Genomic DNA, 57,671 nt, shown 5'->3' with positions numbered 1-57,671 from the left:
TCCATCTTGCTCATGACGCGCGCACGGTGAATTTTGATGGTTTTTTCTGCAATTCCCATATTGTCCGCGATCTGTTTATTGAGTTTGCCGTCGGTGATGTGTAGCAAAACCTCGTGTTCGCGTGGCGTCAGTTCAGCCAGGTGTGCAGTAATTTTGTCGCGCTCCGCGCGTATTTGCCGCGCTGTCTGGTTGCGGGCAAGGGCGCTTTGTATGGCGGCCAGCAGTTTTTCGGCATCCACCGGTTTGGTCAGAAAATCATGCGCGCCCTTTTTCATGGCTTGCACGCTGCTGTCTATACTACCGTTTCCAGTCAGGAAGATGATGGGTATGTCACTTGCCATACCACCAAGGCGCTCTTGCAACATCATGCCGCCCATCCCTGGCATGCTCAGATCCAGTACCAGGCAGCCTGGGGTGGTGGCATTGCCGCTTTCCAGAAAATCTTGCGCTGAATTATATGTCTCGACTTCGAAACCCATAGACACGATCAGTCGCGACAATGCCTTCAAAATGCTTTCCTGGTCATCAACCAGGAAGACACGAAATTTTAATATCATGTTTTGTTCTTGCATTTGCTTGATTGGCTGAGGCTGAAATGGAAGCTGGCACCGCTGGTGTTACCGCTAATGTCATCACTTGTAGCATTGTTTTCACACCAGAGACTACCTCCATGTGCTTCGATAATATTTTTACAAATTGACAGGCCCAAGCCCATTCCTTTTTCTTTCGTAGTATAAAACGCGTCAAATAACTTACTCTTGTTTTCTTCCGGGATGCCTTTCCCATTATCAATGACGCTGACACGGACCCGGTCTGATTCGACCTGATCTGTTTTTATGGTAACTGTTCTCTCGCCAATTTCAAGATGAGAAACGGCATCACAGGCATTCATGATTAAATTGATGATGACCTGTTGTAATTGCACCGCGTCCGCAATAAGCCTGGGGTTGGCCGGACATAGTTCTGTCGACACATTGATGCCACGGTTAAGCATATCATTTCGTAATATATGCATAACCTCCATGATGAGGGCATTGATGTCTATGTTTTGTTCAAGCTTGTCATTTTTATTGAAAAGGCGGCGCAAGCGCTGGATGATTTCACCGGCGCGCTTGTCTTCATCAACGATATCTTGCAAGATATCCCGCACTTCATTCAAATCGGCATTCTCACGCATGAGAAAGCGTTGCGCTGCCTGGGCATTACTGAGTATGGCTGTCAGCGGCTGATTCAGTTCATGCGCCAATGCACCGGATAATTCTCCCAGCGTCACTACGCGTGACAGATGGGTAACTTCAGCACGTTTTTGTTCCAGTTCAAGTTCGGATTGTTTGCGTGCAGTGATATCCAGCAATACACCCCGTGTAAATTTCGGTTTTTGTTCGGCATCAAATTCAACTTGCGACACGGCAGCAATCCAGCGAATTTTTGCATTCTCTACGACGATGCGAAATTCAGCCTGATACCGGGGTTTTTCATCGATGCTGAAATTGCTTGTCAGTTTTTCCATCGAACTCCGGTCAGCCGGATGGATGCGTTGTAATACATCGTTGATGCCCAAACGCTGGTCCGGAGAAACGCCGAAGATGGATCGCCATTGAGGTGAAGCCCAAATTTCATCACGCTCCAGGTCGCGCACCCAGACTCCCAAATTGGCAGCATCACTGGCCAGGGTGAGACTTTGACGTACGTCGTGCAAATCGTTTTCCGTTACCTGCAAACGCGCGTTTAGTTGCTGCTCACGTTGCTGGCGCCCGCGCTCTACGTCAGTGACATCCCTGACAATAGCGATGACGGAGTCAGCATTATTGGGCGCAATCCTGGCTTCAAAAATCATTTCCTTTCCATTGATGACATCGGTAGAGAATTGAATTTCCTGCACATGCTGGTTGTGGTGGGCGGTTTTTACAGCGTGCATTAAATGGCTTGCTATTTCTGACGGCAATGTATCAGCAAGCTTTGTATTGATCAGTTTTGTTGGGTCGGTGAAAATGAACCCGGATTTAGGCGCATGGACATCCAGAAATCTCCCATCGTGGCCGATAGTAAAAATGAGATCGGGTATGGCTTGTATTAATGCCCGGTTTTTGGATACGCTTTCATGCAATTGTTTTTCAGCCCTTTTGTAGGCGCTGATATCTTCACCAACCGCCTGAAAAGAGACGAGTTTATTCTGTGCGTTGAAAAATGCCTGATTGGTCCATCGGTGATAAATCAATTCACCATTCGGCATGGGGTAACATTGTTCATGAATTTCAAACGCATGCTCTGGCGTCAGCGAGCCAAGTTTTACTTTCACCATTTTTTGATCGGCAGCGGGCAGGAGATCAAAGAAATTCCTGTCAAGCAAATCGGATTTTGTTGACGACACTGCGCTTGCAAACAGTTTATTGACGTAGGTCAGCTTACCATCGGGTAAAAATGTGATGACAAACAAGGGCATGTCTTCTGCCAGCGTGCGGTAATGTCTTTCACTCTCCAGCAAGGCCGTTTGCGTGCGCTTAAGCACAGTCACATCAGTAACCAGCGCAAAAAAACCGAGTACGACACCATCCATTTTATGCACAATATATTGTGCCCAGGTATGCCCGGTTTCACCGTTGGCCTTAATTAATGAACGTTCGAATTGCTGGTCCATTCCTTTTAACGCGCCATTGATATAGGCAATATTTTTTTGAAATAAATCCGGACCCATCAAGTCTCGCATATGCATGTTGTGCATTTGGTCGATACTGCGCCCAAACCAGGTCAGGTATTGCTTATTGGCAAAAGTGCAGCGCAAGTCGGCGGTCCAGTATGCCAGCATGCCGGGAATATTGTCGGCAATCAGGCGGTTGAATTGTTCACTGGCCGGCAATCCCATCCCGCTATGTTGTCGTTGGCTAATATCTGATAAATAAATGCTGACCCACGGTGCATGCGTGCTGCTATCCAGTCTCTGGAAGCTGAATTGCACCAATATCAGGTTGTGGTCCGCCCGCATGACACGTAAATCATGCTGCGGTGCCATACCGGTTGCTATTACTTGTCGATAAGCCTCATTGAAGAGGCTGGCGTCCGTGTCAAATAAATAGCGACTGAGGTCTGTATGCAACAATGCGGGAAGAGATGTTCCTAACAGCGTTGCCGAGGCCAGATTGGCCTGCCTGATGACACCGTCTACAGAGATGCCCAGGTGTGCTTGTGGTGAGTGCAGATAAAAATCCTGATGCAGGTCTGCCCTGGCAGGCAGATCAGTCTTGTTGGCTGAAAAGCTGGCATCCTGGCTATCTGCCAGATTGAGCATATCGTCGGCAGTGGTATTGGTATTGGCCTGATCAGTCATTGACCTTGTCCCTTATACGTATTACAGGTATTTTTACTGCGCCGATCATTGCACCGATCACTGTAGCGATTTTTACCTGTTTATCATAGCGCACTACCAGGGCAAATAGGGTTTGCGAAAAACCACTATGGTCACATTGTCGTTCCCGCTTTTTTGTAAAAACCTAAACTGGCTTTAAAAGCTTGTGTTATCTAAAAAAATGGCTTCATTCAGCAAGAGATGTTGAATGAAGCCATTTGTGCAAAGCGCCGGGTGTGGGGTGTTGCTACTCTTTCGCCACTATTCTTTGCAAGCCGCTGGCCTTGATTCTGGCTTCCAGCGCCTTACCCTTGCGTGCACGGGCACCTATGTGGATGCCAAGACCGTTGGCGCTGAGGCTGACTTCCTGCGGTTTGCCGCCACGGCCCAGGCCGATGACGCGCACGCCGCGCTGGCTGATGGCCTGGGCGGCCAGGAGATTTTCCTTGTCTTCCAGTTGCATCAGGATGACGCCACGGCCACCGCTGGACAGTTGCTTGATTTCTGTCAGGCCAAATACCAGCAGGCGGCCTTTTTCTGACAGGCAGGCAATCGCGCTGGCATCACCGGCGACAATGGCTGGCGGCAACGGCAGGTCGCCTTCTTCCAGTGTCATGAAGGCCTTGCCAGCTTTCATGCGGCCCACCATGTCGCCCAGCTTGGCCGTAAAACCATAGCCGGCGCTGGAGGACAGCAACAGGCTGATGTCGGCACTGCCGGCAAAGTAATGCAGGATCTTGGTGCCGGGTGCCAGGTCGATCAGGGTAGTGACCGGGACGCCATCGCCACGGGCACCGGGCAGGGCGGCGACAGGGACGGAATACACACGACCGTTTGAACCAAACACCAGCATCTGGTCTACCGTGCGGCATTCAAACGTGCCATACAGGCTGTCACCAGCCTTGAAGGTGAATTGGGCATTGTCATGGCCATGACCGGTACGGGCGCGTACCCAGCCTTTTTCAGAGATGACGACAGTCACCGGTTCATCGATCACTTTTTGCTCTACCGACGCCTTGGCAGCTTCTTCGATGATGGTGCGACGGGCATCGCCATATTGCTTGGCATCGGTTTCGATTTCCTTGATGATCATGCGCTTCATCGAGGATGGGTTGTCCAGCAGGTCGTGCAGGCCGGCTTTTTCTTTGCGCAATTCATCCAGTTGCTGCTGGATCTTGATGGATTCCAGTCTGGCCAATTGGCGCAGGCGTATCTCAAGAATATCTTCAGCCTGTATATCCGATAGCTTGAAGGCTGAAATCAGTGCAGGTTTAGGGTCGTCAGACTCACGGATGATGCGTATGACTTCATCAATATTCAACAGCACCGCTTCACGGCCTTCCAGAATATGGATGCGGTCATCCACCTTCTTCAGGCGGAACTGGGTACGACGTGTGACGGTCGTAAAGCGGAAAGATACCCATTCACTGAGGATGTCCAGCAAACCTTTTTGACGCGGGCGGCCATCGCCACCTATCATCACCAGGTTGATAGAGGCCGAGGTTTCCAGCGAGGTATGCGCCAGCAACATCTGCATGAACTCGGTCTGGTCCTGATTCTTGGATTTTGGCTCCAGCACCAGGCGTACTGGTGCATCCTTGCCGGATTCATCGCGTACCGTATCCAGCACCGACAGGATGACCTGCTTCAACGCAACCTGTTCTGGCGACAGGGCTTTCTTGCCCAGCTTGATTTTTGGATTGGTCAGTTCTTCGATTTCTTCCAGGACCTTTTGTGAAGACGTGCCTGGCGGCAATTCTGTCACCACGGCCTGCCATTGACCACGCGCCATTTCTTCTATCTTCCAGCGCGCCCGGACCTTCATGCTGCCACGGCCGGTGGCATACATATCATTGATTGTAGACTGGGGCGTGATGATTTGTCCGCCACCCGGGAAATCCGGGCCGGGGATATGTTCCATCAGCTCGGCATGTTTCATGGCCGGGTTGCGTATCAGGGCCACGGCAGCCTTGGCTACTTCAGTCAGGTTATGTGAAGGAATTTCTGTCGCCAGACCAACTGCAATACCGGATGCACCGTTCAGCAGGACAAAGGGCAGGCGGCCGGGCAGCAGTTTGGGTTCTTCCGTGGTGCCTTCATAATTGGGCTGGAAATCGACCGTACCTTCATTGATTTCGTCGAGTAATAGTTTGGAGATTGAAGTCAGACGCGCTTCAGTGTAACGCTGTGCCGCAGCATTATCACCGTCGCGTGATCCAAAATTTCCCTGGCCATCTACCAGTGGATAGCGTAAGGAAAATTCTTGTGCCATGCGCACCATGGCATCATAGATGGATTGATCGCCATGTGGATGCAGCTTACCCATTACCTCACCAACCACGGCGGCTGATTTTCGTGGCTTGACACCGGCGTTCAAGCCCATCTCATTGAGGGTGTACAAAATACGGCGTTGCACCGGTTTCTGACCGTCGCAAACATCCGGTAAAGCGCGGCCTTTGACAACGGATATGGCATAGTCGAGATAGGCACGCTCGGCAAAGGTGGTCAGGGTTAATGCTTCACCATCACCTGGAGGCGGTGGTGTTTGATCAAATAAATTCGCTTGTTCGCTCATAATTCTTTTTCGTATTTTTGATACTTTGTTCGTGTTTGGCCCAGGTCAGCGCATGGTCAGCGCCTGGTCAAATATCGGCTTCCACTGCATTGCCATGCTCTTCTATCCAGGCGCGGCGGGCAGCGGCTTCGCCTTTTCCCATCAGCATATTGATGCGGCTCTCAGAGAAAGCCTGGTCAAATTCACCCAGGGTAATAGGTAGCAGGCGGCGGGTGTCCGGATTCATGGTGGTTTCCCATAATTGAACTGCATTCATTTCACCAAGACCCTTGAAACGGGAGATGCTCCAGCCACCATCTTTAACGCCATCCTTGCGCAATTTGTCTTCAATCGCAGTCAACTCGCCAGTGTCGAGCGCATAAATCTTTTGCGCCAGTTTTTTGCCACGCGCAGGTGCATCGACACGGAACAACGGTGGACGTGCCACACAGATATGGCCACGCGCAATCAGTTGCGGGAAATGTTTGAAGAACAGGGTCAGTAACAAGACCTGAATGTGCGAGCCATCAACGTCCGCATCAGAGAGTATGCAGATCTTGCCGTAGCGCAGATTGCTCATGTCAGCAATTTCATTGAGACCATGCGGATCAACGCCGATGGCAACAGCGATGTCATGAATTTCATTATTCGCAAACAGGCGGTCGCGTTCAGATTCCCATGAATTCAAGACCTTGCCGCGCAGTGGCAGGATGGCCTGGAATTCTTTATCGCGGCCCATCTTGGCAGAACCACCGGCAGAATCGCCCTCGACCAGGAACAGTTCATTACGGGCCAGGTCGCTGGATTCACAATCCGTCAGCTTGCCTGGCAAGACTGCCACGCCTGAGGATTTTTTCTTTTCAACTTTTTGCGCTGAGCGCAGGCGTGACTGGGCTTGCTTGATGACCAGTTCAGCCAGTTTCTTGCCGTATTCAACGTGGGAATTCAGCCACAGTTCCAGCGGTGGTTTGGTAAATGACGATACCAGACGCACGGCATCGCGTGAATTCAGCCTCTCCTTGATCTGGCCCTGGAACTGCGGGTCCAGCACCTTGGCGGACAGGACGAAAGATACGCGGGCAAACACGTCTTCCGGCAACAGCTTCACGCCTTTCGGTAGCAGCGAATGCATTTCAGCAAAGCTCTTGACTGCGCCAAACAGCCCTTCGCGCAAGCCGGATTCATGGGTGCCGCCAGCCGGGGTAGGGATGAGGTTGACATAGGATTCACGCACAACATTGCCTTCTTCCGTCCAGGCCACCACCCAGGATGCGCCTTCGCCTTCGGCAAAGCCGTCGCTTTCAGAGGTGGCGAACTGTTCACCTTCAAACAGCGGGATCAATGGGTCACCATGCGAAGACTGGGCCAAAGCTTCCGTCAGGTAGCCACGCAGGCCCTGGTCATATTGCCAGGTCTGGCTTTCACCGGTTTTGGCATGCGTCAGTGTCACCTTGACGCCAGGCAACAAAACAGCCTTGGAACGCAGCAGACGCTGTAATTCACTCTGCGGAATATTGGCGCTGTCAAAATACTTGCCGTCTGGCCAGATGGTGACGCGGGTACCGCTCTTTTTATCACCACGTGCCAGCGGCTGGCTGCGCAGCGGTTCTATCACATCGCCATTGGCAAACGTCATCTGATGCAGGCTGGCCTCACGCCAGACCGTGATTTCCAGACGTTTCGACAGCGCATTGGTGACCGACACACCGACGCCATGCAAGCCGCCAGAGAAGGCGTAGGCTCCACCAGAACCTTTATCGAACTTGCCGCCGGCATGCAGGCGGGTAAAGACGATTTCTACCGTCGGCACACCTTCTTCAGGGTGCAGGCCCACCGGGATGCCGCGGCCATCATCTTCTACACTGATACTGCTGTCAGCATTGATGGTGACGATAATGTGTTGACAGTGTCCGCCCAATGCCTCGTCTGAAGCATTGTCGATCACCTCTTGAATGATATGCAGCGGGTTTTCGGTGCGGGTATACATCCCCGGTCTTTGTTTGACCGGTTCCAGACCTTTGAGTACTCGGATGGATGATTCGCTATAGTCGGACGGAGAAGTATTTTTTTTAGTGGCCATGCGAATGAAAATCTGTTGTTTTGGTTAATCTTGTGATGATATTTTGCAATTTTTTTCTCAGGCTGGCAGAATAAAGCGGTATTCTGGCAACGTTTTTGCAGCTATTGTAGCTGCAATGATTGTAGCCGCAATAAGTAGGTGAAAAAACGATGTCAACAAAAACTCCAACGATCGCGATCCGACTGCTTGGATTTTCCCCAAAAGAGGAAGAAACCTTTTCAACTGTTCTTGCGGTTCTTCGCGAGAAGGGCTACCGCTATCTGGTATTAAAGACCGGTAGTCTACAAGATCCTGACCTCCATATTGTCAATGCTGAGGATATTAAAGCATTGGCGACCTTGTCGGACTTAAATCTGGGCGATGCGCAGCCAGTGTTGCTTATTGGCAAAACCACCATCAGTTTGCCATATCCCTTCATGCCGCGCCCGATACGCTGGCGCAAATTGTTTGATGTGCTGGATGAGCTGATCGACCGTCGCCAGTTGCTGCTGACCACCCTGAGTGCCTACAGCGCCGTCGCCGTGCCCGAACGCCGCCGCCGTGAACGCCTGGACCTGGACCTGAGCGACCCTGTCGATTACCAAAAAATGCGCCGTCCCACCGTTACCCGGGGCGGCATCATGATCGTCGACAAAGACATGCGTTTCCGCGAATATGTGGCCATGATCATGGATAGATACAATATTTCCGTAACCCTGGCCTGTGACGAACGTAGCGCCCTGATGCTGGACAAGAACAACCGGCATGCCATGACCATGATCAACACTTCTACCCCTGGTCTGGACCCATATCGTCTATGTAGCGAGCTGAAAAAACAAAACACTGACCGCAGGACGACGGTGATTTTACTGGTCGATAAGGTATTTGTTTATAAAGTTGCCAATGCGCAACAGGCGGGGTGTGAGGGGTTTTTGACCAAGCCTTTGTCGCGTAAGCAGGTGTTGTCGACGATACAGAAGTTTTTGGAGTTGAGGTAGGTTTGGTCAGTTACTGGCAATCATAATCTGGTCGCTTCAGTGAAGACTCACTGCTGTCCGGAATAATGTGCTTGACAAAAAATGACCGGGAAATCCCCTCCCTTTCAAGGGGAGGGCTAGGGTGGGGATGGGTATCTTTCGATAAACGGCAATCAAAATATCGTCGCTCCAGCGAAGGCTGGAGACCACCGGGCTGGCGTTCCAGCGGCGTTCGTTGTATGCCGTGTCGTTAATTAAAGCGATTGCCCTTCGTGGACACAGGCCGGGTCTCGGCCCGGCGGCCGAATTCCTTTCTTTGCTTCGCCAAAGAACGGAATCAAAGAAAGGCGACCGCAGACTCGCTCCCTGCGGGAGTGCCCATTTATGCAGTGCAAAAAATGGGAAATGCCCGCAACTCGCTGCGCTCAAACATCGGTCATTTCTGATCCATTTTCTGCACTACACAAATGGCTTCGTCCCAAGCGGATTAAAGGCAACGTCAAAAGCAACAGCAACCACAACGTCAAAAGCAACGTCAACACGGCGTCGTTGTTAGATGCTTACGTGTGGTGTTAATCGAAGGCTGTAATTAAAGCTTCTAAGGCTACCCTCACTTACTCAACAACCTCATCCCCCGCTCCAGCCCCTCTATCGTCACGGGAAACATGCGGTTGCTCATGATCTGTTTGATGACGGAGATCGATTGCCGGTATTGCCACAGGCCTTCTGGTTCGGGATTGAGCCAGATGTATTTGGGGAAGGCAGAGGTGAAGCGTTGTAGCCAGGTGGCGCCGGCTTCTTCGTTGTTGTATTCGACCGAGCCGCCAGCCTGCAGGATTTCGTAGGGGCTCATGGTGGCGTCGCCGACGAAGATGACCTTGGTGTCGGGTGTGTATTTGCGCAAAACATCCCAGGTCGGGAATTTTTCTGCATGGCGGCGGCGGTTGTTTTTCCACAGGTGGTCGTAGACGCAGTTGTGGAAATAAAAGAATTCCATGTTCTTGAATTCGGTCTTGGCAGCGGAGAATAATTCTTCGGTCTGGGCGATGTGGTCGTCCATGGTGCCGCCTACGTCCAATAGCATGAGCACTTTGATGTTGTTCTTGCGCTCTGGCTGCATCTTGATGTCGAGGTAGCCGGCGTTATTCGCGGTAGCCTTGATGGTGGCGTCCAGTGCCAATTCTTCTTCTGCACCCTGGCGGGCGAATTTGCGCAGGCGGCGCAGGGCGACCTTGATATTGCGGGTGCCGAGTTCACGTTCGTCGTCATAATCGCGGAAAGAACGCGCTTCCCACACCTTGACGGCGGTACGGCCACCACCTTTGCCACCGATGCGTATACCTTCGGGGTTGGTGCCACCATTGCCAAAGGCTGAAGTGCCGCCAGTGCCTATCCACTTGCTGCCACCTTCGTGGCGTTCTTTTTGCTCTTTCAGTAATTCCTGCAGCCTGTCCATCAGCTTGTCATAGCCAAATTTCTCGATGGCGGCTTTTTGCTCATCGGTCAATTCACGTTCCATGCGCTTTGTCAGCCAGTCCAACGGGATGTCGGGGCGCTTTTCAAAGATGGTGTCTATGCCCTTGAAGTACAGACCAAAAGCTTTGTCGAACTTGTCATAATGCGCTTCATCCTTGACCATGATGATACGCGAGAGGAAATAGAAATCGTCCAGCGACATGCTGACCAGGCCTTTTTCCATGGCTTCCAGCAGCATCAAAAATTCCTTGATGGATACCGGGATCTTGGCGTCTTTCAGGGTAAAGAAAAAATCGATCAGCACTGGTCAGTCTCCCTATTTACTAGTGCAGCACTACACTAGGCTTCATATTTAGTATGCATGTATTGCAAATTCTTTTTCACACCCGGCCATTCAGAATTCAGGATGCTGTATACCACCGTATCACGGATGCGACCATCCGGCAAAATCATGTGATTGCGCAGGATGGCATCTTGCTTGGCACCCAGGCGTTCTATGGCAGCTTGCGAGCGGCGGTTGAACCAGTCTGTGCGGAACTCGACGGCAATACAGCCAAAGTCTTCAAAGGCATGGCCCAGCAACAGCAGCTTGCATTCGGTATTCACCGGGCTGCGTTGCACGCGCTGCGCATACCAAGTGTAACCAATTTCCAGGCGTTTGTTGTTCATGTCCATATTACAGTATCTGGTGGCACCGACAATCTGGCCGCTGGCGTTTTCACGCACGACAAAGGGCAGGGCTTTTTGCTGTTGTCGCATCTCCAGCGCGATATTCAGCCAGTTCTGAGTATTATCAGGCGTGGGGACAGAGGTAAAAAACAGTTTCCACAACTCGCCATCGGCAGCAGCGGCCTGGATGTCGGCGATATGACTCTGTGTCAGCGGTTCCAGCGTGACGTGTTTTCCGCGTAAGGTCAGGGGTATGCAATTCATGGCGAAGCTTTCACATATAAAAACGGTGTGGCAGGTAAACCGGTGAGTAAGCGGTAAAATAGTGTTTAGCAGCTAGTTTTGCACCGTTTACCCCCATGCGCATAGATACAGTCATGCATTTATTGGGCATGACAGTTGCGAAAACACTGCTTCCACGCGAAAAAGAGGCATGCTTGTTGCAAGATTCGACAGGAATGCTTGCCATTAAAAATAAATCCAGTTATACTGCAAAGCTGTATAGAATTTTTGCGACGTGGCATTTAATCAAATGTTTTGACCTCGTCGCTTTGACCACGTTTAGGAAATCTCATGGCAAATACCGCACAAGCACGCAAACGTGCTCGTCAAGCAGTTAAACTGAATGCACACAACTCCAGCCAGCGCTCCACGCTGCGCACAGCAATCAAAGCTGTTCGTAAAGCAATCGAAGCTGGTGACAAAGCTGCTGCAACTACAATTTTCCAAAGCTCCGTTTCGGTTATCGACCGTATCGCTGACAAGAAAATCATTCACAAAAACAAGGCAGCTCGCCATAAGAGCCGTCTGGCATCTGCTTTGAAAGCACTGGCTTAATTTTTTAAGCCTGCCTTTAATCAGATCAGGGCCGATAAGCTTTTGCGTTGGTAGTCTAGACTACCAAGCATAGCCTGAAGTAAAAAAAAACCGCAATGTGTTGCGGTTTTTTGCTTTGTGCGCTGCCACGTTGTCTAAATTCAGACAATAAAAAAAGGCAGGGGATAAACCTGCCTTGCTTTTACACCAAAAAGTGTAAAAATTACATCGATGCGGAAGCAGATGCTGCTTTTTTATGTTTTTTCGCTTTTTTAGCTGGTTTGGATGCATCAGTAGATGCAGCCGCTGCGGCAGAAGCAGATGCGGATGCCGAAGCTTTGGCTGGTGCAGATGCTTTAGCTGAAGGAGCAGATGCTTGGGCAAAAGCGGCAGAAGCAAACAGACATGCGACCAGAGCGGCGATCAATTTTTTCATTTTAATGTCCTTCATCAAGAGTTGGTTAATAGTGATTCAATTGAATCAAGGTAAATAACGCGATCAGTTACCCGGGCGTTGACAGGAATTCTAATTAATTTATATGGTTTCAGGCATTTTTTCTGAAATTCCGTGCAAGTTTTGTTTAAAGTTTAACTTCCAGCCATTCGCCGGGCAATAAAGGGTGGGTTTCCAGTGAATAGCCACCTATGCTGCTTCTGACCAGACGCAGGGTTGGCAGGCCGACTGCCGCCGTCATACGCCTGACCTGGCGATTTTTCCCTTCTGATAAAGTCATGCTCAACCAACTGGTGGGGATGCTGGCGCGGTCGCGCACGGGTGGTGTGCGTGGCCACAACCATTCGGGTGGATGGATGTGCTTGACGATGCAGGGCTGGGTCACAAAATCACCAAGGTCCAGTGGCTGACGCAATTTTTCCAGTGCTTCCCGGTCGGGTGTGCCTTCCACCTGCACCAGATAAGTCTTGGCTTGTTTGTGGTCAGGATGGCTGATACGGTTTTGCAATTGACCGTCATCAGTCAGTAACAACAATCCTTCACTATCGGCATCGAGCCTGCCAGCGGGATAGATATGGGGAATCTTGACGTAATCAGCCAGCGTGGGGCGGGTGGGGTGTGCAGAGAACTGGCACATCACATTAAACGGTTTATTGAACAAAATCAGTTTCATGCCAATATGGTAACCGTAAAATGCCTGAAGCAAAACCGGGAACCCTGGCTCTATTTGATATTGCGGGATCAGTTATTCCATGATCTGAAAAGTGCGTTAGTGTGCAATGGCTGGTAGATGCTATCCCGGAGTTCCATCCGCCCCCAGACAGGGTTGATCGACAGAAAAACGCTGAGATAGTCCAGTGCACGGTCTTTGTCTCCCATCGTCATTGCGAGCCGCGCTGCACGGCGCCATATCCTATCCCAGCCGTAGCATCGATGTAATGCCTCCGAAATCGAGGTATGAGCATCATCGATGGCACCTTTTTTTGCTTGGTGCTCTGCCCGTATGATGGCTTGCAGGGCGTAATGTTGCTCTAACAGACGCCGCAGATCCTTCACTGGCTCTGGTGCGCCATCGACGCGCAGATCAATGTCTTGCCAGGCACCCTCTGTCGTTTTCACGAGTAATGCTGCCGACAGCTTGCCAGTGGTTTGGCCACCTGCTTTTTCTCCAGCCTCCAGGCTTGCCATCAAGCGCTCGGCCAGCGTACCTGTCGAAGACAAGAAGGCGCGTTTCATGCTGGACGCCACTTGCTCGCCGGCGAGACCATTGCCTTGAATCGAAAATCCGTCTCCATGCTCTTCGCCTGCCCATGTAGAACTTTGTGCCTCCGCCCCGGTATAGCTTGCTGAACGTCCGCTGGCATCAACCATGCCGACTTGTCGTGCAGCGATAGTTGAGTTGTCGAAATTATTGTCGCCATCGAGAAGAATCTTGATAGCCGCATCCGGCGTCTCTCCAGATGCCAGCAAAACCAGTCCCTGCGGGCCATAGGCAGGATTGGTCTCAAACTGGGAAACAAGCGCACCTAGCTTTGCCTGCGCATACGGGACACTGGCCCCGACGGCCAGGTTGTTGGTAGCGACGGCTGCCCCGCAATGGCCACTCCGGTCGCAGGCAACGATAGAAAAGGTGGCTGATGCCAGAGATGGCGTAGCCAGCAAAACGATGCCTGATAGTTGCCACACACAGGTGGCAAGCCTGGCCTTAGCTATCTTGAAGGGCATGGACATACTCCTTTTGTAAAATCAACATGGGACCGGTAACAGGCGACATCTCACTTCAGAACGTATGCAAGTCAAAAAGTTCAGGATGGGTGATCGGGTATCTATCTGTTGAATGACTATTGATACTTGTATTAACTGGCAAGCGAGAGAGTAATTCGTACTCTCTCGCCGCTTATCTACATAGGTGCACGAGGGCTCTTGCCCACCGGGACAGGAATTTCATTTTTGCGACACGGCTGACGCTGCGTCGCACCGCATTTCGGCAAATCCTTTGCATGGGAATAGGGCAGATATCCGAGAACAATGCTTGATGGATGCGATGGATCATGCCAGATCGTATTTGTCGAAGCCGTGTCCAGGTTACCGAATTGCCAGTATCCAGTTTGCGAGGGTGTGTCCACAGTGATGCGTATGCTCGAACCTTCCCGAAAAATATGAGAGAATTTCAGTATTTCCAAACGCAGCAGGGCGGGTTCGTTTGGCATCATCAGTTTCATCGCACTTTGGGTGAAATCTCCCCAGGCACGCAGTGTGCCGGAGCGACTGCCATCCATTTGCCGTTGCGAAGCTCTTAACCAACCCCGTTGCACAAACATTTCCATGCCGTCGGGCCTTACTTCGGACAGGGTGACCTGGACATCGGTATCAACGGCTGTGGTGCTCAGCCATAGATCGGCAGAACCTTCACCATAGAAACTCAGGTCTTGTGTCAAGGCTGGCGTGGTAAATGTTGCTTGCCCTTGCGCTGATTTCACTGAACCCCAACCCTCATCCTGGGGATTGTTGACGGCTGGACTGGTGACCGGGTAAGGATAGCGGGATGCTTCACCCGTAGTCGCCGGTGCGGCATCGTTCAGCCCACCGCCTGGCTGTAGCCATAGGCGCATCGGCGTGACCTTGATGGGCAATCTGTCGAACTGCGTGACGCCGGTGGGTACAAGTGTCGTTTTGCCGTCGGCCCCCTTGCCTGACTGCATTTCCTGCAGCAAATGCACATGCGGTTCCTGTTCGAAACCATTGTTCTCACCTTTGAGGAAATGGGCGTAAAAACGCTTCAGGGTATTGAACATGTAGTCCGATCTTTCACTCGTATGGTGATCACCGTTGGAACTGATTAACCACATCTTGTCTGGTGCTATGGTTTCTTCGTAATAGCCCATTCGCGTACCAACCTCTTCGTCCTGCCACGCTTGTGTTCCGAGGGTAGGTATGTTGATTTTATTGGTGATCAGCACGGCGCTTTTCTCCGCGTAACGCGCTCCATAGTAGTGATCTTCATTCAGCCATTTGTTTAAATCGATGTCTGGCCGCTGAAGTTTGGCAATATTGTCTGCCACGGTTTTTTCACAATCGGTATCGCCGTCGACCTCTTTCGCAATCTTGGCTGCTGCCGCCCAATGCAATGGAAATTGGCTCCACCAAAGAGACGGAAAGCCTACGTTCTCAATTCCTCCAGGATAGGCAACGTCACGATATATGTCTGCCACGTCTTTGCCGGGGGCAATCGCCACCAAGCCGGCCGGATGTTGTGCTGCGACCCATAGCTGGTCGAAGCCGGCATAGGAATATCCAACCATGCCAACCTTGCCGGTTGACCAGGTCTGCTTGGCTGCCCATTCAACTGCCTGGGCACCTGCAGCCCCGACTGATGCATCAAATATGTGATCGTCACCAGGAGAGCAAGCCGTGCCAGGCACGCTCAACCCCATGACCGCATAGCCTTCTGCGACCCAGCGTTTTCCGACGGAAGTGGGTTCAGCACCGGCCGAGTAACCATCATATTCGATCAAAACGGGATAGCTTCCTGTCGATGCGGGCAAAATCACCGAGTAGCGCATCTTGCCACCGCCTGGCAGTGAGATGTAACCCCATTTTTTTACTGGTCCCGGCTCTTCGGTTAGTGGTGGATTAGGCGTGGTCGGCGCAGTACTGCTGCCTTTGCATGCCGCCAGGCTAATCGCAATCAGCGCAAGACAGGTGATAAAAGGCCATCGTACTCTGTGGTTAAGAGTTGTCATAAATTTTCTCCATAGGAAAATTGATAGGGTGCCTGTTACAGGCACTAAATCGTCTCTAATCAGTCAAAGCGCCAACGCCTGAAAATCATCTTTGTGACGCGTGGATATTCGTCAACGCGGATGCAATGCAGTCGGGGTGATTGGATAGACTTCTTAACATTCACGCCTGTTTGAATAACAGGCAAGTGGACGGCGAAGCTGTCCCGTAACGGCATGGCATTGCCCTCTTGGAGTGTCGATCATGACGAATGATTTTTGCATCCGTTCAGAAGCATTCTGGACGAGGGAGATTAAGAACTCTTTAATAGGGGAGACTATCTGCGCAAGATAAACGAACTAATTGTCTGATTGCCGCGCCAGGACTTTTTGAGTGTGTCAGGCGATACCGTGCGATACCGTTCCGGCTTGGATGGCACCAGGTCGGGAGGGGCTTTCTACGCTGGAGCGTGGGAAGTATTTTCTATGTCATCAAAGTAGATGGATATGCTAAAACCCCGACCATCCAATCCTGCGCCGGTTGCTATCGCAGCATGGTGCGAGTCTGCGATGCGGGCCACGAGCGATAAACCGATTCCACTGCCATGCTGCCCGTTTCCGGCTATGCGATAAAAGCGGTCGAAAACGCGTGATCTTTCTTCTTCCGGGATACCGGGCCCGTTATCGGAAATAGTCAGGCATATCTTGTTTGTTTCGAGAATTTTTGCATGCTTGCAAGACACCGCAATACGTCCCTCTTTTTCTGTGAAGCGACATGCATTGTCGAGCAGATTACGCAGCAAGGTGCCTATTTCATTGATGTCACCCAACACAAAACAAACGTCCATATCAAGTGAAATCAGTTGATTTTTGCTGCTTGCAAAGAATTTGCAGTCATCAAGCACGAGATTGATTAATCGGGAAATATCTACAGAGGTGTGTTGGCGGGTATCTGTAGAAGAGTCAATTCTTGCGAGATCAAGCAATTGTTCCGATAGTCTTGCTCCGCGGTCCACCCCGGCTACCAGGTGCTGTAGTGCATTATTTTTTTCATCCATCGTAGTGGCGCTGAGCGCGATGTGGGCTTGAGCAGACAGCACAGCCAGAGGGGTGCGTAGCTCGTGTGCGGCATCGGCAATAAAACGTCGTTCTCCGGCGATTGATTGTCCGAGTCGTTCAAGTAAGCGATTGAATGATTGCACCAAAGCTTGCATTTCTTTGGGGAGCCGGTTGACAGCCAAGGGCGTAAAATCGAATGCGGGTTTGTCCTGTAGTGTGGTGCAAAGGTCTTTCACAGGTTTGAAAGATTTCAGAATGACCCACCAGATTGCTGAACCCAGGATGGTAAACATTAACGCAATGTAGATGCCTCCTGAAATCAAACCGGATACGATGTCTTGATAAGCGGTTGTGATTGGTCTGGCGATTTGAATCTGTATATGGTGATTGGGGTCAGACACGACGTAGACCCGGGATGTTTCGTTATCAATCATTTCCCTGGAAAAACCGTCATTGAAATTCGCCTTCATCGGAATGCCAGGCGCACCTGGCGAGCGTATCGCAAGATGACGGTTGACCCACACCTGGAAAATAACGGAATCTTTTTTGTACGAGTCAGGGATAGGCGTCGCTCCTGCCCACTCGGAAGAGGTGCCAAGTAAATCTGCATTTGCTGGCAGCGAATAGAGTATGAGCTCTGCTGAGCCGCGCAACATGGAATCAACCCATCCCTTATTCTCCCACCACATGAAATTGGCCCAGAACAAGCCCCAAAAAATCCAGAACACTACGATGGTAGACATCGATGCTGCCAGCAGACGGACCTGTAATGATTTCATCGCTGATGTTCGCCCAGCCGATACCCAAAACCGTGTACCGTGGTAATCAATTCATCACCCAGCTTGCGTCGCAGTTGATGAATATAGACGGCAATGGTATTGCTTTCTATGGCGATATCTCCGCCGTACATCGCGTTTTCAATCTGGTCCCGCGTCACTACCTTTCCCAGGCGTTCCATCAGCGTCAGTAAAGTACGGTATTCATGGCTACTCAGTGCAATCGGTTTGCCGGCTTTCAGGACCACGCGTTGCGTTGGGTCCAGCGTAACGTCCTGATAGTGGAAAGAAGAGGATACCCGTCCTTGCGCGCGACGTACGACCGCACGCAATCGTGCATATAGCTCACTGGGCTGGAATGGCTTGACGATATAATCGTCAGCTCCCACATCCAGCCCAATAATCCGGTCACTCAACTGGTCGCGTGCCGTCACAATCAACACCGGGGTAGGGTCATAGCTCGCACGCATGGTTTTCAATATGCTCAAACCTGACTCTCCAGGCAGGCTGAGGTCAAGCAGTACAGCAGAATAGTGGTGATCGATCAGCGCGATGCGAGCCGCTTTGGCATCAGTCACCCAGCTTACTTCCCAAGTGTTTTGTTGCAGGCCGGTACGCATTGCCTCGGCCAGCATGATGTCGTCTTCTACTAACAGGATTTGCATCGTGTTCTCAAATTAATCAGATTGGGGTAACACCGGGTGAACACACTTTGCATACTAGGTATGGCCATGCAAATGGCGAGGTCAGCATCAAAATGGTCACAAGGCGACAGAGGTACACATCCCGGGATAATGAAATAAGACTGCAAGGAAAAGTGATCGTTCCTGGCTTCTGCAGGGTTTTAATGATCGTATATCAAAAATATTAAGAATTTATTAATCTTAACATCCATGCAGGCATATGTTGTTAGTTTGCAATTTTTTATATAATGTACCGGCCAATGATGCGCTCTGGGACCGGTTTATTGCATACAAGTCTAGCTTCGGGCCACATAAGGACTATGATGGAGATTGCCGAAGGCAGGCTTGCAGCATGAATCCGGCTGCCTTGGTGCCAGCAAAGCTGACAAACTGATGGCATACAGTAAAATAGTAGTGCATAATACGAAATGATGGTCTTGTGTCTTATAGAAGAGTTAATGCAAAAGTCATGCTGTCCTGATCTGCTGGATCAGTCAAATTGACGACCGGCAACATATGGGCATGCAAGACAAATGAAGAGAAAAGCGCGACCCGCTTGATCGCCCAACTACGGAGAAAACGATGTATCAACATATTCAAGTACCTGCTGAAGGTAAACAAATTACCGTCAATGCTGATTTTTCGCTGAATGTTCCTGACAATCCTATCATCCCTTTCATTGAAGGCGATGGCACTGGTGTTGATATCAGCCCGGTCATGATCAAGGTCGTTGATGCGGCCGTAGCGAAAGCCTACGCAGGCAAGCGCAAAATCAGCTGGATGGAAATCTATGCCGGTGAAAAATCCACTAAAGTCTATGGCCCTGATGTCTGGCTGCCAGAAGAAACACTGAAAGTCTTGAAAGACTACGTTGTTTCCATCAAAGGCCCACTGACTACGCCAGTTGGCGGCGGCATCCGTTCTTTGAACGTGGCCCTGCGTCAAGAGCTGGACCTGTACGTCTGCCTGCGCCCAGTGCGTTATTTCAAAGGCGTGCCTTCCCCAGTGCGTGAGCCAGAAAAAACAGACATGGTCATCTTCCGTGAAAATTCTGAAGATATCTATGCCGGTATTGAATTCGCTGAAGGCTCTGACCAGGTTAAAAAACTGATCAAGTTCCTGACCGAAGAAATGGGCGTCAAGAAAATCCGTTTCCCTGAAACTTCTGGTATCGGCGTCAAGCCAGTATCCCGTGAAGGCACAGAACGTCTGGTACGCAAAGCGATCCAGTACGCTATCGACAATGACAAGCCATCCGTGACTATCGTCCACAAAGGCAACATCATGAAGTACACCGAAGGTGGCTTCCGTGACTGGGCTTATGCTTTGGCACAAAAAGAATTCGGTGCAGAACTGATCGACGGTGGCCCATGGTGCAAATTCAAGAATCCTAAAACAGGCAAAGAAATCACTGTCAAGGATTCCATCGCTGACGCCTTCTTGCAACAAATCCTGTTGCGTCCCGCAGAATACAGCGTGATCGCTACACTGAACCTGAACGGTGACTATATCTCTGATGCGCTGGCAGCCCAGGTTGGCGGTATCGGTATTGCCCCAGGTGCCAACCTGTCTGACTCTATCGCCATGTTTGAAGCAACCCACGGTACAGCACCTAAGTATGCCGGTAAAGATTATGTGAACCCAGGTTCCCTGATCTTGTCCGCAGAAATGATGTTGCGCCACATGGGTTGGCTGGAAGCCGCCGATCTGTTGATCAGCGCTACAGAAAAAGCCATCACAGCCAAGAAAGTCACTTATGACTTCGCCCGCCTGATGGAAGGCGCGACCCAAGTGTCTTGCTCCGGTTTCGGCGATGTCATGATCGAAAACATGTAAATTCCAATGCGTTGATACGGCTTGCTGCAAGTCGTATCACTAGCAAGGAAAGCAACAACAAAAAGCCCTCTGTCGCAAGACAGGGGGCTTTTTGCTGGGGGCTAGTTTTTACCTGTGCATATTCCATTCTGATAAAATTATCCTGACAAACAAATCTCGAAGTTGGTTTTCAGAGCAGGCATAGATTGTTGGATCATGGCTTCGGGACCCCGGCACGACCATACAGGTCTGTGTTTTTATGGCTGTTGATCGTAACAATTTGCAGTAATTTGCAATAATGCCACTCGCTTTTCTTGATTGGTCTTTCAAGCCAGTGAACCATTCCTTGCATACTTATGACGCCATACAAAACAAGCAAAAAAGCAACTGAAGCGGCATCTCTGACAAGACTATCTTGCAGACTGAATCAACAGTTCGACAACGGCTTCCTCTTTGCCTGTTGTGCAGTTTTTCTGGTATTGCTATGCAATGGCCTGGTGCATGCAGCCCAAACGGATAATCCTGGTACAGGTAAATCACAAGATCCGCAACGCTTTGAAAAAAACCTGACGCGCGGCGAGGCTGTTCCGGCCTGGGTTGAGCAAGACCAGGGAAAACAGGTCGCGGATGCCGGCACCACAGCACCGCTGGTGATTCGCCTGTCCGACGTCCAGGTATATGTCGACAAGCAGCCCAGCACCTATATCCATCGCATGACGCAGGTGAATGAAGCATCCATGCTGACCCAGGTGGGCAGGATAGAAATCCCTTTTCACTCCGAATACCAGCGGGTTGGCCTGCACAGCGTGCGGGTATTGCGCGGTGCCACCATGTTTGACAAGACCACGACTGCCGACATCCGTTTTCTGCAAATGGAGAGTGATCTCGATTCTGGCATCTTCACCGGTTCTGTCACTGCCTCTATCGTGATCGACGATATACGGGTGGGTGATATTGTTGATATTGCCTATACGACGACGGGGCAGAATCCTGTCTTTGACGGGAACTTCTTTCAAACCATGTTGTGGGATAACAGTTTTCCCACCTTGCGCAAGCGTGTGCGCCTGAGTTCACCCATCAGCAGACCTATCAATTATCGGGTGATAGGACAGGGTAACGGCGCTATCCAGACCAGGGAAGAACAAGTCGCTGGTCGCAAAATCATGAGCTTTTCTGCCGGCCCCATGAAAGCGATCGAGTATGAACCATATGTTCCGCGTGACGTACTCCAGTTCCGGGCGATACAGTTTTCAGAATTTTCACAATGGCAGCAAGTGAGCCAATGGGCGCAAAACCTGTTTGATGTGAGCAGCACCAGCGCCGATGTCGAAAAAGTCGTTGCCGGTTTGCGTGGTGCAGCCAATTCCGATGAAACGGTGCAGCAGGCCCTGGCCTACGTACAAAACGAGATACGCTATCTGTCGATTTCCATCGGTGAAAATTCACATAAACCTTTCCCTCCGGACGTGGTTTTGTCGCGTCGTTATGGTGACTGCAAAGATAAATCCCTGTTGCTGGTGACCATTTTGCGCAAGCTGGGTATAGAGGCGTCACCCGTATTGATTTCTGCCACCAATCCAAGACTGGCCGGAAAAATGCTGCCCACACCGATGGCCTTTGATCATGCAATAGTCCGGGCCAGGGTGAATGGCAAGACCTACTATCTGGACCCGACCCGGGCGGCTCAGTATGGCCCCCTGACCAATATGGGCCAAGTACATGAAGGGGCGGAAGTGCTGGTGATTCAAAAAGAGACGCGCGATCTGGCCACCGTCCCGAAAAAAGACGAAGGCACACAGACTATCAACGGCAGGGTAGAGAAAATCCGCCTGCAGAAATTGGACGGGCTCGCAGATTTCCAGCTTATCCACCAATACTCTGGGGTTGAGGCAGAACAGGTGCGTCACTACCTGGCCAGCCAGACCAGGGACCAGGTCAAGAACGGGTATATTGCTTCCGTTTTGCGGCGCTATCCGAATGCCGAGCTGCGATCCGGGCCGACCGTGTCAGACAACCGCCAGGCCAACACCCTGAACATAGAGTTGAGTTTCCAGATCCCCGGCATGCTGGAAAAGACTGCTGCTGGATGGCAATTGCGTTATCAGGCATCGAATATGCGTGAGCGTTTTGTCTTGCCAGAAAACCCCAAGCGCACCCAGCCACTGGTGGTGGCTGGCCTTACGCCATTGATTCGGTATGAGCTGGAAATCAGCCTGCCAGAAGAAATCAATGCGAATTACACGCCATCGACTTCAAAGATAGACAACCCGGCATTCCAGGCCAGCGAGGTGTTGACGTTTAAAGGGAATGTGTTCCGGGCTTCCGTAGAACTGCGCACCTTGAAAGACCGGGTAGCGCCGCAGGAAGTGGTCGAGTATATGGCAGATACGCGCAAATTTGGCGCTATGATGGAAGGCGCGGCGAATGTACGCAAGACAGATGTGCGTGAAGCCGCTGACCGCAAGCCCGTCGCCGACCTGCCGCTGAAACAAAAAATAAGTGAGCAACTGGAAGAAAACATTCGTAGCAAGACCCGGCTCATCAATGAGGCACGCGCCAACAGCAGCAATGCCGGCATCGCTTTATGTGAGCGCGGCTTGTCCTATGCGCGCATGGGAAGAAAATCTGAAGCCAATGCCGATTTGCAGGCCCTGCAAAAAGAAGCACTGGATGCCCAGGTGTTGTTACGCTGCCGTGCAAAAATTTATTTTGCGATTGGTGATTTCAAGAATAGCGAAAGCGATGCCGGGCGTTTGTTGGCGCAAGCCCCTGCCGATGGCGATATTCATATGCTGAGGGGCATGTCTTTGTTCGCACTGGCAAAATGGCGTGAAGCAGCCGACAGTTTTGCCTTGAGCTTTGATCAAAGCAATACCAGTCGCAGCAAATTACGTGCCGATATCCTGCGTCAGTTGGCGCTGAAACGCCAAAATCCGCAAGCTACCCTGGCAAGCACGACAGACAGTGGTGACGACTGGCTCTATGACATGCTGGCAGCGACCAATACCGGCGGAAAATCAGAAGACCAGGTATTGCATCAGGTGCACAAGCGTACTGGAGATGAGTTGGATGCCGCCCTGGCAGAAGCTTATTTCTATATCGCGCAACTCAATATCATCAACGGCAACAAAATCAAGGCCATGGTGTATATGCAGCGATCTGTTGAAAAAGGAATGTTGACGGCTGAATACAGACCGTTGGCAGAGGTTGAAGCAGAGCGACTGAAGAAAAATAAGTAAAGTAATAAAAATATTTAGTACGGCCAGGAGCTGCAACGCTTTGTGGCGGTTTTGCGTCAGTCCTAAAAAAATCAAAAATTATAAAATAAATGAGGGAATGAAAATGTCTGCGTGGCGATTATTAATAATGTTGTTCTTGTCTTGTTCGTCTTGCCTGGCTTCGTTTGTTGAAGCGGCGGTGATACCCATCACCACTCCGGCCCGGGTCGAGGATGTACAGCAAATTGTGCGTATGTTCGGTTTAGACCAGGGGATACAGAATTCCATCCGGCGTGGAGTGGAAACCAATAACAGAGCAAAGCCTGAGACGTATATGGATCAGGAAATTTTCATGCGGCCTTTTACCGTCGATGCCATTAATCTGCATACCTCCACCGTGCTTGCCAAGTATTTGTCGTCTGACTATGCGCAAAAGCTGTTGAAGGAATTACCCAAGCCGATAGGCAGGATTTCTACTCGCCTGTGGCAAATCCAGACGAATCAAAACCTGGATGCCGCGAAAGCTGAATTCAATAAATTGCCCATCGCCGACCGCAAGGCCTTGAATGAATTTCGTGCGACACCCACGGTCCTGAGTATGATCAATGCATTGAGAAACAGTCAGAATGAACGTGAAGAAGAGTTGGGTAACTGGTCCAAGAATGAAATGCAGGCCCGCATACGCCAGGCTCGCAAATCGATTGCCGAGTTGATGGAAATAAGTCTCAAACTTGAAAAAGAGGAGCTGGGCGAAAACGTCAAGTTATCTGAGCGTATTCCGCTGACTGGCCTGCGATTTTTTGACCAGGAGGCACGCCTGACTTTCGACTACCTGCGCGCCAATCTCAAACAGAATATGCAATTTTCTGAAGAGATGAAAGCCATAAACCTTGGCGATGTCTTGCTGCCAGCAAGTTTGACCTCGCGTGAGGGGCTGGAAAAAGGCAATCTGACCTTGTTGGCAGCGGAAAATATGTTCGACAATAATTCAAAACGCTTCGACAGCTTGCGCGCGACCTATACCGAAGCGGTAGAAAGAATCGTCATGACGCCGCAGCAAAGGCAGGAAATTGTGGCTGACAATAAAAAGACCATGGAAGACATCCTTGATCGCCGGATACGCCGCAATGAATATTTGCGGTCGTTTCTGGAACTGAAAAAACAGGTGCTAGCCTTGTGTGAAAGTCGCTTTGGCAAAATCAAACTCGAAGCGGGTAGCCTGATGTTCGACACTGACCAGGATCTGAACCAATATAACGGTCTGGTCAGGCAGATCAATACCGCAAGACAAGGCTTGCTCGATGTAGAAAAAGAAGGACTGGACGATAGAACCCGTGCACTGGAAGCGTACAAGAAGAAGTAAACCGAACAAACCGCCTTGAGGGGCGGTTTGTTCTTTGGTTCCAATGGATGATCAGTTTCAAAGTACGTGAAATAGGATTTTCACGCAATCACATTATTCAGAGCATACCGTATCAAATCCGCCTGCCCCTCGATATTGAGCTTGCGCTTGATATTCAGTCGGTGGGTTTCCACGGTCCTGACGCTCAGGCCCAGTTCATTGGCGATGTGTTTATTGGATTTGCCGGTGGCGATGCTTTTTAATATATCTTGTTCCCGCTGTGTCAGTATCTGGTTGTTGTCGGGTGTGCCGCTCTGTTTTTTCAGGCCGGAACTGAAATACGTGCCGCCAGCAATGACGGTGTCGATAGCCTCAATGATTTCCACCGCCGGGGCATCTTTCAGGACATAGGCACGCGCGCCAGCCTGCATGGACTGGTTCACATATTCTGCCTTTTCATGCATGGACAGCATGATGACGGCAATGTCCGGGTAGTCGGCCTTGAAACGGGCCGTCAGGCTGATGCCATTCCCTGTTCCAAGGTTGATATCCATCAGCACCAGGTTGATCTTGGTAGAGGCGGCAATGGCCAGCGCTTCTTCGGCGTTACCGGCTTCGCCAGCGACGTGGATCGTGGCGATGGTTTCCAGTCGGGCACGCAGACCATCCCTGACCAGCGGGTGGTCATCTACCAGCAGCAGGTGGACCTGGGTTGGCTGTTGATTGGCGCTGTCTGGTGCAGCTTCTGTCAGCAGTGGCTGGACCGTTTGTTGGTCGGTCATGTGTCTTCTCCGTTCGGAATGCGGGCGATGACGGTGGTGCCGTCAATATTTGATTGTAGTTCCAGGCTGCCGTTGATGGCGGCCAGTCGTTCGCGCATATTGCTGAGGCCTATGCCGCGGTGCGGGTGGTTGGCCACGCCCTTGATGTCAAAGCCGCTGCCGTCATCGGTAATGATGAGGCAGATGCTGCTACCTTCGCAATTCAGTTGCATATCGACATGACTGACTTTTTCTGCATGTTTGTGGATATTCGTCAGCGCTTCTTGCGCCACCCGGAACAGCACGGTATTGCTGATTTCACTCAACGCATGGAAATCACCTTCGGCATGGAAGCTGACCGGCAGGGACGTGGCGCTTTCAAATTCGTCCGCCAGGTGCCCAAATGCGGCCACCACGCCCAAATCATCGAGCAGTGCAGGGCGGAGGTTGTGGGAAATGCGTCGCACCTCGCTGAGGGCTTCGTTAAGCTGGTCGGTGGCACGCACGAAGGAAGTCTTGGCGGCGTCCGGGTTGCCATTGTTCTGGCCCAGCTTGACCAGGCCGGATTCGATCTGCAGCTTGATCGATACCAGCAACTGGCTGAGACCGTCATGCAGGTCACGCGACAGGCGGGCGCGTTCATCTTCCTGCGAGCTGACCACGCTTTGCGCCAGCACTTTGAGCTTGGCTTCAGCCAGCCGCGATTCGCTGATATTCAGCGCCAGGCCGGACAAGGCAATCAACAGGGCGCTGATGAGGGCAATGCCGGCGATCCAGGACATGGTGCTTTGTATGTTTTTCGCCACTTGAATGTCAATTTTATTGAGGGCGTTGTCGACATCGTCCAGGTAAATGCCGGTGCCCAGCATCCAGCCCCATTGTTCCAGCATGACCACATAGCCGAGCTTGGGCATGACTTTGTGCATGGATGGCTTTTCCCACATGTAGCGGATGGCACCGCCACCGGATTTGGCCTTGTTGATCAAATCCTGGATGGTGAAATTGCCTTGTGGGTCAGTCATGTCCCATAAGTCCTTGCCGACCAGGTCGGGCTGGCGCGGGTGCATGAGGTTTTTGCCCTGCATGTCATAGATGTAAAAATAACCATCGTCGCCAAAATCCAATGCTGCCAGAATCTTCTTGGCTTCTTCGCGGGTGGCCGGGCTTTGTTGTTTGCTGTTGTAAAGATGGGAAACGGCCGCTGTGCCCAGGGTGACATAATGCTTGAGTTCGGCTTCCTTGCTGGCCAGGTAAGCTTGTTCGACCGTGTTTCTTTGCTGCTTGGCGAGAAAGGTTGCCTGATAAAACACGGCTACCGCTATCCCGGCAAAGGACAACAGGAAGGGCGCAACCGCCAGCAGGATGATTTTATACCTGAGTTTCATGAAGCAAATCGGGTTCCGGGTACCGCTACAATCAAAAGGAGTTCTACTGTAGCCTTGAACCGGATTTAAGGCAAAATGAATGCAGGCGGGCAGCAGGTGAAAAAAAACCCCGCCTGGGCGGGGTTTTTCATAAAGCCAAAATCGGTATTAAGGATTTTGGATGTTGGAAGCTTGCTTGCCTTTAGGGCCTTGCGTGACTTCGAACGTTACTTTTTGACCTTCTTTCAGGGTCTTAAAGCCGTTCATCTGGATTGCGGAAAAGTGGGCGAACAAATCCTCACCGCCGTCATCCGGAGTGATAAAGCCGAAACCTTTGGAATCATTGAACCACTTGACGGTACCTGTTGCCATAATGCATCTTTCAAATAGAAACTAATCACACGAGCCGTAAAAGCAAGAAACCTAGCACTATGCTACCTCCCCCTTGACCTGCTCACTTCATATTGACAATTTAGTACTTATCTTGTCAATAAATATCATTCTTGGCGGAAAAAAAGCTAAAGTCAAGAAACTTTTGGTTACAAATGCACTAGTCATGCCGTACTGTTGTATTTTTACTTAATGACAAGAAAATCCCGTAAATTAAACGGAAATAAATAGATTTTTAAAAGAAACTTGATCTATGGGAATTAATCACCATCTGCGAGAAAAGCGGAAAGCGCGTAACATTTGATCAGGGCGAGAATTAAGCTGGTTTTATTCGCTTATTATTTGTCTCTGGACTGAATCAACGTACTAGAATATACGTATGGGAAACAAGCAAGAAAACGGTACGATACTGGAACGTCAGGCTCAGAAGCTAAAGCCGCCTTCCATGTACCAGGTGATTTTATTGAATGATGACTACACTCCTATGGAATTTGTGGTGGCTATCGTACAAGAATATTTTAACAAGGATCGTGAAACTGCCATGCAGATCATGCTCAAGGTGCACAGGGATGGCAAAGGGATATGTGGCGTTTATTCCAAGGATATTGCGCTGACCAAAGTGGAACTCGTTTTAACGCACGCCCGTAAGGCAGGACACCCCCTGCAATGTGTGATGGAGGAAGTATGATTGCGCAAGAACTGGAAGTTAGTCTGCATATGGCCTTTGTTGAGGCCAGGCAGGCTCGTTATGAATTCATCACGGTTGAGCATTTATTGCTGGCCTTGCTGGACAACCCTTCCGCAGCGGAAGTCTTGAGGGCTTGCGCTGTCAATATTGACGATTTGCGCAAAACCCTGGGTAATTTCATTACCGACAATACACCTACCGTTCCAGGTACCAGTGAAGTCGATACCCAGCCAACGCTGGGTTTCCAGCGCGTGATCCAGCGGGCCATCATGCATGTGCAGTCGGCATCGAATGGCAAGAAAGAGGTCACCGGTGCCAATGTGCTGGTTGCCATCTTTGGCGAAAAAGATTCTCATGCTGTGTATTATTTACATCAGCAGGGCGTGACACGCCTGGACGTTGTGAACTTCATTTCGCATGGCGTGCGCAAGGACAGTCACAACGAACCGGCTAAATCGCCAGAGGGTAACGAAGAAAACGCTGCCGAAGCCCAGGTCAAGGAAAACCCGCTTGACCAGTTCACGCAAAACCTGAACAAGGCTGCCGCCGAAGGCAAGATTGATCCACTGATCGGCCGTGACAGCGAACTAGAGCGCGTGATCCAGATTCTGTGTCGTCGCCGCAAAAACAACCCGCTGCTGGTGGGTGAGGCCGGTGTTGGCAAAACTGCCATCGCCGAAGGCCTGGCATGGCGCATCACCCAAAATGATGTACCTGATATTTTGAATAACGCCGTCGTCTATTCACTGGACATGGGTGCTTTGCTGGCCGGTACCAAATACCGTGGTGATTTCGAGCTGCGCCTTAAAGGTGTGCTGAAACAGTTGAAAGACACGCCCAACGGCATCTTGTTCATTGATGAAATCCACACCATCATCGGTGCCGGTTCGGCATCGGGCGGTACGCTGGATGCATCCAATCTGTTGAAACCGGCGCTGTCCAGTGGCCAGTTGAAGTGCATCGGTGCGACAACTTATACAGAATACCGTGGTGTGTTTGAAAAAGACCACGCTCTGGCACGTCGTTTCCAGAAAATTGATGTCAATGAACCAACCGTGGAACAAACCGTGCAGATTTTGCGTGGCCTGAAATCCAAGTTTGAAGAACACCACAACGTCAAGTATTCTGCATCGGCGCTGGCGACTGCGGCTGAACTGTCTGCCCGTTTCATCAATGACCGTCATTTGCCTGACAAGGCCATCGACGTGATCGACGAAGCTGGTGCGGCACAGCGCATTTTGCCCAAGTCCAAGCAAAAGAAAACCATAGGCAAGGCCGATATCGAAGACATCATCTCGAAAATCGCCCGTATTCCGCCACAGACTGTCAATCAGGACGACCGCAGCAAGCTGCGCACCATAGACCGCGACCTGAAAAACGTGGTCTTTGGTCAGGAACCTGCGATTGAAGCGCTGTCATCTGCCATCAAGATGGCACGTGCCGGCTTGGGCAAGACAGACAAGCCTATCGGTTCTTTCCTGTTCTCCGGTCCTACCGGCGTCGGCAAGACCGAGGTCGCCAAGCAACTGGCGTTCACCCTGGGTATAGAACTGATACGCTTCGACATGTCGGAATACATGGAAAGGCATGCCGTCAGCCGTCTGATTGGCGCGCCACCGGGTTATGTTGGTTTTGATCAGGGTGGTTTGCTGACTGAAGCCATCACCAAAAAACCACATGCCGTGCTGTTGCTGGATGAAATTGAAAAAGCCCATCCGGATGTCTTCAACATCCTGTTGCAGGTCATGGACCATGGCACGTTGACGGATAACAACGGTCGCAAGGCCGATTTCCGCAACGTCATCATCATCATGACCACCAATGCCGGCGCTGAAAGCCTGCAGAAACGCTCTATCGGTTTCAATGACAGTAAAGAAGCCGGTGATGAAATGGCGGATATCAAGCGCATGTTTACGCCTGAATTCCGCAATCGTCTGGATGCCATCATCAGCTTCCGTGCACTGGATGAAGAAATCATCCTGCGTGTGGTCGACAAGTTCCTGATGCAGTTGGAAGAGCAATTGCACGAGAAAAAAGTCGAAGCGACATTCACGGATAATTTGCGTAAATTCCTGGGTAAAAAAGGCTTTGATCCACTCATGGGTGCCCGTCCTATGGCACGTTTGATACAGGACATGATACGTAAAGCCTTGGCGGATGAACTTTTGTTCGGTAAGCTGGTGACAGGTGGTCGCGTGATTGTTGACCTGGATGACAAAGACCAGATCAAACTGGAATTTTCTGAAGGCGATGCAACTCCGCCAGAAACATCGCAAGAGGTGGTTGAAGTCGAATAAATTGCTACACACCCCGCACGTGCTTAAACGTGTTTACGATCAAAGCACGTGCGGGGCCTTCCAGACAATAATGAGCAAGGGTTGCACACCTATGCGCAAAGGAGACAAGTATGGCTGGCTTGAAACTTCCCACCTATATACTGGAATATACAACCAAGACCATCGATGCCGTGTTATCGCAGACGGCACTCGAAGGTAATGAAGTAGAAATCGATGTGTATGAACGCATGGATGCCAGCAAAAAGCATACGGCGTCCGGTATCCGGGTCAAGGGTGACGGCGACATGTTTCGCGTATCCGTCAAGACGGCAAGCGGCTCGCACAGCGATGACTGGAACTACACCATCTTGCGGGAATCAGCAGGACGCAGCCGCAAGATGAAAAAATAAGCCACTGTCAGTGGAAAAGTAAGCAAAGCAAAAGCCCGGCTATGCGCCGGGCTTTTGCTTTTTGCTTTTGTTTTTTTATTTCTGGGTTCAACTTGGTAGTCAACCCGCGCTGGTGATAATCGTCGGTGAGCTGGTGATGGTCTTGTGTACCGGGCATTTTGCTGCGATGGCAATCAGGCGGGTGCGCTGCTCTTCGGTCAATTCTGCACCCTGCAGGATGACTTCTTTCGTGAATATATCCTGCACGCCTTCCTTGTGATGGGTCAGTTTGACTTCCACCTTGTCCAGCGGCCAGGCGTGCTGGCGGGCATACCAGCGCACTGTGATGGCAGTACATTCGCCCAGTGCTGCGGTCAGCAGGTCATACGGGGCAGGGCCCAGGTTGCCCCCTTCCACATCCAGCGGCTCGTCACCTTTGATGTGGTGGCCGGATACAGCGATATCGACAGCAAAATTACTTTCGCCGGTTTCGATGACATGGGCAGAGATGGTCTTTTCGGTCATGGTCTTGTTCCTGTTGCTATTGATGGTTCTTAGTCTGGAAGCGGGATAAATTCATCGTCGCCAGGTACTTTGCCGAGGCGGCCCGCTTTCCAGTCATCTTTGGCCTGCTCGATGCGCGCTTCCGAGGTCGATACAAAATTCCAGAAAATATAACGTTGCTCAGGCAGTGTGGCACCACCCAGCAAGACCAGGTGGGCATCGCTGCTGGCGGTGATGGTCACTGCTGCACCTTCTTCAAACACGGGCATGCTGCGCTGCTGTATGGTTTCATCACCGATACGCAATTCGCCTGATATCAGGTACAGGGCACGCTCGGCGTATTCGGCAGGCACCTGCAACTGGCTGCCAGCGGGCATTTTGGCTTCCACATAAAACAGCGGGCTGAATATTTTTACCGGTGCCGTGTGGCCATAGGCAGAACCGGCGATCAGCTTCAGTGCCACCTGGCCGATGTCAAATGTGGGCAGGGTGTCTGCCGCATGGTGATGGAACTCTGGTTCCACTTCTTCGAATTCTTTCGGCAGCGCGACCCAGCTCTGCAAGCCATGCAGGGTACGGTTCTGCCTACGCTGTTCCGGGCTGCTGCGCTCAGAATGCACGATGCCGCGCCCGGCCGTCATCCAGTTGACGGCACCTGCCAGTATTTCCTGTTCTGAACCCAGGCTGTCACGGTGGTACATATTGCCTTCAAACAGATAAGTCACTGTCGCCAGGCCTATGTGCGGATGCGGGCGTACATCCATGCCATGTCCGGCTTCAAATTCGGCTGGACCCATATGGTCCAGGAAGATAAACGGGCCTACCATATGCCGTTTGGCAAATGGCAGCACGCGGCCAACAGTAAAATCGCCAAGATTCTTGACGCGCGGGCTGATGATCAGGCTGATGACACTCATATGCATGGTCCTTTCCGGATGAGTCTGATATAGAAGCCGGAGTGAGGTATCCGGCAAGCATGAACAGACATGAAAACTGGTTTTGCCATGGATTGTAATTCCAAAGCAAGCATCCTGCATTGCATGATGTTGCACTGCAAAAAAACGGATGAAAACTATTATATTTGATATAATTTTTTTGCGTAACATTGCATCGGTTTTTAGCGACTTCCTCATATTTCTTCATGGAGATGTGATGGGCTCATGTCATCCACTCTTCATCAGGCAACAGCTTCCTATGCAGGCACCGTTAAAGCTTCATGCGCGCTTATTTTTCGGCATGGTGACATTGTTCAATATGCTGCAACGCCCACCTATGCCGTTGGTGATAGCTAATGGTAAAAAAGCCGAATTGAAATTTTCATTCGTGCTGGAAGGCGTGCTGTCGGGCTATGTCGGTGCCGATGACCTGACACCACTGAAAAACTGAACCATCCAGATTTTTTGATTATTTTTCTCATTTGCTCATTTTTACCAGGAAGCCATCATGAAACTACTCGCCTTCGCTGCCAGCAGCAGTAAAAAATCCGTCAACAAACAACTGGTCACCTATGCCGCCCACCTGGTTGCCGGTGCCGAAGTAGAAGTACTGGACTTGAATGATTATGAATTGCCGCTGTTCAGCGTTGACAAAGAAGCCGATCTCGGCAAGCCCGCACTGGCCCTGGCTTTTTTGGACAAGATCGCCAATAGCGACGCCATCCTGATTTCCTTCGCTGAGCACAATGGTTCATACAGCGCTGCCTATAAAAACCTGTTTGACTGGTGTTCCCGCGCGAATGGCAAGGTGTTCCAGGGTAAGCCCATGGTAATGCTATCCACATCCCCCGGCGCACGCGGCGGCGCCAGCGTCCTGGCATCCGCCACGACCTCTGCACCATTCTTTGGCGGGCAATTAAAGGCCAGCCTGTCAGTGCCGACCTTTTATGAGAATTTTGATGTGGAGAAGCAGGAATTGAAAAATGAGGAGTTAAAGGGGAAATTGCTGGCGGCGTTGGCGACGCTGGCTTGAGGGCACCAAGCCACTGCGCTGTTTCGCCAGATTGACGTTGCGATTGAATGACGGCAATCCTGTCAGCGTCGCTCCAGCGCAGGCTGGAGGCTACCGGGCTGGCGCTCCAGTGGCGTTGTTTTTGTGCCGTACTTTGATTGAAACGATTGCTCTTCGTGGATACAAGCCGGGTCTCGGCCCGGCAGCCGAATTCCTTTCTTTGCTTCGCCAAAGAACGGAATCAAAGAAAGGCGACCGCAGACTCGCTCCCTGCGGGAGTGCCCATTTATGTAGCACAAAAAATGGGAAGGTCCGCAACTCGCCTGCGGCTCAAACATCGGACCTTCTTTTTCCATTTTCTGCACTACACAAATGGCTTCGTCCCAAGCGGAAGAGAGTCAAAGACAAATACAACGTCAAAATCAACAACAAAGTCAAAAGCAACTGCAACACCAACACCATGGTTAATCGATGTCATTCAAATAAATATGAATGCGGTTGTGTTGACGTTGGTTTTGACTTTGCTGTTGCAGTTGTTTTTGAGGTTGTTTTTGACTCTCATCCGCTTGGGACGATGTAATTTGTGCTTCACAGAAAATGGAATTAGAAGAGCCGATGTCTGAGCGAAGCGAGTTGCGGATATTCCCATTTTTTGTGATGCACAAATTATGCTGAAGCGTAGCGTAAGCACCCGAAGGGAGAGTCTGCGGTCGCCTTTCTTTGATTCCGTTCTTTGGCGAAGCAAAGAAAGGAATTCGGCTGCCGGGCCGAGACCCGGCTTGTATCCACGAAGAGCAATCGTTTAAATCAAAGTACGGCATGCAACGAACGCCGCTACAGCGACGTAAACATGATTGCCGCACATCGGAAGAAACCCATCCTCATCCCCGCCTTCTCCTTGAAGGAGAAGGAGTAAAAACTTGCCCAGACTTGTTCACCGTGGCACTTGCAAGTTGCGACAAAAAGCATGCATTACAAAAGTCCGGCACAGGCCGAACCCAGCCACCATCCTCAATGCTTACCCGTACTCCCAAAACCACCCTCACCACGCTCACTCTGTCCAAATTCATCAACGATATTAAAACCCACCTGCAACACCGGTACGATGATCAGTTGGGCCAGTCTTTCCATGGGTTGCAGCGTGAATTCTGACTGGCCGCGGTTCCAGGTGGATACCATCAACTGGCCCTGGTAGTCGGAATCAATCAGGCCAACCAGGTTGCCCAGCACGATGCCGTTTTTGTGGCCCATGCCGCTGCGTGGCAAGATCATGGCGGCGTAGCCGGGGTCGGCGATGTGGATGGCCAGGCCGGTGGGAATCAACACCGTCTGGCCGGGCTGAATGGTGATGGCGGCATCGATGCAGGCGCGCAGGTCGAGGCCGGCGCTGCCGGGGGTGCCGTAGGCGGGCAGCAAGTCTTTCATGCGGCTGTCGATGATTTTCAGGTCTATGTTTTTCATGGTATTGAGCAAAAAATAATGCCCGAAGGACGCTGGCCCCTGGGCATGAATGGAAGAATTAAATCAGGCTGGTACGCAAGGCGATTTCAGCTACCAGGTTCTGGGCCAGGGTGTGTTTGTCTGCGCGCGGCAGGGCAGTATGGCCTTGCTCGTCAAACAGCACCAGCTCATTGTCGTCCTTGCCAAAGGTATGGTGGCCGATATTGCCAACCAGTAGCGGGATATTTTTCTTGAGGCGTTTGGCGGCACCGTATTGCAACAGGTTTTCTGATTCGGCGGCAAAGCCTACGCAGTAAGGGCGATCGGGCAGGGCGGCTACGGCTGCCAGAATGTCCGGGTTTTGGGCAAATTGCAATTGTGGCGTATCACTGTCGCAGGTTTTTTTCAGTTTCTGCGCGCTGGCATTGGCGACGCGCCAGTCGGCAACGGCGGCAACGGCGATGAAGATGTCCTGCCTATGTTGTGCCGACGGCGCCAGTTGTGCCATCACAGCATCATGCATTTGCTGTGCAGTCTGTACTTGTATGCGGCGCACGCCATAGGGCGCATCCAGCGCGGTGGGGCCAGAAACCAGGGTGACAATGGCACCGGCTTCCCAGGCGGCCTGGGCAATCGCATAACCCATCTTGCCAGATGACAGATTGGTGATGCCGCGTACCGGGTCTATCGGTTCAAACGTGGGGCCGGCGGTGATCAGTACATGTTTGCCAGCCAGTGTCTTGGGCTGGAAGGCTGCGATGATTTCGGCCAGCAACTGTGCAGGTTCCAGCATGCGGCCCATGCCGGTTTCACCACAGGCCTGGTCGCCGGCAGCGGGGCCAAGGAGGTGTATGCCATCGGCCTTGATCTGTTGCACATTGCGCTGGGTGGCGGGGTTTTGCCACATTTCCACATTCATGGCGGGGGCAACCAGCAGCGGCAGGTCGGCCGGGCGGGCAACGCACAAGGTGGATAGCAAATCATTGCAGGCACCATGGGCCAGCTTGAAGATAAAATCGGTACTGCATGGCGCAATGACGATGGCGTCAGCATCACGGGTCAGGTCTATGTGCGGCATGTTGTTGCTGATGCGCGCATCCCACTGGTCGGTATACACGGTATTGCCAGACAGGGCCTGCATGGTCACCGGGGTGATGAAGTGGGTTGCTGATTCTGTCATCACCACCTGCACTTTGGCACCGGCTTTGCCCAGCGCCCGTGTCAATTCTGCGATTTTGTAGCAGGCTACGCCACCGGTCAGGCCCAGAACGATCTTTTTACCAGCCAGTCGCAGACTCATGGTGCTACTCCTTATTTTTTCACGCGACGCAATTCATCCAATATGAATAATGCCGCACCGACGCAAATCGCGCTATCAGCGATGTTAAAGGCCGGGAAATGATAAATTTCCAGGTAATGGAAATCCAGAAAATCAATCACATGGCCATACAGCAGCCTGTCGATGACATTGCCCAGGGCACCGCCCATGATCAGTGCCAGCGCCGTGCAAAACAGCTTTTGCCCGGCATGGCGTTTCATCAGATAGGTGATATAAGCGGCTGCTATCAAACCGATGGCGGTAAACAAATAACGCTGCCAGCCTGTTTCCGTCGCCAGGAAGCTGAACGCTGCGCCCTTGTTATAGGCCAGAGTCAGGTTGAAAAATGAGGTGATGCTCAGGGTCTCGGCATAAGCAAAGGCCTTGCTGATGGTGATCTTGCTGACCTGATCCAGCAAGATGACGATGGCAGCCAGACCCAGCCAGGGCACGAGGCCAGCGCCAGAAGAGCTGGAACCTGAATAATTATTTGAAACAGCAGGTTTTTTTTTGGTTGCCATGGGCATTGAACTCTTGTGAAGTCTTGGTAAATACGGGCTGGGTCAGACTTGCGCTTGATCCCGCCCGTATGACAAATGCTTAATTAAACTTACTTAAACTTATTTATGCATACCGACGTGTTTCGCCAGCACCAAACAGGTTGCTGACGCAACGGCCGCACAGCCCGGGGTGTTCTGGATTGCTGCCTACATCCGCACGATAATGCCAGCAACGCTCGCATTTTTCATATTTGGACGGGGCAACGACCACGGCTTCTTCGACTTCGCTGGCAACCTGTTCCACACCGGCTGCTGAGGTGATCAGGGTAAATTTCAAGTCATCGGCAAAACTGTTCAATACGTCAAACTTGCTGCCGCTGGCCTTGATCGTCACTTCTGCCTGCAAGGAAGAACCGATGCCACCGGCCACGCGTACTTCTTCCAGTTGCTTGGTGACATCCGTACGGACTGCACGCAGGGCGGCATACTTGGCTAGCAAGGTCTCTGCATCAGCGATCTCTGGCAGGTTGTAATAAGTTTGCGTGAAGATGGTTTCATCGCTGTCTTTGTAGGCATCGGCAGCGGCAAAGAACTGCCATGCTTCTTCAGCGGTGAAAGACAGCATCGGTGCCATCAGGCGCAGCAGCGATTGCGTGATATGCCAGATCGCGGTTTGTGCAGAGCGGCGCGCAGGTGAAGTCGTGCCGCTGGTGTACAGGCGGTCTTTCAGGATGTCGAGGTAGAAACCACCTAGGTCTTCCGAACAGAAAGACTGCAATTTGCTGACCACAGGGTGGAATTCAAATGCCTCAAAATGTGTCAGGATTTCTTTTTGCAATGCCGTCATATTGGCGATGGCATAACGGTCTATCTCCAGCAAGTCATTGATGGCGACTGCATCTTTCGCTGCATCGAAATCAGAGGTGTTGGCCAGCAAAAAGCGCAAGGTATTGCGGATGCGGCGATAGGCTTCCGTTACACGCTTCAGGATTTCATCAGAGATGGACAATTCGCCTGAATAGTCAGAAGAGGCAACCCATAGGCGCAAGATATCTGCACCCAAGGTATCGAATACTTTCTGAGGTGCGATCACATTTCCTTTGGATTTGGACATTTTTTCGCCATTACCGTCCACGGTGAAACCATGTGTCAACAAGGCTTTGTAAGGCGCACGGCCATCCAGCATCGACGCTGTCAACAGCGAAGAATGGAACCAGCCACGATGCTGGTCAGAACCTTCCAGATACAGATCTGCCGGGAAAGCGGATTGTTCTTTATGTGATCCGCGCAAGACGGTCTGATGCGTCACGCCAGAATCAAACCAGACATCCAGGGTGTCGCGGTTTTTTACATACATGGCAGCTTCATCACCGAGCAAATCAGCAACTTCGATTTTTTGCCAGGCTTCGATGCCTTCTTTTTCTATGCGCAGGGCGATCTGCTCCAGCAGTTCTGGTGTGCGTGGATGCAATTGGCCAGTTTCCTTATGCAGGAAGAAAGCCATAGGCACACCCCATTGACGCTGGCGCGACAAGGTCCAGTCAGGGCGGTTGGCGATCATGCCATGCAAACGCGCCTTACCCCATGCCGGGAAGAAGGCGGTGTCATCAATTGCTTTCAATGCCGTCTGACGCAGGCTGTCACCACCGGCTTTGGGCGTATTGTCCATGCTGGCAAACCACTGTGAGGTGGCGCGATAGATGATCGGTGTCTTATGGCGCCAGCAATGCATATAGCTATGTTCAAACATCTTGAACGAAAACAGGGTGCCCGCTTCGCGCAGTTTGTCACAGATAGGCTTGGATGCTTCCCAGATCGTCATGCCAGCAAAGAACGGCAGGCTGGACGCAAATTTACCATCACCCATCACAGGGGCGATGATGTCGTCATCCTTCATGCCATGCGCCTTGCATGACTGGAAATCTTCGATACCGTAAGCAGGCGCAGAGTGCACCACGCCAGTACCGGTTTCTGTACTCACGTATTCACCCAGGTAGACCGGCGAAAAACGGTCATAGCCAGCATCCATTGCTGCCAGCGGATGCTTGAATTTGATTTCAGACAAATCTGCACCCAGGCAAGTCGCGATGACTTCGCCTGTCAGGCCATAGTTAGTCAGGCTGGCTTCGACCAGATCTTTCGCCAATATCAGCAGGATGTCTTCACCGTCGCGCTGGGTCTTGACCAGGGCGTAAGTGATTTCCGGGTGCATGTTCAGCGCCTGGTTGGATGGGATAGTCCATGGCGTTGTGGTCCAGATGACGCAGTAACCTTTGTCCAGCGGCAGCTTGTCCAGTTTGAAGGCAGCGGCCAGTTTGTCATGTTCAGCAAAGGGGAAGCCGACATCGATAGATGGGTCGCGTTTGTTTTCGTATTCGACTTCAGCTTCTGCCAGGGCAGAACCGCAGTCAAAGCACCAGTTGACCGGTTTCAGGCCGCGATAGACATAGCCTTTTTCCAGCAACTTGCCAAGCGCACGCAATTCATCTGCTTCATTGCCAAAGGCCATGGTTTTGTAGGGATTATCCCATTCACCCAGGACCCCCAGGCGGATGAAGCCGGCTTTTTGTTTTTCTATCTGTTCATTCGCATACACGCGTGCCTTGGCGTGCACTTCTGCTACGGGCAGGTTTTTGCCAAACAGTTTTTCTACCTGGATTTCGATGGGCATGCCGTGGCAATCCCAGCCAGGTACATAGGGGGCATCAAAGCCAGCCATGGTACGGGCTTTGACGATCATGTCTTTCAATATCTTATTGACGGCATGACCCAGGTGGATGTCACCATTGGCATACGGCGGGCCATCATGCAGGATGAATTTCGGGCGACCGGCAGACGCCTTGCGCACACGCTCATAGATTTTTTTGTCTTGCCAGTCCTTGACCCACTTGGGTTCGCGCTTGGCCAGGTCGCCGCGCATGGGGAAAGCTGTTTCGGTCATGTTGACCGGGTATTTACTGGCAGTTTTTGCCGCTTTGTTTTCAGACATAATGAGTTTTCTATTTTTAAAATCGGGGTGAAGTCACAAGCAAGTACAGTGAAAGTACAACAAGGTGAGCTTCAAATTCGGTCAGTGGCAGAGCGGGCAGGGCGGTGGCTGTCGGCGAAGTATGCACGCGCTTGTTCCGCATCCTTGTTGATGGCTGCAGTCAGGGTCGGCAAGTCTATGTATTTTTCTTCGTCACGCAGTTTTTTCAAAAATTCTATCTGCACGACTTTGCCGTAAGCGTGACCGCTGTAATCAAATACATGGGTTTCCAACAGCACGCGGCCGCTGTCATCGACAGTAGGACGCACGCCCAGGCTGGCCACGGCAGGCAAAGGCTGGTCAGACAAACCATGTACCTGTACGATAAAGATGCCATTCAGGGCCGGGCGGTGATGGGCGATACGCAGGTTCAGCGTAGGGAAACCAAGGGTGCGCCCCAGCTTTTGGCCATGCACCACATGGCCAGAAATACGGTAAGGGTGACCGAGCAGGGCTTCGGCCTCATCAAAATCACCATTGGCCAGGGCCAGACGTACCGCTGATGAAGAAATGCGCACGCCCTTGTTTTGTACCGAAGGCAGGGTTTCAACCGTAAAGCCAAAGCGTTGTCCGGCTTCGGTCAGCGTGGCGATATCACCGGCGCGTTTGGCACCAAAGCGAAAATCTTCGCCGACCATGACCCATTTAACGTGCAGGCCATCGACCAATACTTTTTCGATGAAGTCTTGCGGTGACAATGCGGCGAAATGGGCATTGAAATGTTCAACGATCACCCTGTCCACACCCGCTGCCTGCAGCGAAGCCATATTGTCGCGCAAATTGGCGATACGGGTAGGTGCTTTCGAGATGTCACCCAGCATCTGGGCAAAGAATGCGCGCGGATGTGGTTCAAATGTCATCACTGCAGCTTCTATGCCCAGACGTGTAGCCGCATCCCGCAAACGGGCAAGCAAAGTCTGGTGGCCCAGATGCACGCCATCAAAATTGCCTATCGCCAGCGCACAGGGTGCACGGGAGGCTGCATTTGGAAGTCCGCGAAATACCTTCATTGTTTCCAGAAAACTGCTGCAAAGCCTTAGATTATAAATGCTTTCGTCTGGCTATAGATTTGATCTGAGGTGCAAATGCAAATTTTGCAAGGGAATAATGTAAGAATTCCCCGCTTTACTTGTCACTTGCTTGCCAAGGAATTAATGATGATGTGACCACAAGACATCATTGGAGCTCAGATAAGACTGGACAGCTTCTTTATTGCCAGTCGCGTGTTTCATGATTTCGCCGCAGCTGCAAATGCCCTGGTAGGGTTGAATATGTGAGCAGGCAGAGACTTTTTGCAGGAAGACCTGAACGGATTTGCTGCAGTTTTTGCATTTAAAGGTCAGGATGCGGGCAGGTTTGTTGATCATGATGCGAATTTTCTAAACAATTAATAAATTCATATAAGCCGTGAGCGGATAATCACCGATCACAAAGTACCATTACTATTTTAATTTCAAGCGCCACAATGATGTAACTTCCTTCACACGTGCAGCATGCAAGGGATCGTTTTCATCCGTGGATTTGGGATGGCGTGGCTTGATATCCATCTTGCCGATGACAGTCAGGCCGCCAGCGTCTATCCAGCTCTGCAAATCGGTAGTGCCGCGCAGGCCCAGGTGTTCAGCAAAGTCGGACATGATCAGCCAGGCTTCGCCCTGCGCTTCCAGATGTTCTGCCACGCCAGCCAGAAAGCCGCGCAACATGCGGCTGTCGGGGTCATACACGGCATATTCTATTGGCGAGTTGGGGCGAGCGGGCAACCATGGCGGGTTACAGACCACCAATGGCGCACGGCCAGGCGGGAACAGGTCTGCCTGCATCAATTCTATTTGGCCGGACATGCCCAGCCTGTCCACGTTTTCACGGGCGCAGGCAAGGGCACGCTGGTCCTGGTCGGTTGCCACGATCTTTTTGACGCCACGCTTTGCCAGCAGCGCTGACAGCACGCCGGTACCCACACCAATATCAAAGGCCAGTGTCGTTGACGGCAGCGGGGCCTTGGCCAGCAAGTCGATATACTCACCACGCACGGGGGAAAAGACGCCATAGTAAGGATGGATTTTTGCGCCCAGCGCAGCGATTTCCACGCCATTCTTGCGCCATTCATGGGCGCCTATCAGGCCCAACAATTCCCGCAGGGAGGCCACAAAGGCCGTCGTCGGTTCGCCATACACTTCATGGCAGGCTTGCGTCACGTCTGGCGCACGGCGCAGGGTGATGCGGTAATCGGCTTCAAAGGGAATCAATACCATGGCCAGCACACGGGCGCGCTGCGATTGCGCCTGGCGGTGCAGGTTGAATGCTTCTTTCGCGGATTCAGGTACTTTGGCTTTCTTGCTGGCCCTGGCCGGTTTTTTATCGATGCGGCGCGCCAGCGCCTGCAAGAGCTGCTTGCCATTGTGGTAGTCGCCACGCCACAGCAAGGCTGTGCCTTCGCAAGCCAGCTTGTAGGCGGCTTCTACATTCATGCGGTCATCGGCAATCTGCACACGCTTGGGGGCCGGTGCCCCGCTTTCTGAATGCCAGCGGCATGATCGTGCTTCGTCGTTTTCTGTCCAGTGCAATTGCAGAAGTGGGGTGGGGGTGTTCATGTTTTTCTTTTTGTGATGCTGCGGGTTTGCCACACTAGAGCTCGGCCAAGGCTGGAGTGTAACAAAGAAAGCCCCTTCAATGAACGTTGACGCTGATGGGCGAGGTGTTGCGGGAGTGTTGCAGGTATGCTTTCTTTATCTGGAGACAATAAAAAATGCAGATGATGGCTGCCATCTTGTGTTAACCTCATATTTCTTAATATATTAAGACTGCGAGATACTCACTATGCCCATGCCATTGCGTTCTGTTCTGATTGCCACTTTTCTGTCTTCACTGGTAATGGCTGCACCTGCCAGTCTGTCTGCCACGGCTGCCCCCGTAACTGTCAGCAAAAAAGCGGATCAGGGGTTTGCCCGTATCAAGGCTTCCTTCCTGAGCGCCTTGTGGCAACAGGATCCGGATATGGCAATGGCGGCAGGTCGCTATCAGGATGCGAATAAACTGGTACTGCCCAATCAGGCTGCCCGCGATGCCTATGTAGCTTTTGCCGATAACTGGCTGGCGCAAATCGGCAAGGTCGATGCAGAAAGCTTGTCTGCCAATGAGCAGACTGATCTGGCGCTGATACGCAATTACCTGAATGGCACGCGCTGGTATCTGACGCAATTCCGCGAATTTGAATGGAATCCTACCCAGCACAATATTGCCGGCGGTTTTGATTCAATACTGAATACCGATTTTGCGCCCACAGCCAAACGGGTACAGGTGGCCATACAGCGTCTACAAGCCGTGCCTGCTTATTACGCTGCTGCCAAAGCCAGTATCAAGAACCCCACCCCAGAACACACTCGCCTGGCGATCAAGCAAAGTGCCGGTGCCATCGCTGTGCTGGCTGAACTGGAAAAAACGGCCACCCAGGAAAAGCTGGCTGGCAAGGACAAAGCCGCTCTGGATGAAGGTTTAAAAAATGCCCGCGCTGCTGTCAATGATTATGTACAGTTTCTGGAATCGCTGGAAAAAACACTGGACCCGGCCACCGCACGTTCTTTTCGCATAGGCAAGGATTTATATGACGGCAAATTTGTTGCCGACATCCAGTCTTCACTGACGGCAGAACAGACGTACCAGCGCGCATTGAAGTTCCGGGACGAAGCGCATCTGAATATGGAAAAACTGGCGGATCAGCTATGGGATAAAACCATGGGCACGCAAGCCAAGCCTGCCGACCGCGTCCGCAAGATTGCCATGGTGATCGACAAGCTGTCTGAAAAACATGTGGCAGGCAAAGACCTGTTCACTGAAATCCGCAGCCAGTTGCCGCAACTGGAAAAATGGATACGTGAGCATGACCTGGTCAGCCTGGATGCCAAAAAGCCCCTGATCGTGCGCGAAACGCCAGTGTACCAGCGCGGTGTCAGCCTGGCGTCAATAGAAGCGCCCGGTATCTTCAGGCCCAATGACAAGACCTATTACAATGTCACGCCTTTTGATGGCCAAAGCCCGGAACAGATCGAAGGTATCTTGCGTGAACACAATTACTGGGTTTTGCAGATATTGAATATCCATGAAGCCATTCCCGGCCATTACACCCAGTTGCAACATGCGAATCAGTCACCGTCGGTGATCAAGACCCTGTTCGGCAATGGTGCCATGGTGGAAGGCTGGGCCGTGTACAGCGAACGCATGATGCTGGAATCTGGCTATGGCGGCAATACGCCAGAAATGTGGCTCATGTATTACAAATGGAACTTGCGCGCCGTCTGCAATACCATCCTCGATTATCAGGTGCATGTGCTGGGCATGACAGAGGCCGAGGCCAAAGATTTCCTGATGAACCAGGCTTTCCAGACCAAGGCAGAAGCCGATGGTAAATGGCTGCGGGTGCAATACACGTCGGTGCAACTGGCCAGTTACTTTAGCGGCTACAGCGAAATCCTGGAGTTCCGTGAACAGTTGAAAAAACAGCAAGGCGATAAGTTCAAACTCAAGCAATTCCACGAACAATTCCTCAGCTATGGCAGCGCCCCTGTGGGAATGATCAAGAAGCTGATGTTGAAGGATGGCGTGAAATAAACAGAGCTTGTTTCATACAGAGGCCAGGCATAAAATTTAACTGCTTTTAAAATTTGACTGCTTTCTCTTTGACACCTCTGCGTCTCTGTATCTCCGTATCTCTGTACTGAGCAGTTTTTAAGTTGGAATGACCGGCAAAGTGCAATGACAGCATGCCGGTCATTCCTTATTCACCAAGCAGCCTTGCCACATAGGGATTGCTGAACATCCCAGTCGGGTCGCAGCTTTGACGGTATGTCTCGAAGGCCAGTACTCTTTCCTGGCGACGGTCACGCAACTGCCCAAGGAAGGCCGGGTTGAACGGGGCCGTAGGTGCAGCAGGGCCAACTGCCGGGTCATAGAAACCGTACATTTTGCCATTGTGCGGCCAGCCACCCATGGCGACCCATTCGCTTTCCACTTCAGCAAAAAAGCTCAGCATTTTGGCCGGATAATCGAGACCATTCTTACTACTGTTGACGGCCACAAAGGCGATCAGGTCAAGGTTGACGAACCAGGCATTGGCGGACTGTGTATACGTCCCAGCCAGCGCTGTATCGCCGCCCTTGATGAAGCGAAATTCCATCGGTGCAGCGATGTGGAAGTTGGCACTTTTGTTGACCTTGCTGCTCACCGATTGCAATGCCGTCCAAACCTTGGACAGGCTGCTGGCTCCCAGGTCAGGCAGTTCGATGAAGTAAGACATGAAAATAACCCTGGCAGCTTCACCCAGCCACAGGTCAGAATTGTTTTTGCCAGCAGTGTTGACTTCACTCCTGATGACCGATATCGCGGTAGAGGTAATCAGTGCCGCCGGGCCGGTAGCAACAAGCGGCGTACTAAAATCCTGGGCAAAGATGGCCGCTTCTTCGGCCAGGTGTTCGCCGAAACGTAAATAGGGCGCGCCGAATTCATCTTTCAGCGCCAGTTGACAGGCGTCTTGTGCCGGTACCGGTGTGGGCGCGGCACCTGATCCACTGTCCACATTCCACCATGCTGCCATGAAGTTGCTGGTGCCGGTGAAGGCATACGGGTTGAAAAATGTTTCCACCCTGGTTTTGGATGCCAGCAGGGCAGCCATGCCGGTACCGAAATCAGATGCACTTTCCCACACATGGTCACTGATGCCCGATGTCAGGCTATTCGCATAAGGACGTGGCAAGACACGGATGGTCACCGCAGTGACCACGCCCAGCGCACCGAGTGACACACGCGCAAATTGCAGTGGCGACCATGCACCGGCCGTGGCAGTGCTGCTGTCAATCACTTTGACCGCGCCGCTGGGGCCCATGATGGCAAAGGCCGTCACGGTTTCGGCAAAAATGGGTGCCTGCACGGTTGCACCATGCACGTCTACAGCGGTCATCCCGCCCAGACTGAAAAAACCGCCGGCTGTCACGGTTTCCAGCATCAGTTTGTTTTGTGTCAGGAATGCGTCGAGTTCATCTTCACGCACACCGGTATTGACGCTCACGCTTTTGCCATCGCTACTGAGTTGCATGCGCTGGTTGCCGTCTTCACCCAGATCGGCATAGCATGACATATCGATGATGACAAAATTGCTGGCTGGTGATTCGCTGCTGGCCACCAGCGGGGTTTGCGAATGGCGTTGACCGGATACACGCACCTGCTTGTTTTGCGCGGCAGCGTTGCTGATGATAGCTAGCAAATCAGCCCGGGTGCGGGGTGCGTAGTAGTAATTATCCCCCTGGTAAAACAGATTCTGGCTCCAGTTTTGCCAGGTGGGGGAAGAGGGGCTGCTACTGTTTGTGGTGATCGGTGGCATGGTTTTTTCCTTGGCAGTGGAGAGTGAAGAAGCAAATCGAGATGATGTGTTGGGTGAAGATGAGGTGATGGGGGAGCATAGGTTGGCCTTGATAGCACTGCCATTTCCCAAGGTAAGCAGCACCAATCCTGCCTATTCACCGCTTCATCACAGGTACACAGCAATACAGGGTGCAATATCTTGCATGGCAAACGCATGGTGCTGGCATTTAAGTTGAATTTTGATGTTAATTAGTCTAGCATAAATTTTAATTAAAACGTTTTCTAACTTGATGTTTGCATGCTTGCTGTTAGCTTGATCCTCAACAGGAATATGCGTCTTTTGCAAAAATTTCGCATTAATTTGAATAAATTCGTCATGCCATGCTTGTTTTATTTAAAAACATGTGGCAAGATAACTCCATCGACTACAGCAGCACCCACTTAACCGAGTAAATAGAGAAAAGGACAGATTGTGAAAACCACGCTACTCCAACAATTGAACCAGGGCTTGTGCGCTAATGCGCAGGGTCTGGCACAGGCTGGCGACGCGGTTCTCAATCTGGCCTCGCTCTCGGCCCATCCTTCGCCCGCCAATCTGCCTCTGCAGTTAGCGCAACAAGGCGCGAAGCCAGCCTTGCCCTTGCATCATCTGGGCGCTTGCCTGCACCTCAACATCCGGGGGGAAACCCCACAGATATTCCGCACCAGTTAGCGTGCACCATATCTGTTGCGATAAGCCCGGATGCGATTAACGCACCGGGCTTTTTGGTTTTTATACAGCTTGATTTTTAGTGCTTGCCAACGTGTGGCGGCAAGCAGATGTTTTTACGGAGTGTGGCGCAGCCTGGTAGCGCAACTGCTTTGGGAGCAGAAGGTCCGAGGTTCGAATCCTCGCACTCCGACCAGTTTAATAGGGGATTAGCCAAGTGGTGACGGCATCTGGTTTTGAACCAGATATTCCAAGGTTCGATTCCTTGATCCCCTTCCAGTTTGACCTACCTGTCATGTCGTCGAATGCACGCTTTACAGGTAGGAAATGCAACAGAAATAAGAGCTTCAGCCTGCTTTGGGGTGGCCATAACTTAACGGTGAAAGTCGTGGACTGTGAATCCGCTTATCTCGGTTCGATTCCGAGTGGTCACCCCAAAGCAGTTTGATGTGAATGAGATTTATGCGCGTGTGGTGGAATTGGGATACACGCTGGTCTTAGAAACCAGTGCCGAAAGGATTGAGGGTTCAAGTCCCTCTGCGCGCACCAATTATCGTAGTAGGGCGCGCCGCACGCACCGAATGTGTTGTGCATATCGATTTACCTGAGACAGCGAACGGTATGCGTGGTGCCACCTACAGCAGATCGAAATAAATACGGAAACGTGGCAGAGCGGCCATTGCAGCTGTCTGGAAGACAGTAGGGCCTTCGGGTCCCGTGAGTTCGAGTCTCACCGTTTCCGCCAGATGGTTAGACACCTGCATGACGAAAAATGCATGTGCGTGAAGAGCTTAAATGCGCGTGTGGTGGAATTGGCATACACACTGGTCTTAGAACGTGTTTACGATCTGTAGCGAGCGAGCGTCAGCGGGGTGAAGAGCCGCGCAAAAAGCGGAATGTACTACTAAGTACATGAGCATTTTGAGCAGCGCATGAGCCCCGATCACGCGCGCGCAGTAAGATCGTAAACAGGTTCTTAAACACCAGAGCCCGATGGGCATAAGGGTTCGATCCCCTCCGCGCGCACCAATTATCGTAGTACGGTGTGCCGCGCGCACCGGATGTTTTGTGCATATCGATTTGCATAAGGCTGCGAATGGTGTGCTGCACACCCATCAATTGGCTTATGCGTCAGCAAAGCTGCATACAAAGAATTTTGGAAGCGTGGCAGAGTGGTTGAATGCACCTGTCTACATACAGCATCGCTGTCGGGGGCCGTGAGTTCGAATCTCACCGTTTTCAATTTTGATTTGTCATGCCTGGGGTAAATTGCGGGTACGTCCCAGGCATGACATAAAGGCTCATATCTGTCGATGAAATGAGTGCTAATTTACATGGAATGAATCCATAAATGCAGTAATCTTGGGTGAGTTTCCTTCTGCTTTTTCCGCGGCAGTTTCGATGATGTACACTGTTTTGCCAATCACGTAGTAATGGGCTAGTCTGACTATTCCCTTGGTCTCCAACTGCAGGCTGCGACCGATGTTGCCATCCAGATTTATTTTCTGTTCTTCTGTGACGACGGTATTGGGGCTTTGAGCAGCATTGTCACGTATGGCGTCGAGCAGACCGGAAACGTCAGCTGGGCGTGTCGGTAATTCGAAATGCGTCACACCATAGTGAAACTTACCTGCGCGCAGTGAATAACTGTGATTATTACTGACCCCCGGTTCGACTTTGGTTGGCTGTTCAACAAGTTTGCCGGGCAGGCGCACACTGAAGCTATGATCAGGTGGCGAGAATTCGGTAATAGCTTCTTCTTTTTGGCTCTTGCCTATCTTCATCAAAATGCCATAACCCACTGCTGTCAGCAACAGGCACACCATGATGAGGTTACGTAAATCGTGATTGTCATCAGGGATGGCAGAAGACGCACCGAACAGACCGACCTTATAACCTTCCGCTTTCAATCGTGAGTTTGCCTTCCTGTTCATGAACAGAAAAGTGAAGAGGTTCACGATTGGTACGCAAGACAATACAAGCATGACCAGTTTGGTCAGGCCCGACCAGGCAAAACCCTTGGCCATGCGGAAGAAGCCAAACAGGCCAGTACCGGCTAGCAGCAGGCAAAGAAACACACTGATGATCAGTTCTGTGCGATCGAACATATTGGCATTTTTGGACCAGCTTCCAAGAAACAGGGACAGCACAATACCAAAAATAAACAGTCGCTGTCCGCTGGCAATGTAACCCACTTCCGCATCATCATCTGATACGGTGTTCGCTGCATTACCTCTGGATGTGACAGCACTGTTGAGTGCTGAATTACGTGAACCGGAACCTGACGAACGACTGGCACCACCAGCACTGCTGCCCATGGTCACCAGCGGATTGCTGATCTCGCTTCGGCTGAAAATCCAGTGATAAACGGCACGGTTGGCTTCAAATACCGACGCCTTGGCCGTGACTGTGATTGACAACAGCAACTCGTCAGTGCGCATGCAGCATATGATCATGCAGGTGTCTTCGGTATCGCCATGCACTCTGCCACGGTATTCGGCGGCCATGCCCTGTATGCCATAACCCCAGTTTTCACCCTTGATGATGGCCGGGCGCGCCACTTGTTTCAAGTGGGGCATTTCTTGTTCCAGCATGGGCAGGCGCATGCCTACCCACTGCTCTATCGACACATTGGCACGGGCGAAACCGTTGGCCTCCATACGGGTATCGGTAGCTGGATCAAGCAAATGAATGGAGCGGGTATTTTTCACTTCCTTCCAGGCACCTGGCGCATAAAATTCCAGGCCCAGATTGGCGTTATGAAATTGCTTGGGGTTCAGATTGGAGATGTCATGCCCGGTCAGTTCGCGCTGGCTCGATGGCGCAGATGCTGGTTCAGGCTTTTTGCTTGCCGGCTTGTCCCAGTCTTCCAGACTAAGAGCGCTGCCGGCAGAGCTGGAAGGGCGGCCTTGCGGCTTAGGGGCGATGGTATCGAATTCCATGGTTCTTATTTGTTGTAGTTATCGGAAGAAAGGCACGAGCGCCAGTAAAAATCAAAGCGTGGATTAAAGCACTCGCAACAGATTTGTGTCAAATCGTTTCAGTGCTTTACAAATGGGATAATTTCCTTGCGGAAATTTTTGAGTGTGGTCTGGTTTTGTCATGCATCAAAACAAGGGCTTGGCATCGATCAGCGCCGCTCTTTTGTCGTCAAATTCTGGCGTGAAATGCCAATGTTTTTAGTAAGAATTATCAAACCCACAAAATTATCCTCCGTCTATTTTGGTGCAGCCTGAGAATATTTGGTGAAAATGCCCCAAAGCAGTTCGAAAAATATGGCAAGAGTAGTTTTTTTACACATTTGTAAAAAAAAGTGAACACAGGTCACAAAATTGACATGCGCCAATGTTAATCTAGTAATCGTTTGCGCAAACGATTGCTTAGTTGAACTGTCGTTAAATCTCGTTTCTGGAAAGCTGCAAACAGCATCATGGTGAGAAGAATAGGTAGAGTTGTACAAGAATGGCTGCTTACAGATATCTGAACAAGGCTGGAATAAAAGAAGCGAGAGAGCAAACGTGTTTCTACCCGGAACACGTGCGTGAAATGGTTTGTTTGCCCTCTGTTTTGACGATTCCATCTGAATGAAGATGTGTGTGGGACAGCCACATAATCGAATGTCAAATATTAATCATTCAGGGGGAATTTTTTATGCAAGGGCAACAAAAAAACAGCAGACTAAAACTGCTGGCGCTACAACTAAGTCTGGTTTTTGCAGTCGGTTTTACGGGGATGGATGCTGCCTACGCATCTATTCCGGATCATCATGAATTTGATGCCAGTTTGCATGTGCCATATCGTTCTGATGCCAAAGCTGGTGCCGAATCCCGTTATTTCACGATGGAATTCGAATATCCGTATGTCACCAAAGAGCAGTCCATCACCTGGCGGGTAGAATTGCTGGGGGCCAATGGGCGTGTGATTGATCACTGGTATGGCGTAGAAAAACTCTTCAAGAAAACCGTGACGACACAGATGTTCTGGAGTGGTCGTGGCCCCCAGGGCGAAGCCCTGAAAGATGGCGTCTACCAGGTCAGGCTGACTGCCAAGGCAACAGATTCCGCAGTGCTGCAGGCAGCACCGGCAGCGGATGTCGCTACCCTGGTCGAGCGGGCTTTGGCCAAGCATGATACTGAAATCATCACCCAAAGCTGGCCGCTGCAAGTGGGTAGCGTGATCGCACCTAAAATGCCAAGCTTTGCCGCCTTGCCGACCAAAGCCAGCAAGACACTGTCTACCTCCAGTAAGACAGTAAACCGCCAGGCGGTTGCCGGCGCTGCACCACCACCGGTTGCGGCGACCGGATCTTTGCCTTACACCGTGTATTACGGCAACCTGCACAGTCAGACCAATCATAGTGATGGCGGTGGTGATCTGACAACCTGTGTTGGCGCGCAAAATCCGCAATCTGCAGCGTATGGTCCAACCGATGCGTATCAGTATGCATTGAACAAGGGCCTGGACTTTTTGATGACGTCTGAACATAACCATATGTACGACGGTTCTGACAGTACCAATGCGTCCGCCAATCCGGCCACGGCTAAAAACCTGTATCAATCCGGGCTTGCCGCAGCCATCAGCTTTAATTCCGGTCATGCCGATTTCCTGGGGATTTACGGCATGGAATGGGGTGTCATCACCAACGGTGGACACATGAATATTTTCAACTCCAATGAATTGCTGGGTTGGGAATACAATAGTAGCAACCAGTTGATCGCCGACACGCTCACGACAAAAAATGATTATGCTGGCCTGTACACACTGATGCGTCAGCGTGGCTGGATAGGGCAGTTCAATCATCCTTCCACCAGTGGGCAATTTCTCGTCAACAGCACGGCATTTGGTTTTACGGCAGATGGTGACCAGGCCATGGTTGCCTGTGAAATATTGAATTCATCGGCATTCTCGACCAATACCACAGAAACAGAAACCAGCCGCAGTACCTATGAAGGTGCCTGCAACAAGGCGCTGGAAGCCGGTTTCCACGTTGCCTTTACCACAGACCAGGATAACCATTGCGCCAACTGGGGTGCTTCGTACACCAACCGCACCGGCGTGTTGTTGTCGACTGGCGCTACCTTAAATACGGCCAATTTCATCGATGCATTGAAAGCACGCCGTATTTTTGCCACCATGGACAAGACTTCGCAAATTGTCCTGACTGCCAACGGCCATCTGATGGGCGAACGTTTTACCAACAGTGGCGCATTGACACTGGTCAGTAATTTTGCCAGCACCAGTGGTCGTACCGTTTCTACCGTGGTTATCTATGAAGGTGTACCTGGCCGCAATGGCACAGTGACGCAATTGTCCAGCACCGCCACCACCACGACCACTCCGGCTGTGGGCGAGCATTTTTACTATGCAAAAATTACCCAGGATGACGGTAAAATCTTGTGGTCTGCACCGATCTGGGTAACGCAGTCAAACAGTACTGATACCACACCACCTACGGTCAGTGCAGGTGAATCCGGCAGCAGTGGCACCATCACTTTGTCCGCTAGCGCGACAGATAATGTGGGTGTCAGCAAGGTAGAGTTTTATGTGGACAGTACACTCAAAGGCACAGTCACCAGTTCGCCTTACAGTATGACGCTGAACTCCACCAGCCTGACCAATGCCAGCCACAGCCTGGTCGCCAAAGCCTATGATGCTGCCAACAATGTCGGTACCTCATCAGCGGTCAGCTTCACCATCAATAATCCGACCACTGACACGACTCCACCTACGGTGTCAGTCAGTGAAAGCGGCAGCAGTGGCAACATTACCTTGTCTGCCACGGCAACGGATAATGTTGGTGTTGCCAAGGTAGAGTTTTATGTGGATGGTTCACTGGTGTCAACCAGTACCGCATCACCGTATTCAAGCACCTTGAATTCGACCACGCTGTCGAATGGCACCCACAGCCTGACAGCCAAAGCCTATGATGCTGCCAATAATATCGGTACTTCATCGGCGGTGAGTTTTTCTGTCAGCAACACCACCACATCCACGCAGTTGATTACCAATGGTGGGTTCGAGAGTGGTGCCAGTTCCTGGACGGCCAGTTCCGGCGTCATTAACAGCGATACCACAGAAGCTTCGCGTACTGGCAGCTACAAGGCCTGGCTCAACGGTTATGGCAGCACCCATACTGATACGATGTATCAGCAAGTGACCATCCCCTCTGCAACCACATCGGCCAGTCTGAGTTTCTGGTTAAGAGTCAGCTCGGATGAAACCACGACCACCCAGGCTTACGATACCCTCAAGCTGCAAATCCAGAACAGCAGTGGCACGGTATTGGCAACGCTGGCAACGTATTCGAATCTGAATAAGGGCACAAGCTATGTCAACAAGACCTTTGATTTGAGCAGCTATAAAGGCCAGACCATACGTGTGTATTTTGTAGGTGTCGAAGGTAGTACAACTATCACGTCTTTCCTGATTGATGATGTGTCACTGATCGTGCAGTAAAGTGCGTAGTTAATTACTCTTTGATTTATATCAAGCAGTGATATTGAAAAGGCCCGCCAGTGTCAACTGGCGGGCCTTTTCTTTGATGCTATCGGTTATCGCATAAACTATCGTGCAGATCAGGAAACGACCAGCGTAAAGTATCCGCTTTCCAGCGAGGTGGTGTCGACAACGACGGTAATGGTCGCCTGAGGGTTATTGGTTTGTACGGCCTCAGTGGTGACACCGTTAATGACGGCGTAGATGGTGTAGGTATCACTGATACTGAGCGTAGTCGCTACAAAGCTATCGGTAACAACCACATTCTGTTCGACCTGGCCATTCGTGCGCAGGGAGAAAATCACAGGTGCTATGCAAGTCTTCTGCAATTGCAATTGATTCGGGTGGCTATACCCCACATTGACTAATTCAAAATCGTAGGTACCTTGCTGAAGGACTTGTTTGACCTGCGCCAGAAAACCCGCTGCCCCGACGAAGCTCTGGGTGGCGGTTGTATAAGTATTGCCATCTATTGTGGTCGTGGCAAAGATGCTGGAGGGCGGCAGATCGGTCAGCAGTTCTGCCAGGGCATCTGGCGACACCGGTATATGCGCTGCCACCACCAGATCGCCTTTCAACACCGTAAAATAGGCTTGGTAACTGGTTTTGTTCGTCAAGTTCATGGACATTACACTCTCCTGTAGGTGGTTTGCCTTGCAGACATGAAGGCGGATGCGGGATTGTTTATTTTACATTAATATGACGATATTACACAACGCAGCTTTGTCGATGAATGTGATGGCTGGTTTGCTAAGCTGCTGACCTGCCGACATGGCGATCAAGGAAGAATTTTATGCACATCAGGTTTTATCACGCCCCAGACGCCAATTGCTGTGAGCGGCTGTTATGGATACTCGATTACAAGCAAGTACCGTATGAACGCATAGACGTGGGGCTGACACAGGTGGGTGAACATGTCACCCAGCACAGCCCTTTTGCCCGCGTGCCACTGATGGAAGTTGATGGTGTACCCTTAAGTGAATCCATGGCTATGGCCGAATTCATTGAAGAACTGGCGCCCAATCCGCCATTGCAATATACAGCAGCCTTTGCCCGTGCCCAGGTCCGCGAGATTTGCGAGGCAGTCAATTCATCCATCCATCCGCAGCAAAACGGCAGCACCGTGCGGTATTTTCATCCGGAGTGGAGCAGGGAACAAATGAAGCCGACACGCGCCAACTGGCTCTACATCAATCTGCAAAAACTGCAGGGTCGCCTGTGGCGCAGCAGCCAGTTTGCTGTCGGTGCACAATTCACCCAGGCAGATATTTTCCTCGGCATCATTTATCGCAAGGCCGTGGATCTGGGCGTGCCCGTCACTGATCTGCCGCTGTATGAAAAACACTGGCAGTTTTTGATGTCGCATGAGGCGATACGTCTGAGTTGTCCGGTATGATCATGAACAGACAGTGATAAGTGAAGCAGGAGAAATAAATCAATACGTTTGCTTTTTGACTGACGTAATTTTCCATTGGCATCGAACTCGCCCTCGCCCGATTGGCCAGGCCTGCGGTAATTTATCTTGTAGAAAAATATTCTGGAACATACTAACTATGCTACTGAACTCGCGGCTACAAGCCCTTTTCTTGCTCAACGCCACTGTACTGATCACCCATCAGATTGACGCTGCCTTCTGGCACGAATGGGAACTATTCCATATTCAAGGAGGAAACCAGATCAACCTGTTGCTGAATTTGCCGATTATTGCCCTGGTCTTGTTTGCACAGGGGCAGGTGATGGCGAATACCAAAGTTTCCATCGCATACTATAAATTAATAGCAATCCTGGGCTTCCTCACTGCCGGGATACATTCAGCATTCTTTGCTGTTGGTAGCGAAGCATTTATTCAGCCGATGTCGATTGCTTTGTTGATCGCGACAACCATACTTTCAAGCGCTCAACTTTTTCTTGTTCCGGCACCGCTCAAATAACATTTACTTTTCTGGGAAGGGTAAATGCACTTACATTCTGATTTGAAATAATAGAACAGACATAATGAATTCACTAGAACGTGCATTGATATCACTGGATGGTTTATCTATCGGTGACGCTTTTGGCCAGTGCTTTTTTCAAGCAGAAAACAGGCTTCTGCTTGATGAAGAAAAGCAGTTGCCGGAGGCACCCTGGTATTTTACTGATGATACAGAGATGACGCTGTCCATCATTGCGATCTTGCGCCATCACGGTGAAATTCAGCAGGACACATTGGCAAAAAGTTTTGCGCAGCATTACAGCTATGACCGTGCCTATGGGCCATCCATGCATAGAGTTTTGGCGCGCATCAATGCCGCAGAAGCCTGGCAGGATGTGGTTGCCAGTGCTTTTGAAGGGCAAGGCTCGTATGGGAATGGTGCTGCCATGCGTGTTGCCCCGCTGGGTGCCTATTTTTCTGATGATCTGGATTTGCTAGTGGAACAGGCAAGTTTGTCGGCTGAAGTGACGCACGCTCATCCCGAAGGAATAGCAGGAGCCGTTGCAGTTGCACTGGCAGCTGCCCAGGCTTGTCTTTACAGGGATATAGGAATACGACCCAAACATGCAGAATTTTTGGCAGGAATTATCGACTTGTTACCTCAAAGTGAAGTGCGTTCCAAATTGGTTCGTGCACAGTCCATGATCACAGTAGGGAACATGGATTTCCCGGTCTCTGTTTTGGGTAATGGTAATAATATGTCGGCGCAAGATACCGTGCCTTTGGCCTTATGGTGCTGCGGACAAGCATTGGAAGATTTTGAGAAAGCGCTGTGGCTAACGGTCAGCGCAGGTGGCGACCGCGATACCTTATGCGCAATAGTCGGTGGTGTTGTCGCCTCGTTTGTTGGTAGCGAAGGCATTCCTGATAACTGGAGAGCGCGGCGCGAAGCTTTACCTGACTGGTATCTTGAATAAGGGTATATGTAAGGAGATGTGAATTGACAAAGAAAATCTTTTGGAACGACCCCTATCAGACCAGCCTGCTGACACAAGTCAGCAAAGTTGACGGCAATGATGTCCGTCTGGTATCGACGATCTTCTTTGCATTCTCTGGCGGGCAGGAAAGTGATCAGGGTACGATAGCCGGACATGCGGTAGTCGCCGCCCGCAAGGAAGGGCTGGAGCGGGTGTATACCCTGGCCGACGGTCATGGCTTGTTCCCGGGGCAGGATGTGGAAGTCTGCATAGACTGGGAGCGGCGCTATCGCCTGATGCGCCTGCATTTTGCGGCAGAGCTGGTGCTGGAACTGTTTTACAAGGCATTGCCTGGTGTCGGTAAAGCCGGTGCCCATATCGCCCAGGACAAGGCGCGCATCGACTTTGTCTGGCCTGAAAGCATTGCTCCCTTGCTGCCTGCGTATACGCAAGAAGCGCAAGCCATCATTGATGCCAATCTCGATATTCAGTGTGCCTTTGAAGATGAGGCGACGCAACGACGTTATTGGGAAATCGCCGGATTTTCGCGTGTGCCTTGCGGCGGTACCCATGTCAAAAAGACGGGTGAACTGGGGCAGATCAGACTGAAACGCAATAATATAGGGCGGGGCAAGGAGAGGGTGGAGATTTATCTTACGCCGTAGAAAACAGCGCAATTCATACTTATTTTTAATAGCTCTATATGTCTACAAAATCCATATATACAATTTTCCAGCATCCCAATATCCTTTATCGTTCCGCAGTTTTTTTGGGCGGTTTGCCAATGATAATTGGCACCCTTATTTTAGCTGGATTCTTGATGTTCAGGTTTGACGGGCTAATTATGGCGGGGTTGTATTGTATTTTTGGTGGAATAGTATGTTTTGTTGTTGGCGTAATTTGTTTGATTGGGTCAATTTTTTTAGACAGACGTGATGCTGACACGCGCCCTCCAATTACAACCAGGACCAGATTGCTAACCTGCTTTTTATTAATGTCGAATTATCCGCTTGCCATCATATATATTGTTTTAGCCTCTATAGTTATTGAAAATCCGTGACGCAATTTCGGGTCAATCCAGGTAGGGCATCTTGAATATGTTTGTCGCATTCAATGGTATTAAAAAAAACGGCGCTCAAGATGTATCTGGCGCCGCTTATTATGCATGTGAAATAGTTGTTACTATTTCCCAAACAGTGATGAAAACTGTTGCAGTACATCCGCCGGGTTGATGTTGCCGGCCTCTGGTACCTGGCCGTGCGGTGTCAGGTGATCGATGATGCCGGGTAAAAATTCGGCCAGATGACTGGCTGCGCCTTCGTGGGAAATGCCTGCGGCATCGGCCAGTTGTTGCAATTGTCCGCCGCCCAGGGCTTGCTGTATCTGTGCGGCAGAAATCGGCAGGTTCTGTCCTGTACCTACCCAGGATTGCACGATGTCGGCGAGGCCAGCCTGATGGAAGGTATTGATCAGTGACTGCAAGCCGCCGCCAGACTGATTATTGCTCAGCATGCCAATTGCTGCCTGGATCAGCATGGATTTGGAGTCGGTACTGCCGTTATTGCCCTGGTTCATGCCACCCAGCATGCCTAATGCACTATCAAGAAGTCCCATGATTATCCTTTCAGATGAAGTTGATGTGTACGACTATGTATAACGGCG

Annotated in this window: 47 protein-coding genes and 6 tRNA genes (1 of these 53 only partly in view); 24 read left to right on the top strand and 29 right to left on the bottom strand. The window is 51.2% G+C overall.

Annotated elements, in window-relative coordinates; all coding sequences use genetic code 11:
- From ACO0LM_RS18405 to ACO0LM_RS18390, 4 genes are all read right to left on the bottom strand, one after another.
- On the bottom strand, positions 1 to 557 hold the 5' portion of the coding sequence (locus ACO0LM_RS18405; RefSeq protein ID WP_423038733.1) for a response regulator transcription factor. Its footprint begins 52 nt before the window's first position; only the first 557 of its 609 coding nucleotides appear in the window; it begins with the start codon at positions 555 to 557; the stop codon falls past the left edge of the window.
- The gene (locus ACO0LM_RS18400; protein WP_423038731.1) at positions 554 to 3,325 is read right to left on the bottom strand and encodes a PAS domain S-box protein; all 2,772 of its coding nucleotides are present in this window, start codon (positions 3,323 to 3,325) and stop codon (positions 554 to 556) included. Before ACO0LM_RS18400 ends, ACO0LM_RS18405 begins: the two co-directional genes overlap by 4 nt.
- 265 nt (positions 3,326 to 3,590) lie before the next feature.
- The gene (gene parC, locus ACO0LM_RS18395; protein ID WP_423038729.1) at positions 3,591 to 5,918 is read right to left on the bottom strand and encodes a DNA topoisomerase IV subunit A; all 2,328 of its coding nucleotides are present in this window, start codon (positions 5,916 to 5,918) and stop codon (positions 3,591 to 3,593) included.
- 67 nt (positions 5,919 to 5,985) lie between these two features.
- Entirely contained in the window at positions 5,986 to 7,977 is a 1,992-nt protein-coding gene (locus ACO0LM_RS18390) for a DNA topoisomerase IV subunit B (RefSeq protein WP_423038727.1), read from the bottom strand.
- A 149-nt stretch (positions 7,978 to 8,126) separates the two neighbouring features.
- Between ACO0LM_RS18390 and ACO0LM_RS18385 the strand changes: the two genes are divergently transcribed.
- Complete coding sequence (locus ACO0LM_RS18385) at positions 8,127 to 8,954, top strand: response regulator (protein ID WP_423038725.1); 828 nt, start codon at positions 8,127 to 8,129, stop codon at positions 8,952 to 8,954.
- Between the two features lie 589 nt (positions 8,955 to 9,543).
- On the opposite strand, the gene ACO0LM_RS18380 is transcribed toward ACO0LM_RS18385, so the two are convergent.
- A complete protein-coding gene (locus tag ACO0LM_RS18380; protein WP_423038723.1) occupies positions 9,544 to 10,713 on the bottom strand; it encodes a vWA domain-containing protein in 1,170 nt (389 codons plus the stop codon).
- Between the two features lie 35 nt (positions 10,714 to 10,748).
- Entirely contained in the window at positions 10,749 to 11,342 is a 594-nt protein-coding gene (locus ACO0LM_RS18375) for a GNAT family N-acetyltransferase (protein ID WP_423038721.1), read from the bottom strand.
- A gap of 309 nt (positions 11,343 to 11,651) precedes the next feature.
- Here ACO0LM_RS18375 and rpsT point away from each other — a divergent pair, with 309 nt between their 5' ends.
- A complete protein-coding gene (gene rpsT / locus ACO0LM_RS18370; protein ID WP_422988391.1) occupies positions 11,652 to 11,915 on the top strand; it encodes a 30S ribosomal protein S20 in 264 nt (87 codons plus the stop codon).
- Positions 11,916 to 12,117: 202 nt separating this feature from the next.
- Here rpsT and ACO0LM_RS18365 read toward each other — a convergent pair whose 3' ends face one another.
- From ACO0LM_RS18365 to ACO0LM_RS18340, 6 genes are all read right to left on the bottom strand, one after another.
- Entirely contained in the window at positions 12,118 to 12,330 is a 213-nt protein-coding gene (locus ACO0LM_RS18365; RefSeq protein WP_423038719.1) for a hypothetical protein, read from the bottom strand.
- Between the two features lie 145 nt (positions 12,331 to 12,475).
- Positions 12,476 to 13,021, bottom strand: coding sequence for a pseudouridine synthase (locus ACO0LM_RS18360; protein ID WP_423038717.1), 546 nt, complete (start codon positions 13,019 to 13,021; stop codon positions 12,476 to 12,478).
- Between the two features lie 68 nt (positions 13,022 to 13,089).
- Positions 13,090 to 14,073, bottom strand: a complete 984-nt coding sequence (locus ACO0LM_RS18355; protein ID WP_423038715.1) for a DUF1028 domain-containing protein — start codon at positions 14,071 to 14,073, stop codon at positions 13,090 to 13,092.
- A gap of 176 nt (positions 14,074 to 14,249) precedes the next feature.
- Positions 14,250 to 16,091, bottom strand: coding sequence for a CocE/NonD family hydrolase (locus tag ACO0LM_RS18350; RefSeq protein WP_423038713.1), 1,842 nt, complete (start codon positions 16,089 to 16,091; stop codon positions 14,250 to 14,252).
- 434 nt (positions 16,092 to 16,525) lie between these two features.
- Positions 16,526 to 17,869, bottom strand: coding sequence for a sensor histidine kinase (locus tag ACO0LM_RS18345; protein WP_423038711.1), 1,344 nt, complete (start codon positions 17,867 to 17,869; stop codon positions 16,526 to 16,528).
- A gap of 32 nt (positions 17,870 to 17,901) precedes the next feature.
- Entirely contained in the window at positions 17,902 to 18,567 is a 666-nt protein-coding gene (locus ACO0LM_RS18340) for a response regulator (protein ID WP_423038709.1), read from the bottom strand.
- Positions 18,568 to 19,167: 600 nt separating this feature from the next.
- Here ACO0LM_RS18340 and icd point away from each other — a divergent pair.
- From icd to ACO0LM_RS18325, 3 genes are all read left to right on the top strand, one after another.
- Positions 19,168 to 20,421 (top strand): NADP-dependent isocitrate dehydrogenase, encoded by a 1,254-nt coding sequence (gene icd / locus ACO0LM_RS18335; RefSeq protein WP_110257378.1) that lies wholly within the window; start codon positions 19,168 to 19,170, stop codon positions 20,419 to 20,421.
- A gap of 476 nt (positions 20,422 to 20,897) precedes the next feature.
- On the top strand, positions 20,898 to 23,639 hold the full coding sequence (locus ACO0LM_RS18330; RefSeq protein WP_423038707.1) for a DUF3857 domain-containing protein: 2,742 nt from the start codon (positions 20,898 to 20,900) through the stop codon (positions 23,637 to 23,639).
- A gap of 127 nt (positions 23,640 to 23,766) precedes the next feature.
- On the top strand, positions 23,767 to 24,981 hold the full coding sequence (locus tag ACO0LM_RS18325) for a hypothetical protein (protein ID WP_423038705.1): 1,215 nt from the start codon (positions 23,767 to 23,769) through the stop codon (positions 24,979 to 24,981).
- 80 nt (positions 24,982 to 25,061) lie between these two features.
- Here ACO0LM_RS18325 and ACO0LM_RS18320 read toward each other — a convergent pair whose 3' ends face one another.
- The 3 genes from ACO0LM_RS18320 to ACO0LM_RS18310 all read right to left on the bottom strand — a co-directional run bounded on the left by ACO0LM_RS18320 (position 25,062) and on the right by ACO0LM_RS18310 (position 27,457).
- Positions 25,062 to 25,742: a response regulator transcription factor gene (locus tag ACO0LM_RS18320; RefSeq protein ID WP_423038703.1), complete on the bottom strand. Its 681-nt coding sequence runs from the start codon at positions 25,740 to 25,742 to the stop codon at positions 25,062 to 25,064.
- A complete protein-coding gene (locus tag ACO0LM_RS18315) occupies positions 25,739 to 27,106 on the bottom strand; it encodes a cache domain-containing protein (protein ID WP_423038701.1) in 1,368 nt (455 codons plus the stop codon). Before ACO0LM_RS18315 ends, ACO0LM_RS18320 begins: the two co-directional genes overlap by 4 nt.
- A gap of 147 nt (positions 27,107 to 27,253) precedes the next feature.
- Positions 27,254 to 27,457, bottom strand: coding sequence for a cold-shock protein (locus ACO0LM_RS18310; RefSeq protein WP_162021162.1), 204 nt, complete (start codon positions 27,455 to 27,457; stop codon positions 27,254 to 27,256).
- 397 nt (positions 27,458 to 27,854) lie between these two features.
- On the opposite strand from ACO0LM_RS18310, the gene clpS reads away from it, so the two are divergent.
- From clpS to ACO0LM_RS18295, 3 genes are all read left to right on the top strand, one after another.
- A complete protein-coding gene (gene clpS / locus ACO0LM_RS18305; RefSeq protein ID WP_110257372.1) occupies positions 27,855 to 28,163 on the top strand; it encodes an ATP-dependent Clp protease adapter ClpS in 309 nt (102 codons plus the stop codon).
- Complete coding sequence (gene clpA, locus ACO0LM_RS18300; RefSeq protein WP_423038699.1) at positions 28,160 to 30,460, top strand: ATP-dependent Clp protease ATP-binding subunit ClpA; 2,301 nt, start codon at positions 28,160 to 28,162, stop codon at positions 30,458 to 30,460. Before clpS ends, clpA begins: the two co-directional genes overlap by 4 nt.
- A gap of 110 nt (positions 30,461 to 30,570) precedes the next feature.
- On the top strand, positions 30,571 to 30,849 hold the full coding sequence (locus ACO0LM_RS18295; protein ID WP_423038697.1) for a hypothetical protein: 279 nt from the start codon (positions 30,571 to 30,573) through the stop codon (positions 30,847 to 30,849).
- Positions 30,850 to 30,948: 99 nt separating this feature from the next.
- Here the strand turns inward: ACO0LM_RS18295 and ACO0LM_RS18290 are convergent, their stop codons facing one another.
- Together ACO0LM_RS18290 and ACO0LM_RS18285 are read right to left on the bottom strand one after the other, a co-directional pair.
- Entirely contained in the window at positions 30,949 to 31,353 is a 405-nt protein-coding gene (locus tag ACO0LM_RS18290; RefSeq protein ID WP_423038695.1) for an OsmC family protein, read from the bottom strand.
- A gap of 29 nt (positions 31,354 to 31,382) precedes the next feature.
- On the bottom strand, positions 31,383 to 32,249 hold the full coding sequence (locus ACO0LM_RS18285; protein WP_423038785.1) for a pirin family protein: 867 nt from the start codon (positions 32,247 to 32,249) through the stop codon (positions 31,383 to 31,385).
- 148 nt (positions 32,250 to 32,397) lie between these two features.
- On the opposite strand from ACO0LM_RS18285, the gene ACO0LM_RS18280 reads away from it, so the two are divergent.
- Genes ACO0LM_RS18280 through ACO0LM_RS18270 form a run of 3 tightly spaced genes read left to right on the top strand, consistent with a single transcriptional unit; the run spans position 32,398 to position 33,859 of the window.
- On the top strand, positions 32,398 to 32,718 hold the full coding sequence (locus ACO0LM_RS18280; RefSeq protein WP_423038693.1) for a hypothetical protein: 321 nt from the start codon (positions 32,398 to 32,400) through the stop codon (positions 32,716 to 32,718).
- A gap of 57 nt (positions 32,719 to 32,775) precedes the next feature.
- Complete coding sequence (locus ACO0LM_RS18275; protein WP_423038691.1) at positions 32,776 to 33,300, top strand: NADPH-dependent FMN reductase; 525 nt, start codon at positions 32,776 to 32,778, stop codon at positions 33,298 to 33,300.
- A gap of 43 nt (positions 33,301 to 33,343) precedes the next feature.
- The gene (locus ACO0LM_RS18270; RefSeq protein ID WP_423038689.1) at positions 33,344 to 33,859 is read left to right on the top strand and encodes a hypothetical protein; all 516 of its coding nucleotides are present in this window, start codon (positions 33,344 to 33,346) and stop codon (positions 33,857 to 33,859) included.
- Positions 33,860 to 34,290: 431 nt separating this feature from the next.
- Here ACO0LM_RS18270 and dut read toward each other — a convergent pair whose 3' ends face one another.
- The 7 genes from dut to ACO0LM_RS18235 all read right to left on the bottom strand — a co-directional run bounded on the left by dut (position 34,291) and on the right by ACO0LM_RS18235 (position 42,156).
- On the bottom strand, positions 34,291 to 34,740 hold the full coding sequence (dut, locus tag ACO0LM_RS18265) for a dUTP diphosphatase (protein WP_422988414.1): 450 nt from the start codon (positions 34,738 to 34,740) through the stop codon (positions 34,291 to 34,293).
- Between the two features lie 58 nt (positions 34,741 to 34,798).
- Positions 34,799 to 36,013: a bifunctional phosphopantothenoylcysteine decarboxylase/phosphopantothenate--cysteine ligase CoaBC gene (gene coaBC, locus ACO0LM_RS18260; protein WP_423038783.1), complete on the bottom strand. Its 1,215-nt coding sequence runs from the start codon at positions 36,011 to 36,013 to the stop codon at positions 34,799 to 34,801.
- Between the two features lie 17 nt (positions 36,014 to 36,030).
- Positions 36,031 to 36,558 carry a signal peptidase II gene (lspA, locus tag ACO0LM_RS18255; protein ID WP_422988416.1) on the bottom strand — a complete coding sequence of 176 codons (528 nt, stop codon included), beginning with the start codon at positions 36,556 to 36,558 and terminating at the stop codon, positions 36,031 to 36,033.
- Between the two features lie 103 nt (positions 36,559 to 36,661).
- A complete protein-coding gene (gene ileS, locus ACO0LM_RS18250; protein ID WP_423038687.1) occupies positions 36,662 to 39,526 on the bottom strand; it encodes an isoleucine--tRNA ligase in 2,865 nt (954 codons plus the stop codon).
- Between the two features lie 71 nt (positions 39,527 to 39,597).
- Positions 39,598 to 40,575, bottom strand: a complete 978-nt coding sequence (locus ACO0LM_RS18245; protein ID WP_423038685.1) for a bifunctional riboflavin kinase/FAD synthetase — start codon at positions 40,573 to 40,575, stop codon at positions 39,598 to 39,600.
- 141 nt (positions 40,576 to 40,716) lie between these two features.
- A complete protein-coding gene (locus tag ACO0LM_RS18240) occupies positions 40,717 to 40,932 on the bottom strand; it encodes a hypothetical protein (protein ID WP_230413734.1) in 216 nt (71 codons plus the stop codon).
- A gap of 75 nt (positions 40,933 to 41,007) precedes the next feature.
- Positions 41,008 to 42,156 carry a methyltransferase gene (locus tag ACO0LM_RS18235; protein WP_423038683.1) on the bottom strand — a complete coding sequence of 383 codons (1,149 nt, stop codon included), beginning with the start codon at positions 42,154 to 42,156 and terminating at the stop codon, positions 41,008 to 41,010.
- Between the two features lie 226 nt (positions 42,157 to 42,382).
- Between ACO0LM_RS18235 and ACO0LM_RS18230 the strand changes: the two genes are divergently transcribed.
- Complete coding sequence (locus ACO0LM_RS18230; protein ID WP_423038681.1) at positions 42,383 to 44,170, top strand: DUF885 domain-containing protein; 1,788 nt, start codon at positions 42,383 to 42,385, stop codon at positions 44,168 to 44,170.
- A 166-nt stretch (positions 44,171 to 44,336) separates the two neighbouring features.
- On the opposite strand, the gene ACO0LM_RS18225 is transcribed toward ACO0LM_RS18230, so the two are convergent.
- Positions 44,337 to 45,935, bottom strand: a complete 1,599-nt coding sequence (locus tag ACO0LM_RS18225) for a D-arabinono-1,4-lactone oxidase (protein WP_423038679.1) — start codon at positions 45,933 to 45,935, stop codon at positions 44,337 to 44,339.
- A 453-nt stretch (positions 45,936 to 46,388) separates the two neighbouring features.
- Here ACO0LM_RS18225 and ACO0LM_RS18220 point away from each other — a divergent pair, with 453 nt between their 5' ends.
- The 7 genes from ACO0LM_RS18220 to ACO0LM_RS18190 all read left to right on the top strand — a co-directional run bounded on the left by ACO0LM_RS18220 (position 46,389) and on the right by ACO0LM_RS18190 (position 47,867).
- On the top strand, positions 46,389 to 46,628 hold the full coding sequence (locus ACO0LM_RS18220) for a hypothetical protein (RefSeq protein ID WP_423038677.1): 240 nt from the start codon (positions 46,389 to 46,391) through the stop codon (positions 46,626 to 46,628).
- A gap of 116 nt (positions 46,629 to 46,744) precedes the next feature.
- Positions 46,745 to 46,821 (top strand) — tRNA-Pro (locus ACO0LM_RS18215).
- Between the two features lie 7 nt (positions 46,822 to 46,828).
- Positions 46,829 to 46,904: transfer RNA gene (locus tag ACO0LM_RS18210), tRNA-Gln, on the top strand.
- A gap of 83 nt (positions 46,905 to 46,987) precedes the next feature.
- Positions 46,988 to 47,062, top strand: a tRNA-His gene (locus tag ACO0LM_RS18205).
- Between the two features lie 27 nt (positions 47,063 to 47,089).
- Positions 47,090 to 47,174, top strand: a tRNA-Leu gene (locus tag ACO0LM_RS18200).
- 109 nt (positions 47,175 to 47,283) lie between these two features.
- A tRNA-Ser gene (locus tag ACO0LM_RS18195) sits at positions 47,284 to 47,370 on the top strand.
- A 413-nt stretch (positions 47,371 to 47,783) separates the two neighbouring features.
- Positions 47,784 to 47,867 (top strand) — tRNA-OTHER (locus ACO0LM_RS18190).
- Between the two features lie 83 nt (positions 47,868 to 47,950).
- Here ACO0LM_RS18190 and ACO0LM_RS18185 read toward each other — a convergent pair.
- Positions 47,951 to 49,567: a hypothetical protein gene (locus ACO0LM_RS18185; RefSeq protein ID WP_423038675.1), complete on the bottom strand. Its 1,617-nt coding sequence runs from the start codon at positions 49,565 to 49,567 to the stop codon at positions 47,951 to 47,953.
- A gap of 709 nt (positions 49,568 to 50,276) precedes the next feature.
- Here ACO0LM_RS18185 and ACO0LM_RS18180 point away from each other — a divergent pair.
- Positions 50,277 to 53,081, top strand: coding sequence for an Ig-like domain-containing protein (locus ACO0LM_RS18180; protein WP_423038673.1), 2,805 nt, complete (start codon positions 50,277 to 50,279; stop codon positions 53,079 to 53,081).
- Positions 53,082 to 53,200: 119 nt separating this feature from the next.
- Here the strand turns inward: ACO0LM_RS18180 and ACO0LM_RS18175 are convergent, their stop codons facing one another.
- Positions 53,201 to 53,749 carry a hypothetical protein gene (locus ACO0LM_RS18175; protein ID WP_423038671.1) on the bottom strand — a complete coding sequence of 183 codons (549 nt, stop codon included), beginning with the start codon at positions 53,747 to 53,749 and terminating at the stop codon, positions 53,201 to 53,203.
- A gap of 164 nt (positions 53,750 to 53,913) precedes the next feature.
- Here ACO0LM_RS18175 and ACO0LM_RS18170 point away from each other — a divergent pair, with 164 nt between their 5' ends.
- From ACO0LM_RS18170 to ACO0LM_RS18155, 4 genes are all read left to right on the top strand, one after another.
- Complete coding sequence (locus ACO0LM_RS18170) at positions 53,914 to 54,516, top strand: glutathione S-transferase family protein (RefSeq protein ID WP_423038669.1); 603 nt, start codon at positions 53,914 to 53,916, stop codon at positions 54,514 to 54,516.
- 157 nt (positions 54,517 to 54,673) lie between these two features.
- Positions 54,674 to 55,051: a DUF6713 family protein gene (locus ACO0LM_RS18165; protein ID WP_423038667.1), complete on the top strand. Its 378-nt coding sequence runs from the start codon at positions 54,674 to 54,676 to the stop codon at positions 55,049 to 55,051.
- Between the two features lie 64 nt (positions 55,052 to 55,115).
- Positions 55,116 to 56,009, top strand: coding sequence for an ADP-ribosylglycohydrolase family protein (locus tag ACO0LM_RS18160; RefSeq protein ID WP_423038665.1), 894 nt, complete (start codon positions 55,116 to 55,118; stop codon positions 56,007 to 56,009).
- Between the two features lie 23 nt (positions 56,010 to 56,032).
- Complete coding sequence (locus tag ACO0LM_RS18155; RefSeq protein ID WP_423038663.1) at positions 56,033 to 56,674, top strand: alanyl-tRNA editing protein; 642 nt, start codon at positions 56,033 to 56,035, stop codon at positions 56,672 to 56,674.
- Between the two features lie 85 nt (positions 56,675 to 56,759).
- Here ACO0LM_RS18155 and ACO0LM_RS18150 read toward each other — a convergent pair whose 3' ends face one another.
- Together ACO0LM_RS18150 and ACO0LM_RS18145 are read right to left on the bottom strand one after the other, a co-directional pair.
- Positions 56,760 to 56,954, bottom strand: a complete 195-nt coding sequence (locus ACO0LM_RS18150; RefSeq protein ID WP_423038661.1) for a hypothetical protein — start codon at positions 56,952 to 56,954, stop codon at positions 56,760 to 56,762.
- A 237-nt stretch (positions 56,955 to 57,191) separates the two neighbouring features.
- Positions 57,192 to 57,623, bottom strand: a complete 432-nt coding sequence (locus tag ACO0LM_RS18145; RefSeq protein ID WP_423038659.1) for a YidB family protein — start codon at positions 57,621 to 57,623, stop codon at positions 57,192 to 57,194.
- Between the last annotated feature and the right edge of the window lie 48 nt (positions 57,624 to 57,671).

The sequence above is a fragment of the Undibacterium sp. Di26W genome, assembly GCF_049340265.1.
Classification (GTDB): domain Bacteria; phylum Pseudomonadota; class Gammaproteobacteria; order Burkholderiales; family Burkholderiaceae_D; genus Undibacterium.
The sequence above is the reverse complement of the archived record's forward strand: the minus strand, read 5'-3'. Positions and strand labels throughout refer to the sequence as shown.

Bases quoted from the DNA above. Each gene is read 5' to 3' on its own strand.
- ACO0LM_RS18400 (WP_423038731.1), bottom strand. From the start codon at position 3,325: ATGACTGATCAGGCCAATACCAATACCACTGCCGACGATATGCTCAAT.
- parC (WP_423038729.1), bottom strand. From the start codon at position 5,918: ATGAGCGAACAAGCGAATTTATTTGATCAAACACCACCGCCTCCAGGT.
- ACO0LM_RS18390 (WP_423038727.1), bottom strand. From the start codon at position 7,977: ATGGCCACTAAAAAAAATACTTCTCCGTCCGACTATAGCGAATCATCC.
- ACO0LM_RS18385 (WP_423038725.1), top strand. From the start codon at position 8,127: ATGTCAACAAAAACTCCAACGATCGCGATCCGACTGCTTGGATTTTCC.
- ACO0LM_RS18375 (WP_423038721.1), bottom strand. From the start codon at position 11,342: ATGAATTGCATACCCCTGACCTTACGCGGAAAACACGTCACGCTGGAA.
- rpsT (WP_422988391.1), top strand. From the start codon at position 11,652: ATGGCAAATACCGCACAAGCACGCAAACGTGCTCGTCAAGCAGTTAAA.
- ACO0LM_RS18365 (WP_423038719.1), bottom strand. From the start codon at position 12,330: ATGAAAAAATTGATCGCCGCTCTGGTCGCATGTCTGTTTGCTTCTGCC.
- ACO0LM_RS18360 (WP_423038717.1), bottom strand. From the start codon at position 13,021: ATGAAACTGATTTTGTTCAATAAACCGTTTAATGTGATGTGCCAGTTC.
- ACO0LM_RS18355 (WP_423038715.1), bottom strand. From the start codon at position 14,073: ATGCCCTTCAAGATAGCTAAGGCCAGGCTTGCCACCTGTGTGTGGCAA.
- ACO0LM_RS18350 (WP_423038713.1), bottom strand. From the start codon at position 16,091: ATGACAACTCTTAACCACAGAGTACGATGGCCTTTTATCACCTGTCTT.
- ACO0LM_RS18345 (WP_423038711.1), bottom strand. From the start codon at position 17,869: ATGTCTACCATCGTAGTGTTCTGGATTTTTTGGGGCTTGTTCTGGGCC.
- ACO0LM_RS18340 (WP_423038709.1), bottom strand. From the start codon at position 18,567: ATGCAAATCCTGTTAGTAGAAGACGACATCATGCTGGCCGAGGCAATG.
- icd (WP_110257378.1), top strand. From the start codon at position 19,168: ATGTATCAACATATTCAAGTACCTGCTGAAGGTAAACAAATTACCGTC.
- ACO0LM_RS18325 (WP_423038705.1), top strand. From the start codon at position 23,767: ATGTTGTTCTTGTCTTGTTCGTCTTGCCTGGCTTCGTTTGTTGAAGCG.
- ACO0LM_RS18320 (WP_423038703.1), bottom strand. From the start codon at position 25,742: ATGACCGACCAACAAACGGTCCAGCCACTGCTGACAGAAGCTGCACCA.
- ACO0LM_RS18315 (WP_423038701.1), bottom strand. From the start codon at position 27,106: ATGAAACTCAGGTATAAAATCATCCTGCTGGCGGTTGCGCCCTTCCTG.
- ACO0LM_RS18310 (WP_162021162.1), bottom strand. From the start codon at position 27,457: ATGGCAACAGGTACCGTCAAGTGGTTCAATGATTCCAAAGGTTTCGGC.
- clpS (WP_110257372.1), top strand. From the start codon at position 27,855: ATGGGAAACAAGCAAGAAAACGGTACGATACTGGAACGTCAGGCTCAG.
- clpA (WP_423038699.1), top strand. From the start codon at position 28,160: ATGATTGCGCAAGAACTGGAAGTTAGTCTGCATATGGCCTTTGTTGAG.
- ACO0LM_RS18295 (WP_423038697.1), top strand. From the start codon at position 30,571: ATGGCTGGCTTGAAACTTCCCACCTATATACTGGAATATACAACCAAG.
- ACO0LM_RS18290 (WP_423038695.1), bottom strand. From the start codon at position 31,353: ATGACCGAAAAGACCATCTCTGCCCATGTCATCGAAACCGGCGAAAGT.
- ACO0LM_RS18285 (WP_423038785.1), bottom strand. From the start codon at position 32,249: ATGAGTGTCATCAGCCTGATCATCAGCCCGCGCGTCAAGAATCTTGGC.
- ACO0LM_RS18280 (WP_423038693.1), top strand. From the start codon at position 32,398: ATGAAAACTATTATATTTGATATAATTTTTTTGCGTAACATTGCATCG.
- ACO0LM_RS18275 (WP_423038691.1), top strand. From the start codon at position 32,776: ATGAAACTACTCGCCTTCGCTGCCAGCAGCAGTAAAAAATCCGTCAAC.
- dut (WP_422988414.1), bottom strand. From the start codon at position 34,740: ATGAAAAACATAGACCTGAAAATCATCGACAGCCGCATGAAAGACTTG.
- lspA (WP_422988416.1), bottom strand. From the start codon at position 36,558: ATGGCAACCAAAAAAAAACCTGCTGTTTCAAATAATTATTCAGGTTCC.
- ileS (WP_423038687.1), bottom strand. From the start codon at position 39,526: ATGTCTGAAAACAAAGCGGCAAAAACTGCCAGTAAATACCCGGTCAAC.
- ACO0LM_RS18245 (WP_423038685.1), bottom strand. From the start codon at position 40,575: ATGAAGGTATTTCGCGGACTTCCAAATGCAGCCTCCCGTGCACCCTGT.
- ACO0LM_RS18240 (WP_230413734.1), bottom strand. From the start codon at position 40,932: ATGATCAACAAACCTGCCCGCATCCTGACCTTTAAATGCAAAAACTGC.
- ACO0LM_RS18235 (WP_423038683.1), bottom strand. From the start codon at position 42,156: ATGAACACCCCCACCCCACTTCTGCAATTGCACTGGACAGAAAACGAC.
- ACO0LM_RS18230 (WP_423038681.1), top strand. From the start codon at position 42,383: ATGCCCATGCCATTGCGTTCTGTTCTGATTGCCACTTTTCTGTCTTCA.
- ACO0LM_RS18225 (WP_423038679.1), bottom strand. From the start codon at position 45,935: ATGCCACCGATCACCACAAACAGTAGCAGCCCCTCTTCCCCCACCTGG.
- ACO0LM_RS18185 (WP_423038675.1), bottom strand. From the start codon at position 49,567: ATGGAATTCGATACCATCGCCCCTAAGCCGCAAGGCCGCCCTTCCAGC.
- ACO0LM_RS18180 (WP_423038673.1), top strand. From the start codon at position 50,277: ATGCAAGGGCAACAAAAAAACAGCAGACTAAAACTGCTGGCGCTACAA.
- ACO0LM_RS18175 (WP_423038671.1), bottom strand. From the start codon at position 53,749: ATGTCCATGAACTTGACGAACAAAACCAGTTACCAAGCCTATTTTACG.
- ACO0LM_RS18170 (WP_423038669.1), top strand. From the start codon at position 53,914: ATGCACATCAGGTTTTATCACGCCCCAGACGCCAATTGCTGTGAGCGG.
- ACO0LM_RS18165 (WP_423038667.1), top strand. From the start codon at position 54,674: ATGCTACTGAACTCGCGGCTACAAGCCCTTTTCTTGCTCAACGCCACT.
- ACO0LM_RS18160 (WP_423038665.1), top strand. From the start codon at position 55,116: ATGAATTCACTAGAACGTGCATTGATATCACTGGATGGTTTATCTATC.
- ACO0LM_RS18145 (WP_423038659.1), bottom strand. From the start codon at position 57,623: ATGGGACTTCTTGATAGTGCATTAGGCATGCTGGGTGGCATGAACCAG.